A 55,783-nucleotide genomic window follows, 5' to 3' on the forward strand; every position below is an offset into this window, starting at 1 on the left:
TATGGCGTCCCCTAGGGGACTCGAACCCCTGTTACCGCCGTGAAAGGGCGGTGTCCTAGGCCACTAGACGAAGGGGACGTAAAGCCCCGAAACACCTAAGTGTTTCAGCCTCCGAAGATAACAGCCAGTTGCCTTCGGGTTTTACTCGCCCCGCTTTCGCGTGACGTTTGTAAACTGGAGCGGGAAACGAGACTCGAACTCGCGACCCCGACCTTGGCAAGGTCGTGCTCTACCAACTGAGCTATTCCCGCAAAACATGGCGTCCCCTAGGGGACTCGAACCCCTGTTACCGCCGTGAAAGGGCGGTGTCCTAGGCCACTAGACGAAGGGGACAGGCTACAACTTTCACTACCTGCCGCGCTTCGCTGTGTGCTTTGCGCTGCAAGTGGCGCGCATTCTATGGGGGCTTTGCATAGGCGTCAACCCCCGCTTGGAAATTTATTTAAATCAATAACTTCGCCCCCCAACAGGGTCGTCGTCACAAGGCGGGGCTTCCCTGGTATTGGGCGGGGTGGCAACCGCCCGATACGGCGCCTCTGGGCTATCGAAACGAAGTAACCCGCCACTGACGTGCAACCCGGATCGCCGAAAAGATCCTTCACTCGGCCCGCAGGGCAAGGGCGTGGCGCTGCCTGCGCTGCATGCGCCAGGCGATAACGACGAACAGCCCGGCCGACGCAGCCAACGTCCAGGGCAGGCCGTGTTGCCCTACCCCCATGGCGGCACCACTGGCCAAGGGCCCCAATACGCTACCTATCCCCCAGATCAGCCCGGCACTGGCGTTGGCGGTCACCAAATCCGCGCCCTCGAAACGCTCGCCGATCAATACGATCGCCAAGGTGTAGACCCCTCCTGCCACCGCCCCCAGCACGATCAGGGCGGGCCATAACCACGGCCCACTGCCCATCAGCCACGGCAAAGCAGCCCCGATCACCACCATCAGCAGGCCGCAGGCCAGGTACAGGCGGGGCCGGTCGCTGCGGTCGGCGAGCCAGCCCAGCGGCAGTTGGCAGGCGGCGTCGCCCGCCAGGATCACACTGCTGGTCAGCGCAGCCAACCCCAGGCTGAACCCCAGCGCCGCGGCGTAGACTGGAAACATCGCTAGCACGACGCTATCGAAGAAGCTGAACAGCAACACCCCCATGCACAAGGCCGGTGCCACCTTGACGAAACCCAGCACGGAGAAGCCGCGCCCCTGCTGTTCGCGCAGTGCTGGAGTGGCAGGCATCACCCAACCGATAAGTGCAAGACCCAACGCCAGGCTGGCCAGCACCAGCAGGCTCACCCAAGGCCCCTCGGCGCCCAGCCAGGCCACCGACGCCGGGCCGAGCATCTGGCAGGCGGTAAAGCAAGTGGCATACAGTGCGACCAACCGGCCCCGAGCGTCGACCGGGCTCATTTCATTGACCCAGGACTCGCCGAGGATGATCACCACACCCATGCCCACCCCCATCAGCGCCCGGGCGGCCCCAAGCGCCCAGGGTGAAGCGGCCAGGGGCTCGATGGCGGCGACGCTGGCCGCGCACAGGCCTAGCGCCAAGAGGTAGAGCCCACGCCGGGTAAACCGCCGGCACAACCCTTCGATCATGAACGCCGACACCATCATGCCAACCGCCGGCATGGCCGCCAGCAGGCCGATCAACAGGGTCGGGGCCTGCATCTGGTACATGCGCAAGGCGACCACCGGCAGCGTTGCGCCCATGCCAAGGCCCACCACCGAAACCGCGAAAATCAGCACCGCCAGCACTGCCCTGTTGCTGCCCATAGCTCAACCTTCAGCCTCTGAATACGTAGCCGGCGATGATTGCACATTTACAGCACAAAGCCTTGGCTGCTGCCTCTCTGAAGTGGAACTCCCTCGACACACATTGTCATAAATTTCTACGCCAAGCGTCTGTTCCGCACTGTTCAGCGGCCCCAGGCCTCGGCCCGGGACTGCGGACGCTTGGCCAGCCCATCGTTTTCCGCTACAGGACCCTCAGCATGCAAGACTCCATCGCTATGGCCGGCACGGCCGAGCGCGCGCAACCCAGCCCTCGACGTCTGATTTTCATGACCGTGCTGGTCGCCACCATGGGTGCCCTGGCTTTTGGCTACGACACTGGCATCATCGCAGGTGCCCTTCCCTTCATGACCCTGCCCATCGATCAGGGTGGGTTGGGCCTGAATGCCTTCACCGAGGGGTTGATCACCTCTTCGCTGATCGTAGGCGCTGCCATCGGTTCGCTGGCCAGCGGCTATATCTCCGACCGATTCGGCCGGCGCAGCACATTGCGCTCGCTGGCTGTGCTGTTCGTGCTCGGCGCATTGGGTACAGCCGTTGCGCCGAACGTAAGCGTGATGACAGCGATGCGTTTCGTGCTTGGCCTGGCGGTGGGAGGCGGCTCGGCAACGGTGCCGGTGTTCATCGCCGAAATCGCCGGCCCCAAGCGCCGCGGGCGGTTGGTAAGCCGTAACGAACTGATGATCGTCACCGGCCAGTTGCTGGCCTACATGCTCAGCGCTTTGCTGGCATGGGCACTGCAGCGCAATGATATCTGGCGCTACATGCTGGCCATTGCAATGGTGCCGGGCATCTTGCTGTTCGTGGGAACCTTTCTGGTCCCTACCTCGCCGCGCTGGCTCGCCGCCAAAGGCCGGATCGATGAAGCCGAAGCGGTGCTCAAGCGCCTGCGCGACACGCCCGAGGAGGCTCATCAGGAAGCACTGGAGCTGGGCGACCACGCGCGCGCTGCCAGGAAGCACCCCCCCCTGGGCGAACTGTTGCGCCAGCGCTGGGTGATCAAGCTGCTGTTGATCGGTGTGGGGCTTGGTTTCGTGATTCAGTTCACTGGGGTCAATGCATTCATGTACTACACCCCGATCATCCTCAAGAGCACCGGCCTGGGTACTCATGCGGCTCTGACGGCGACCATCGGCAACGGTGTGGTGTCGGTAATCGCTACGGTGCTGGGTATCTGGGCGATTGGCCGGGTCGGCCGGCGCACGTTGCTGATGGGCGGCCTTTGCGTGGTGATCGTGGCACAGTTGGCATTGGGAACGGTGCTGTCGATGCTGCCTAACAGCTTGCTGCAAAGCTACCTTGCACTGACCTGCATCCTGGTCTTCCTGCTGTTCATGCAGATGTGCATCTCACCGGTGTACTGGCTGCTGATGTCGGAGCTGTTCCCCAATCAGGTGCGGGGCGTGCTCACGGGCGCGGCGGTATCAATGCAATGGGTGTCCAATGCACTGGTCGCATTTGCCTTCCCGATGGCGCTGGAGTGGATCGGCAACGCCACTTTCTATGTGTTCGCTGTACTGAACCTGGGCTCGCTTTGCTTCGTCGCACTGTGCCTGCCGGAAACGAAGGGCAAGAGCCTTGAGGAAATTGAACGCCATTTGAAGAAGGCGCTCTAGCCCCAGGCTCAGGCAGGTGAGGCCCCTCACCTGCCCAAGGCCTGCGGCCACCGCAGAAGGCACCCGTCAGAGGGCGTCGATCAGCGCTTGGTTCTGCTCGGGAGTACCGATGCTGATACGCAGGAACTGGTTGATGCGCTGTTGCTTGAAGTGACGAACGATCACCCCCTTTTCCCTGACTTTAGCCGCGATCTCGGCCGCATCCCGCTCGGAGTGGCGAGCGAACACAAAGTTGGCCGCTGACGGCAGCACGTCGAACCCACGGGCGCGCAGCTGCTCGCTCAGTGCTTCGCGGCTGTCGATCACGGCCTGGCGGGTCTGGTCGAACCAGGCGCGGTCGTCGAAGGCCACTGCCGCACCAGCGATGGCAATACGGTCGACCGGGTAGGAGTTGAAGCTGTTCTTGACGCGGTCCAGCGCCTCGATGAGGTCGGGGTGGCCTACTGCGATGCCCACTCGCAGGCCCGCCAGCGAACGCGACTTGGACAGGGTCTGGGTCACCAGCAGGTTCGGGTACCGCCCTACCAGGGCGATGGCCGATTCGCCGCCGAAATCGATGTACGCCTCGTCCACCACCACGACCGAATCGGGGCTGTTCTGCACGATGCGCTCTACCGCCTCCAACGCCAACAGGCAGCCCGTCGGTGCATTGGGGTTGGGGAAAATGATCCCGCCATTGGGGCGAGCGTAGTCTTCGATGCGGATCTGGAAGTGCTCGTCGAGCGGCACCTGTTCGTGGGCGATGCCGTAGAGGCCGCAGTAGACAGGGTAGAAGCTATAGCTGATGTCTGGAAACAGCAGCGGCAGGCGCTGCTGGAACAGGCCATGGAAGATGTGCGCCAGCACTTCGTCCGAGCCGTTGCCGACGAACACCTGGCCCGGCGTGATGCCATAGAAATCAGCTACGGAACGCTTGAGGCGATCGCTGTTGGGGTCCGGGTAAAGGCGTAGGTTGTCGCCCACCTCGGCTGCCATCGCAGCCAACGCCTTGGGTGACGGCCCGTAGGGGTTTTCGTTGGTGTTGAGCTTGACCAGGTTGGTCAGCTTGGGTTGCTCGCCTGGCACGTAGGGGTCCAGGGTCTTGACGAACGGGCTCCAGAACTTGCTCATGGGTTACTCCCCCTGGTCCAGAATGCGGTACTCGGCGCTGCGGGCATGCGCACTGAGCGATTCGCCACGGGCCAGCACCGAGGCGGTCTTGCCGAGTTCGGATGCGCCGCTGGGCGAGCAGAAGATGATCGAAGAACGCTTCTGGAAGTCGTAGACCCCCAGCGGCGAGGAGAACCGCGCGGTGCCCGACGTGGGTAGCACATGGTTGGGGCCAGCGCAGTAGTCGCCGAGCGCTTCGCTGGTGTGGCGGCCCATGAAGATGGCGCCGGCATGGCGAATCGAAGGCAACCACGCCTCGGGGTCAGCCACAGAAAGCTCCAGGTGCTCGGGCGCGATACGGTTGCTGACTTCGATCGCCTGCGCCATGTCGGCCACTTTGATCAGGGCACCACGGCCCTCCAGCGAGGTACGGATGATCGGCGCACGCTCCATGGTCGGCAGTAGTTTGTCGATGCTGGCCGCTACCGCATCGAGGAATGCGCCGTCCGGGCTTACCAGGATCGCTTGGGCATCCTCATCGTGCTCGGCCTGGGAGAACAGGTCCATGGCGATCCAGTCTGGGTCGGTGCCGCCGTCACAGACCACCAGGATCTCCGACGGGCCGGCGATCATGTCGATGCCGACCTGGCCAAACACATGGCGCTTGGCGGTGGCGACGTAGATGTTGCCCGGGCCGACGACCTTGTCGACCTTCGGCACGCTCTCGGTTCCATAAGCCAGCGCTGCCACGGCTTGCGCACCGCCAATGGTGAACACGCGGTCTACCCCGGCAATGCAGGCGGCTGCCAGTACCAGTTCGTTGACCTCGCCACGGGGGGTGGGCACCACCATCACCACTTCGGCCACGCCGGCCACCTTGGCCGGGATGGCATTCATCAGCACCGAGGACGGATAGGAGGCCTTGCCTCCCGGCACGTAGAGACCGGCGCGGTCGAGCGGCGTGACTTTCTGGCCCAGCACGGTCCCGTCAGCTTCGGTGTAGCTCCAGGAATCCTGCTTCTGCTGCTCGTGGTAAGCGCGCACACGCTCGGCGGCTGTCTGCAGCGCCTGGCGCTGGGCGGGTGTGATGCGCTCAAGCGCCTGCTCCAACCGCGCCCGCGGCAGGATCAGATCGGCCATGGCAGTGGCCTGCACACCGTCGAAGCGCTGGGTGAATTCCACCAGCGCCTGATCACCGCGCTCGCGCACGGCTTTTATGATGTCCAGCACGCGCTGGTTGACCGCGTCGTCCGACACGCTTTCCCAGCTCAGCAAATGGTCCAGATGTCGGGCAAAATCCGGATCAAGGGCGTCGAGTCGGCGTATGGCGGTTGCAGCGGTCATGGCAAGCCTCTGTTTTGGCGGTTATACGGGGTTCTTAATCTATCAGCACCGCGCGCCGGTGGCGGGGAATTTCCGCCAATGGCGCCGATAGCGAGTTGCGTGCAGCGGGCGCCGCGCGCAGGGGAAGTGTCAGTCGCGGTGTCGCGACTCGACGGCATGGCGCAAGGTGTCGATCAGCGCCTGGATGCGGGCGTGCTGCATCTTCATCGATGCCTTGTTGACGATCAGCCGCGAGCTGATATGAGCGATCAGCTCCTGAGGCTCAAGTCCATTGGCACGCAGCGTGTTGCCGGTGTCGACCACGTCGATGATCTTGTCGGCCAGGCCCACCAGCGGCGCCAGCTCCATCGAGCCGTATAGCTTGATGATATCGACCTGCCGGCCTTGCTCTGCATAGTAGCGCTTGGCGACATTGACGAACTTGGTGGCGATGCGCAGCCGGCCTTTTGGCGCAGCGGCACCCACGGCACCGGCAGTCATCAACTTGCAGCAGGCGATGCGCAGGTCCAGCGGCTCGTAGATACCCTGGCCACCGAACTCCATCAGCACATCCTTGCCCGCCACCCCCAGGTCGGCAGCGCCCTGCTCGACGTAGGTAGGCACGTCGGTGGCCCGTACGATCAGCAGGCGAACGCCATCATCGCTGGTGGGGATGATCAGCTTGCGGCTCTTGTCAGGGTTTTCGGTGGGCACGATGCCCGCCTCGGCCAGCAGCGGCAGGGTGTCGTCGAGGATGCGGCCCTTGGACAACGCGATGGTCAGCATGGGAAGGGGGATCCCTAATCAATCGGCCGGGCCAATGGGCCCGGCCAGGCTTCTACTAGCCCGGAACGCGACGAATCTTCGCGCCCAGCATTTGCAGTTTTTCCTCGATGCACTCGTAGCCACGGTCGATGTGGTAGATGCGATCGATCAGGGTATCGCCCTCGGCGACCAGCGCCGCCAGCACCAGGCTCGCCGAAGCGCGCAGGTCGGTGGCCATTACCGGGGCACCCTTGAGTTGGGTAACGCCGGTGACAATGGCGGTATTGCCTTCGACCAGGATGCTCGCACCCATGCGCAACAGCTCGTAGACGTGCATGAAGCGGTTTTCGAACACGGTTTCGATGACCGCGCCGGTGCCTTCGGCCACGGTGTTCAGGGAGATGAACTGGGCCTGCATGTCGGTAGGGAACGCAGGGTATGGGGCAGTGCGCAGGTTCACCGCGCGGGCACGCTTGCCCTTCATGTCGAGCTCGATCCAGTTCTCACCCGTGGTGATGTGGGCGCCAGCTTCCTTGAGCTTCTCCAGCACCGCCTCGAGAATCGTCGGGTCGGTATCCTTGAGCTTGACGCGGCCACCGGTGATCGCGGCGGCCACCAGGTAGGTGCCGGTCTCGATGCGGTCAGGCATTACCTTGAAGTCTGCCGAATGCAGGCGCTCGACACCGTCGATGGTGATGGTATCAGTGCCAGCACCCTGGATATTCGCACCCATGGCGATCAGGAAATTGGCCAGGTCGACCACTTCCGGCTCGCGCGCAGCGTTCTGCAGCACAGTCCGGCCCTTGGCGAGGGCGGCAGCCATCATGATGTTCTCGGTACCCGTAACGCTCACCACGTCGAAGAAGAAGTGAGCGCCGCGCAGGCCGCCTTCGGGCGCCTTGGCCTTGATATAGCCGCCTTCGACGTCGATCTTGGCGCCCATGGCTTCAAGGCCACGGATGTGCAGGTCGACCGGGCGCGAGCCGATGGCGCAGCCGCCAGGCAACGCGACTTCGGCCTCGCCAAAGCGCGCGACCATCGGGCCGAGCACCAGGATCGAGGCCCGCATGGTCTTGACCAGCTCATAAGGCGCAACAAGGGTCTTGATCGCGCGCGGGTCGATTTCGACCGCGAGCTTTTCGTTGATGACAGGCTCGATACCCATGCGGCCGAACAGCTCGATCATCGTGGTGATGTCGTGCAGGTGCGGAAGATTGGAGACCGTGACCGGCCCATCGGCCAGCAAAGTGGCCGCCAGGATCGGCAACGCGGAGTTCTTGGCTCCGGAGATGCGGATTTCGCCGTCGAGGCGAGCGCCGCCGGTAATGATCAGTTTGTCCATAGCACTCTCGTGGCGTAGGGGCTCAGGCGCGCTCTGCCCAGGCGGCGCGGCTGAAGAATTTCATGGTTACGGCATGGATGCTGCCGTCGGCGATCCAGGGATTGAGGTGGCTGTACACCTGCTGCTGACGCTTGACTGGGCTCAACGCCGCCAACTCGTCGCTGATCAGGTTCAACTGGAAGTTGCAGCCTTCACCTTCGACTTCAACCTGCACTTGGTCGAGCTTCTCTTCGAGAAAGCTCTTCACTTCTGTGGCCTGCATGCTCAACCTCTATCGGCGCCCTGTGCGCACGGGTCGGCCATCATACAAAAAAAGCCGGCCGCCTGCGAACACTGTACGCAAGCGGCCGGCCGGGCGGCGGTTCATTCTGCTTCGAGCAGTTCCAGTACGCCGCTGACGTCGGCGATCTGGCAGATGTCGGGCGGCATCGCACGCACTTTCAAGGTTTTACCGCAGGCCTTGGCATCCCGGGCGAAGGCCAGCAGCAAGGCTACACCTACGCTGCTGGCCTTCGCCACGCCGGAGCAGTCGGCAACCACGACGAAGCCGCTGCCGGCCTTCACCAGTTTGCCACCCTCCTCGCGCAGCGCCTTGCCGGTGCGGTAATCGAGCTCGCCGAACAACGCGAGCCCGTCAGGGGCGGCTTCGACCCGCGCCAGGCTCACTGCGCGCCCTGCCCGCCGGTGGCGCCGTCGGTAGCCTGCTTGGCCTTCGCCACTTCGCCGGCCCAGCCGTCGATGGTCTTGTCCAGGTCGTTGCCATTGCGCTGCATGGCGTCAGCGAACTGATCACGGAACAGCTTGCCGATGTTGATGCCATTTACGATGACGTTGCGCACCTTCCACTCGCCGCCGATCTTCTCGAGCGTGTAGGACACCGGATAAACAGCCCCATTGTTGCCCTTGACCTGCATACCGACGCTGGCGCGGTCACCGCTTTCGTCACGGGGTGGGTCGACGGTGATGCCCTGGTTGGTGTACTCGAGCAGCGCATTGCCATAGAACTGCATCAGGCTGCGCTTGAAGTTCTCCTGAAAACGCGTCATCTGCTCAGGGGTCGCCTTGCGCGAGTATTTGACCGTCATGATGCTCCGGGAGATACCGTCGGCGTCTACTACAGGGCCTACGATCCGGTTCAAGGCGTCATAGAAAGCGTTGGGGTTGCTGCGGTACTGCTCGCGGTGAGCGTTCAGGTCGCTTAGCAGCTCGTTGGTAGTGCCCTGCACCACATCGTGGGCCGAGCCCCCCGCCGCCGCATTGGCAGGCACAGCGAGCGCCAGCATCGGCAAGGCCGCCAGCAGTGCCAGGCAAGCGTTTCGCAGGGTCGACATCATGTGACTCACTCCTTTATTTGGCATCTTTGCTCACAGTATTGAGCAGGAATTTGCCGATCAGGTCTTCCAGCACCAGGGCCGATTGCGTGTCGTGGATGGTCCCGCCATCCTTGAGCACGTTCGTGTCGCCACCCACGCTCAGGCCGATGTATTTCTCGCCAAGCAGCCCTGCAGTGAGGATCGACGCGGTGGAGTCGGTGGGCAGGTTGTTCACGTGCTTGTCGACTTCCAATGTCACGCGCCCGGTGAAGGTATCGCGGTCCAGATCGATCGCAGTGACCTTGCCGACGGTCACGCCAGCCATGGTCACCTTCGCTCTGACCGTCAAACCGGCGATATTGTCGAAATAGGCATAAAGTTTGTAGGTGTCGTGTGCCGTCGTGGGGGTAAGGCCGCTTACCCGCAGGGCCAGCAGCACGAGTGCCAGGATCCCGGCCAGTACAAAAAGGCCGACACCGACTTCCAGGGTGCGGTTCTGCATCAGAAATCTCCAAACATCAAAGCGGTCAGAATGAAATCAAGCCCCAGTACCGCCAGCGAGGCGTAAACCACGGTCCGGGTGGTGGCACGGCTGATCCCCTCTGAAGTGGGCTCGCAGTCATAGCCTTGAAACACGGCGATCCAGGTGACCACGAAAGCGAATACAACGCTTTTGATCAGCCCGTTGAGCACGTCATCGGTGAAACTGACACTGTTCTGCATGTTGGACCAGAACGAGCCCTGATATACGCCCAGCCAATCGACCGCCACCCACGACCCGCCCCATATGCCCACCACGGCGAAGATCATGGACAGCAAAGGCAGCGAGATGAAGCCGGCCCATAAACGGGGTGCAGCAATGTACTTGAGCGGGTCGACACCGATCATCTCCAGGCTCGACAACTGCTCTGTGGACTTCATGTTGCCGATTTCGGCAGTCAATGCAGACCCTGCGCGGCCGGCGAACAGCAGCGCAGTGACCACCGGCCCCAGCTCACGCAGCAACGTGAGTGCCACCATCTGGCCCACCGCCTGCTCCGAGCCATAGCGCGCCAGGATGCTGAACCCTTGCAAGGCCAGCACGCCGCCGATGAATACCCCAGAAACCACGATGATCGGCAGCGACAGCACGCCTATCGAATACAGTTGCTTGACCAGCAGCTGGAAGCGCCCGGACGTACCGCCCCGGCCAAGCAGCACATGCATCAGAAACAGGCTGGAGCGGCCCAGTACGCCGACCACATCGATGGCCGAGCGCCCCATCAGGCGAATTCGCCCAATCAAACCAGTGCGGCGCATCAGCGTTTCCCCAGAAAATCGGCAGCCAGCGGCGGCGCAGAGTAGTGAAACGGTACCGGCCCATCCGGCTGGCCCGTCATGAACTGGCGGATACGCGGGTTATCCGAAGCCTTGAGCTCCGCCGGCGTGCCCTGCCCCAGCACCTGGCCGTCGCCGACCACATACAGATAGTCGGCAATGCTGGAGGTTTCGGCCAGGTCGTGGGACACGACGATGCTCGTGATGCCCAAGGCATCGTTGAGCAAGCGGATAAGGCGCACCAGAACGCCCATGGCGATCGGGTCCTGGCCGACGAACGGCTCGTCGTACATGAGTATCTGCGGGTCCATGGCGATGGCCCGGGCTAGCGCTACGCGGCGCTTCATGCCACCTGAAAGCTCATCGGGCATCAGCGCGGTCGCGCCCCTGAGCCCAACTGCCTGCAGCTTCATGAGCACCAGGTCGCGGATCAGGTCTTCGGGCAGGTCGGTGTGCACGCGCAGCGGAAACGCTACGTTCTCGAACACGTCCAGGTCAGTGAACAGCGCGCCACTCTGAAACAGCACACCCATGTGCTTGCGCGCGTCGAACAGATCACTGCGTGACAGGGCCGGGAGGTTCTGGCCGTTGACCCAGACCTCACCTGCCGAAGGCCGCAACTGTGCGCCCATCAGCCTGAGCAGGGTCGTTTTGCCACAACCGGAAGGGCCCATGATGCCCGTGACCTTGCCGCGCGGAATGCGGATGTCGACGTTCTCGAAGATGCTGCGCGCGCCACGCTTGAAGGTCACACCCTTCAGCTCAACCGCGTAGGCGTTATCGGCTGTCATTCAAACTCCTTGCGAAGCGGCCTGGCTCCATGGGACGCCCTGGATTGCGGCCGAGGCACACCCCTGGGCTGGCCGACAAGCGGCGAACTATATCACTGGCAACCTGCATGGCCCACCTTGAGTCTTGAATCGTTTTCAAACAGTGCCTACCTGCATCCGGCCCCACTACGAGAGTTTTCCGAAACGGGGATGAACCGCGCGCAGCATTCCCCTATAATCCCCGCCCTTCCCATTCTGCAACCTGAACGACATGACCTTGCCCAGTGACCTGATCCAGTCCGCGCAGCGGACCATCCGCCTAGAAATAGAGGCAGTCGAAGGCTTGCTGGTTCACATTGGCGACGACTTTGTACGCGCCTGCGAAATGATCATGGGCAGCACCGGGCGTGTCGTGGTCATGGGAATGGGCAAATCCGGGCATGTCGGCAAGAAGATCGCCGCCACGCTGGCCAGCACCGGCACGCCGTCATTCTTCGTTCATCCCGCCGAGGCCAGCCACGGCGACATGGGCATGATCACCCGCGATGACATCGTGCTGGCGCTGTCCAACTCGGGCTCGTCGGCCGAGGTGATGGCGCTGGTGCCACTGTTCAAACGGCTGGGCATTCGGCTGATCAGCCTGACCGGCAACCCCGACTCGCCACTGGCGCAGGCTGCCGACATCAACCTGGGCTCGCGGCTCACCCAGGAAGCTTGCCCGCTGAACCTGGCACCCACGTCCTCCACGACCGTGGCCCTGGTGCTGGGCGACGCACTGGCCGTCGCCCTGCTCGAAGCCCGCGGCTTCACCGCCGAGGATTTCGCCTTTTCGCACCCAGGCGGGGCATTGGGCCGCAGGCTGTTGCTCAAGGTCGAGAACGTGATGCATCAGGGCAACGCCCTGCCCCGCGTCGCACGCGGGGCGAGCCTGCGCGAGGCGTTGGTAGAGATGTCGGGCAAGGGCTTGGGCATGACGGTGGTGGTCGAAGCCGATGGCCGCCTGGCCGGCGTTTTCACCGATGGCGACCTGCGCCGCGCGCTGGACCGCGCGATTGATGTGCGCGAGGCACGCATCGACGAGGTCATGACCCAGCACGGCAAGACTGCACGGCCAGATATGCTGGCTGCACAGGCGCTGAAGATCATGGAAGACCACAAGATCAGCGCGCTGGTGGTGGTCGACGACCACGACCGCCCCGTTGGGGCGCTGAACATGCACGATCTGCTTCGTGCGGGAGTGATGTAATGAACCAGGATCTGCTCGAACGTGCTCGCCGCATCAAGCTCGCGGTATTCGACGTCGATGGCGTCCTCACTGACGGCCGCCTTTACTTTCTCGAAGACGGCAGCGAATTCAAGACCTTCAACACTCTCGATGGCCACGGCATCAAGATGCTGGGCAGCGTAGTCAAGCTCGCCATCATCACTGGCCGCAAGTCTCCCGTGGTGGAACGCCGGGCGCACAACCTGGGTATCGAGCATCTTTACCAGGGCCGCGAAGACAAACTCACCGCCCTAGACGAACTGCTCGGGCAACTGGGCCTCGAATACCAGGACGTCGCCTACCTGGGCGACGACCTGCCCGACCTGCCGGTGATTCGCCGGGTCGGGTTGGGCATGGCAGTGGCCAACGCGGCGCCGTTCGTGCGCCAGCACGCCATGGCCGTGACACAAGCCCGCGGCGGCGAAGGGGCAGCACGCGAATTCTGCGAGCTGATACTGCAAGCGCAAGGCAAGCTCGACCCCTTGCTCGATAGCTATCTATAAGGCCCGACGATGCAGAACAAGCTCATTCGCAACCTCATGATCCTGATCGTGCTGGTGATCGCAGTCGGCGCAATCGGCTACTGGCGCATCACGCCTGAGCGGTTTCTCGACAACACCCCGGCGCAGGTCGACGAAAGCGTGGTCGACTATTACGCGATCAACACCCACACTAAGCAATACATGGACGACGGCAGCCTGCAGTACGACCTGACCGCCGACCGTGTGGAACACCACCAGGTCAGCGAAGTCTCCTACGTCACGCTGCCGGAAATGCAAATCTACCGTGGCACGCCCTACCCGTGGCACGTGCGCAGCGAGCGAGCCGAGGTCAACCCCGACGGTACCCAGATCGAGCTGATCGACAAGGTCAAACTCAACCGCACAGACCAGAAATCCCGTACTACCGTGATCAACACCAGCCGGGCGACGGTATACCCGCGCAGGCAATATGCCGAAACCGACCAAGCCGTTAGAATCGACGGCGCCAATGGCGTGACCACGGCAAAAGGAATGAAAGCGTATTTGAAAGACAGCAAGGTAGACTTGCTGTCCAACGTAAGAGGACAGTATGACGCTCGCTCTCGCTAAAACCCTCCCGGTACTGCTTGGCCTGGGCGCTGCGCTGGGGAGCGTCAATGCCCTCGCGCTGCCGACGGACCGCGACCAGCCGATCCACATCCAGGCCGACACCTCCCAGCTCGACGACAAGCAGGGCGTGGCGGTATACGTGGGCGATGTGATCATCACCCAGGGCTCGATGAAGATCACCGGCAATAAGGTCACAGTCACCCGCGACACCAACGGTGACGTCAAGACCTTCACGTCGGTAGGCAACCTGGCCTACTACGAACAAAAGCCTGCCGCTGACAAGCCGATCGTGCAGGCTTGGGCCGTTACGATCGACTACCTGGCCACCCAGGATCGGATCATCCTGACCGACCGTGCGAAGGTCGTGAACGACGGCAACGTCTCGACCGGCGAGAAGATCGTCTATGACACCGTTCGCCAGGTCGCCAACGCCGGCCGAGCCAACGGCTCCAAGGTCACCTCGCCGCAGCCACGCATCGACATGGTGATCCAGCCGAAGAAAAAAACCGAACCCGCGCAGCAACAGAAGGGGCAGTAATGGCAACCCTCAAGGCACAGCACCTTGCCAAGAGCTACAAGGGCCGCCAGGTCGTTCGCGACGTCAGCCTGTCGATCGACAGCGGTCAGATCGTAGGCCTGCTTGGCCCCAACGGCGCCGGCAAGACCACCTGCTTCTACATGATCGTCGGCCTGGTACAGGCCGAGCAGGGTCGTGTGCTGATCGACGACCTGGACGTGAGCCATCAGCCCATGCATGGCAGGGCGCGCGCCGGCATCGGCTACCTGCCACAGGAAGCGTCGATCTTTCGTAAGCTGTCGGTGGCCAACAACATCATGGCGATTCTGGAGACCCGCAAAGACCTCGACGCCGCTGGCCGCAATGCCGAGCTCGAGAACCTGTTGCAGGAATTCCACATCACTCACATCCGCGACAATCTGGGCATGAGCTTGTCGGGCGGTGAACGCCGCCGCGTCGAAATTGCGCGCGCGCTGGCTACAGCACCCAAGTTCATTCTGCTCGATGAGCCCTTCGCAGGCGTCGACCCGATCTCGGTGGGTGATATCAAGCAAATCATCCATCACCTCAAGGCCAAAGGGATCGGTGTATTGATCACCGACCATAACGTGCGCGAGACGCTGGACATCTGCGAAATCGCCTACATCGTGAATGATGGCCAATTGATCGCCGAGGGTGACGCCGAGACTATCCTGGCCAACCAACTGGTCAAGGAAGTGTACCTAGGCCACGAGTTCCGCCTCTGACGGCGAGCCAAACTAAACACTATGCAAAGCCAGTTTTTTCAGGCATATAATTTGCTTAAAGCTGGCGCCGGTGAGGTCGCCAGCAGGTAGTGGACGGCGCACCGCGCCGGCAGAACAAGGTGTCTAGCTTCCGCCATGAAACCAACGCTCGTCCTGAAAATGGGCCAGCAACTGACGATGACACCGCAGTTGCAACAGGCCATTCGCCTCCTCCAGCTCTCGACCCTGGATCTCCAGCAGGAAATCCAGGAAGCGCTGGATTCCAACCCCATGCTCGAACGCCAGGAAGAAGGCGACGACTTCGACACCAGTGACCCCATGGCCGACAACGCCGAGCTCAAGGGCAACGGCGAGGCTCAGGATACCTCCTTTCAAGACACCGGCTTCGAAGCCAGTGTGTCAGTGAACGAAGGGGCTGAAGGCGGCGAGGAAGGCGATTGGAGCGATCGCATTCCCAATGAACTGCCGGTCGACACGGCCTGGGAAGATGTCTATCAGACCAGCGCCAGCAACCTGCCCAGCAGCGATGATGACGACTGGGATTTCACTACGCGCACCTCGGCCGGTGAAAGCCTTCAAAGCCATTTGCTATGGCAGCTAAACCTGGTCCCGATGTCCGATAATGACCGGCTGATCGCCGTGACGCTGATCGACAGCATCAACGACCAGGGTTACCTGGAAGCCACTCTCGAAGAGATCTGCGACGGTTTCGACCCGGAGCTGGACATCGAGCTGGACGAAATCGAAGCGGTGCTGCACCGCATCCAACAATTCGAGCCTGCCGGGGTAGCCGCCCGCAGCTTGAGCGAATGCCTGGCCCTGCAACTGCGCCAGTTGCCGCCGAAAACGCCCTGGTTGAACGAAGCGCTGCGCTTGGTCAGCGACTACATCGACTTGCTCGGCAGCCGCGACTACAGCCAGTTGCTGCGGCGCATGAAGCTCAAGGAAGATGACCTGCGCCAGATCATCGAACTGGTACAGAGCCTCAATCCCCGCCCCGGTTCGCAGATCGAGGCCAGTGAACCCGAATACGTGGTGCCGGATGTCATCGTTCGCAAAGACAGCGACCGCTGGCTGGTCGAGCTGAATCAGGAAGCGATGCCGCGCCTGCGGGTGAACCCTCAGTACGCAGGCTTCGTTCGACGGGCTGACACCAGTGCCGACAACACCTTCATGCGCAATCAGCTTCAGGAAGCCCGCTGGTTCATCAAGAGCCTGCAGAGCCGCAACGAAACGCTGATGAAAGTGGCCACACAGATCGTCGAGCACCAGCGCGGCTTTCTCGACTATGGCGATGAGGCGATGAAGCCCTTGGTGCTGCATGACATCGCCGAAGCCGTCGGCATGCATGAATCGACTATCTCTCGAGTGACTACCCAGAAGTTCATGCACACCCCCCGAGGGATTTACGAGCTGAAGTACTTTTTCTCCAGCCACGTCAGCACTTCAGAGGGGGGCGAATGCTCCTCCACCGCTATTCGCGCGATCATCAAGAAACTGGTGGCCGCCGAAAACCAGAAAAAGCCATTGAGCGACAGCAAGATCGCTGGTTTACTGGAGGCACAAGGCATTCAGGTAGCTCGCCGCACTGTCGCCAAGTACCGTGAATCTCTCGGGATTGCGCCGTCCAGCGAACGCAAGCGGCTGATGTAACGCACCGATGCCCGGGCGCAGGCCAGCGCCCTACCCTGTTCCAGGAGGCAGGCTTACCTGCCTCTTTATGCACTGGCAATAAGGAGAAGCGGTATGCAAGTCAACATCAGTGGGCACCAGCTGGATGTGACCGAGGCCATGCGTAACTACATCAACGAGAAGCTCGCCAAACTCGAGCGGCACTTCGACAAGATCACCAATGTGCAGGTGATCATGGAAGTCGAGAAGCTGAAGCAGAAAATCGAAGCCACCTTGCGCATACCCGGCGGCGAAGTGGTCGCCAACGCAGAACACGACGACATGTACGCCGCGATCGACCTGCTCACCGACAAGCTCGACAGGCAATTACTCAAACACAAGGAAAAACAGCAGAGCCTGCTCCAGGGCGCGGCTGCTCGCTGACCCCCCTCCCCCATGATCCGAATCGAACAGATCCTGACCCCCGGCCGTTCCCAAGTGAACGTGCCGGGCGGCAGCAAGAAACGTGTACTCGAACAGATTGCCCAACTGGTAGCGCCCGATCTCTCCGGGCTCGACCAGCAGCAAATCTTCGAAGCCTTGATAGCCCGCGAACGCCTGGGCTCTACAGGTTTCGGAAACGGTATCGCCATTCCCCATTGCCGGCTGGCAGGCTGCGTAGAGCCTATCAGTGCACTGCTGCACCTCGACCACGCCGTTGACTTCGACGCGATCGATGGCGCACCGGTCGACCTGCTGTTCGTGTTGCTGGTCCCGCAGGAAGCCACCGACGAGCACCTGGAGCTTCTGCGCCAGATCGCCAGCATGCTGGACCGTAAGGACATTCGGGAGAGCCTGCGCGCCGCCACCGACAGCCAAGCACTGTACCAGGTCGTGGTGAACGCCCAGCAGGGCCACTAGCATGCGGCTAATCATCGTCAGTGGCCGGTCTGGCTCGGGCAAAAGCACCGCGCTGAATGTTCTGGAAGACAACGGCTTCTACTGCATTGACAACCTGCCTGCAGGCCTGCTCCCAGAGCTTGCCGAGCGTGCACTGATCCATACCGAACTGGCCCAGCCACTGGTAGCGGTCAGTATCGACGCCCGTAACCTGCCCAGCCACCTCAGCCGCTTCCCGGAGCTGCTCGAGGAGGTTCGCGCCCGCCATATCCAATGCGACGTGCTCTACCTGGATGCCGATGAAGACACGCTGCTCAAGCGTTTTTCGGAAACCCGCCGGCGCCACCCCCTGAGCAACTCAGAACGCTCGCTGGCGGAGGCGATCGAGGTCGAAAGCGACCTGCTGGGCCCGATCGCCGACCTGGCCGATCTCAAGATCGACACCACCGCGCTGAACCTGTATCAGCTGCGTGACACGATCAAGTTGCGCCTGCTGAATCGGCCCGACGCCGGCACCGCATTTCTCATCGAATCCTTTGGTTTCAAGCGCGGCGTGCCAGTGGATGCAGACGTGGTCTTCGACGTGCGTTGCCTGCCCAACCCCTACTGGAAACCGGAGCTACGCGACCATTCGGGGCTCGAAGCGCCTGTGATTGACTACCTGGCCGCCTCCCCCGATGTCGAGGAGATGTACCAGGATATTCATACTTACCTGCTCAAATGGCTGCCACGCTTCGCTGCAAGCAACCGCGCCTATGTCACTGTCGCCATCGGCTGCACCGGTGGCCACCATCGTTCGGTGTACCTGACCGAACGGCTCGGTGCCCAACTGCAGAACACCCTCAAGAACGTCCAGGTCCGCCACCGCGACCTCAGCTGAAAGGAACACCCGCGCAATGCCCGCACTCGATATCACCATCATCAACAAACTGGGCCTGCATGCGCGCGCGGCGGCAAAATTCGTCGGGGTAGCGGGCCGTTTTCCCTGCCAGGTTCGGGTCGGCCGTGCAGCCGACAAGCTGGTCGATGGCAAGAGCATCATGGCCGTGATGATGCTGGCGGCAGGCAAAGGCACCCAGGTTCACTTGAGCACCGAGGGCGAACAAGAACAGGAAGCGCTGGATGCGCTGGTCAAGCTCATCAACGACAAGTTTGATGAAGGCGAATGACCCGACGCTGAGTCACGGCACAAGCCTTTGAATGAAAAAAGCGCCTAAGGCGCTTTTTTGCTTTGGGTCTAAGCCTGGGGCCGGCTTACCCCAGGGCCGTATCCAGCACCATCATCAGGCAGAAGCCCAGGCATAGCCCCAGGCTCGCCAACTTGTGGTGGCCGTTACTGCGTGATTCAGGAATGATTTCGTGCGTGACGACCAGGAGCATTGCGCCTCCTGCGAAAGCCAAACCCAAGGGCAGCAGCAGCTCGGCCAGGCGAACCAGCCACGCGCACAACACCGCAAACACCGGCTCCACCAGGCCTGAGGCCGCGCCGATCAGAAATGCGCGCACTCGCGACATACCAGCGCCGGCCAGCACCAAGGCAATCACCAGCCCCTCGGGGACATCCTGCAGCGCAATGCCGATGGCCAGAGTGCTGGCGCCATCCATGCCACCCCCCGCCGACACGCCTACTGCCATGCCTTCAGGAATGTTGTGAACGATGATCGCAATCACGAACACCCATATCCGTTTAGGTACCATCGGGCGGCCAGGCGCGGCGACCAGCGCTTCAGGTGTCGCGCCAGAGACCTTGCGATCAAGCACGTAGAGCGCAAACGCGCCGAGCATGATGCCGAGGCTGGCCAATGCCCCGGAACCCCAGCGTGACAGCCCTATCGCCGCCGCCGCGTCCAGCCCTGGCAGGATCAGTGAGAAGGCGGTAGCGGCAAGCATCACGCCTGCGCCGAACCCCAGCAAGGTATCGGCCGCCGCCACCGGCATATTGCGGATGACCAGCACCGGCACCGCACCCAAGGCGGTGCCTAACGCACAAAGGGCCCCGCCTTCGAAAGCACGCATCACCCCGCTGTCCACATCCAGCCACGCCAGCGCCTTGGCCGCCAGCAATGTAAAGCCGGCCAGCAGCAACAGCGAGCCAAACGCCAGGCGAAACAGCCGAACACTGCCGACTGAAAAGCTCTCGCCCTGGCGGCTTGCTGAAGGCATGTCAGGCGATCGCGGCCTGGTAGCGCTTCTCGACTTCAGACCAGTTGATGACGTTATAGAAGGCATTGATGTATTCCGGGCGGCGATTCTGGTATTTGAGGTAATACGCGTGCTCCCACACGTCCAGCCCCAGGATCGGTGTGTTGCCGCTCATCAGGGGGCTGTCCTGGTTGGCGCTGCTCTCGACCACCAGTTTTTTCTGCGCAGTTACGCTCAGCCATGCCCAGCCGCTGCCAAAGCGGCTGATCGCGGCCTTGGTAAACGCATCTTTGAAGGCATCGAAACCACCCAGCTCGGCATCTATCGCCTTGGCCACGGTGCCTTCGGGCTCGCCGCCAGCATTGGGCGCCATCACTTCCCAAAACAGTGAGTGGTTGGCGTGGCCGCCCCCATGGTTGGTCACGGCACCTTGTTTATCGGCTGGCAGGCTTTTGAGCTCGCGCAGCAGCTTCTCTAATGGCCAGTCTGCATAGGGCGTACCTTCGACGGCAGCATTGAGGCCGTTGACGTAAGTTTGGTGGTGCTTGCTGTGGTGAATTTCCATCGTCTGCGCATCGACGTGGGGTTCCAGCGCGTCATAGGCGTAGGGCAGTTTCGGTAGGGTAAAAGCCATGGTCAGTGAACTCCGTATCGGTAGGTTGAAGGCTCGGCCTTCAGGGTGTGAGCTGGCTGCGGCGCTGCATCGGGCAAGGCCGCCAACAGGCGGCTGGGTGGGTAATGCCCATGGGCCTCGATAAAGCCGAGCAGCTCGGTGTAGGTCCGGTTGCTGTGCTGCAGCGCGGCACCTCGCAAGGCAGCCGGCAGTTGTGGGTCAGCGGCCGTTTGCAATAACCGGCGATGGATATCGCACAGATAGCGGGCGCTCTCTTGGGGCTGGCCGAGGCGCAGATGCAGATCAGCCAGGTTGTGATGCGAGATCACACAGGCGGCTACGGCCTGGTCCGCTTCCGGCCAGCGCAGAAACAACACCTGCGCGAGGGCGAGCGCGTGAAGGTACAGCTCGCGCGCCTCGATCAGGTCGCCCTGCTCGAAACGCTGATTGGCCTGCTCGGTGGTTTTTCTCCAGTGCTGCACGCAGGGCCTCCAGGGCGTTTACAGGCCGCCGGCCGTCAGTTTTACCGGGTCGAGCAGGGTTTCCAGGCGCTCACGAGAGAGGTCGGTGTGCTCCAGCGCGACATCAATGATCGGGCGGCCTTCGCGGTATGCCTGCTTGGCGATCTCGGCAGCCTTCTGGTAACCGATGATAGGGTTGAGGGCGGTCACCAGAATCGGGTTGCGCCCCAGTGCCTCCTTGAGCTTGGCTTCGTTGACACGGAAGCCAGCGATGGCTTTGTCTGCCAGAAGACGGCTTGCGTTGGCCAACAGTTCAATGCTTTCGAGCAGGTTGGAGGCAATGACCGGCAACATCACGTTGAGCTCGAAATTGCCCGACTGCCCTGCCACCGCGATCGTAGCGTCATTGCCGATTACCTGGGCAGCCACCATCGCGGTGGCCTCAGGGATCACCGGGTTTACCTTGCCCGGCATGATCGAGGAGCCCGGCTGCAAAGCTTCCAGCTCGATTTCGCCAAGCCCTGCCAGCGGGCCGGAATTCATCCACCGCAGGTCGTTGGCAATCTTCATCAGGCTCACGGCGGTGGTTTTGAGCTGCCCCGAGACCGCCACGGCAGTGTCTTGGGAGCCGATCAACGCGAACAGGTTGTCGCCGGGAGTGAAGGCCACCCCCGTAGCGCTGCTGAGCTGCTCGCTGAACAGCCGCGAGAAATCCGGGTGCGCATTGATCCCCGTCCCTACGGCGGTGCCGCCTTGGGCCAACGCCTGCAGGCTGGGCTGCAGCGCGCGTAGATGCCCCAGGTTGGCCTTCACCTGCGCGGCCCAGCCATGGAGCACCTGGCTCAGGCGCACCGGCATGGCGTCCATCAGGTGGGTACGCCCGGTCTTGACGAAGGTGTGCACCTGCGCCGCCTTCTGGCCCAGCACGCCAACCAGATGCTCAAGCGAGGGCAGCAGGTGCTCATGCAGCGCCAAGGCGGCACTGATGTGCAGGGTGCTGGGGATGATGTCGTTGCTGCTTTGGCCGCAATTGACGTGGTCGTTCGGGTTCACGGCCTCTGCGCAGGCACGGCTGGCAAGCGTGGCGATCACCTCGTTGGCGTTCATGTTGGAGCTGGTACCCGAACCGGTCTGGAAGATGTCCACCGGAAAGTGCTGCATGAAATCACCCGCCAGCAGCTGCTCGCAGGCGGCTTCGATGGCCTGACCCTGGGCGGGTGTGATCTGCTCCAAGGCGACGTTGGCACGTGCGGCCGCCGCCTTGGCCAGCACCAGTGCGCGCACGAACTGTGCTGGCATTCGCTGGCCGCTGATCGGAAAGTTGTCGACCGCGCGCTGGGTCTGGGCGCCATACAGCGCCTGGGCAGGCACCTGCAGCTCGCCCATGCTGTCACGTTCGATGCGGGTAGCGCTCATCGCATTATCCTTGTGGAGGTTCTTGGTAGGAGATCGAGGGGTACAACTGGCAGTGCGCCAAGGCCTGCGCATGGCATTGCCATTGCTCGAGTGCGCTGCTCGATTGCGCCAACCCATGCAACTCACGCAGGGGCCGCCAAGCCTGGTCAAGGCACTGATTGCGCCAATGCCAGGGCAGAGCGATGTCTTGAGCAGTGGCGAGCAGGAGGCGGAATGTGGCCAGGGCTACGGCATGCGGGCCCATCGGCGTGAACCGAGCCAGGCAGCGCCCCGCACCGAAGTAGTGATCGATCAGGCGGGGTTCGTCAGGGCGCAGGGCGCAGCGGATCTGCTGGCCAAGCCACCGCCAGTGATCCAGGTAAGGTAATTCTCGGACAGCAGAGGACATTCGCACGCACCGCTTTGGCCGCTAATGCGTTTTATTATTATTTGATAAACGAAATCATTGCAACCCAGCAGCAAGGCCTGCCCGCATTGCGCGGGCAGGCAGGTGAGGTTTAGCTACCGGCCACGGTCATGCGCTCGATCAACACCGAGCCACTGCGTATGTGGCTACGAGTTTCAATGTCGCTACCGATCGCCGCAATTTTGCCGAACATATCTTTCATATTCCCCGCGATGGTCACCTCTTGTACCGGGAACTGGATTTCCCCATTTTCGACCCAATAGCCGGCGGCGCCGCGAGAATAATCTCCAGTAACCATATTGAGCCCGTGGCCCATCAATTCGGTCACCAGCAGGCCACGCCCCATCTGGCGAATAAGCCCGGCCTGATCGTGATCGCCGTGGCTGACGTACAGGTTATGCACGCCCCCGGCATTGGCGGTGCTGGGCATGCCAAGCTTGCGCCCGGAATAGGTGGAAAGCATGTACGACACCAGCCGGCCGTTTTCCACAAAAGGCTTGGCGTAGGTGGCCAGGCCGTCGCCGTCGAAGGAAGAACTGGCCAAGCCGCCGCGTTCGTGCGGGCGTTCGTCGAGCGTTAGCCACTGCGGAAAGAGCATTTCGCCCAGCTGACCTTCCAGAAACGAGGCTTTGCGGTAGAGATTGCCCCCCGCGATCGCCGACAGGAAACTGCCGAACAAGCCGCCGGCAAGCTCTGCTGAAAACAGCACAGGCACCTCGCAGGTGGGCACCGGCCGTGCACCGAGGCGGCTGGCGGCGCGCTCGGCAGCGCGCCGGCCGATGCTCTGCGGGCTGGCAAGCAGCTCGCCACGGCGGTTGAAGTCGTACCAGTAGTCGCGCTGCATCTGCCCGTCCGCTTCAGCGATCATCACGCATGACAGTGTATTGCGCGTGGCTGCATAGCCTCCGATAAACCCATGGCTGTTGCCATATACGCGGCAGCCTTGATGCACGTTCACTGTGCTGCCATCGGCATTGGTGATCCGCGGGTCGGCATCGAACGCCGCCGCTTCGGCGGCCAAGGCGAGCTCGACAGCCTGGTCCGGTGTGATTGCCCAGGGGTGATAGATATCGAAATCCTCGACCTGTTTGCACATCAGGCTGGCCTCGGCCAGGCCGGAGCTGGGGTCTTCAGAGGTGTGCTCGGCAATCGCCAACGCTGCGGCAACGGTTTCCCGGATCGCGTCCGGGCCACTGGCCGAGGTGCTGGCCGAGCCCTTGCGCTGGCCGACGTACAGGGTAATGCCAAAACCCTGGTCGCGATTGAATTCGACCGTTTCCACTTCGCGCTGGCGCACCGAGGTCGATAGCCCCTGCTCCAGCGTCACGGCCACCTCGCAGGCGCTGGCGCCCTGGCGGCGCGCCTCGGCGATGATCTGCTCGACCTGTTCCTGCAATCGCGGCAGGTCCTGCGGGCCGACGCTCTGCTCTGCTTTCATGGCACTCTCCACACTTCATGTTCGGCTATCAGCCAGGGCCAACCGGCAACCGGGCCGGACAAAGCGCCACTGACTGTTTATCATGGCGGCGTTATTCATCGGACGGCCCCCATGGTTGATTCTTACGACGATTCCCTCGGCGAGGGTAAAAGCAAAACCCAGGTCAAACGCGAACTGCTTGCGCTGACCGAACTGGGCGCACGCCTGACCACACTCAAGCCCGACATGGTCGCGCGCTTGCCGCTGACCGAGCCACTGCGCCGCGCGCTGGAAGAAGCGCCTCGGCACACCGCCAACTCCGCGCGCAAACGCCACACGCAGTTCATCGGCAAACTGATGCGCGACCAGGACATCGACGCGATCCTGCAAATGCTGGATCAGGTCGATGCTTCGACGCGCGAGTACAACGAACGCTTCCATAATCTTGAACGCTGGCGCGACCGGCTGATTGGCGGGGGCGACGAAACGCTCACGGCGTTCTTTGCCGACTACGCCGAGGCCGACCGCCAGCACCTGCGTCAGTTGATCCGCCATGCGCAGCACGAGGCGGCTCACAACAAGCCGCCGGCGGCGGCGCGCAAGCTGTTCAAGTACATTCGCGAACTCGACGAGCAACAGCGCGGCCTGCGTTGAGCGAAGCCGGCGCTCAGGCGCCGGTTCCGCCCACGGTAATCGCATCGATTTTCAGTGTCGGTTGCCCTACGCCAACCGGCACCGATTGGCCATCCTTGCCACAGGTGCCCACACCGCTGTCCAGCGCCAGGTCGTTGCCCACCATCGATACCCGGCTCATGGCCTCAGGCCCGTTGCCGATCAGCGTCGCGCCCTTCACTGGTGCGGTGATCTTGCCGTCTTCGATCAGGTAGGCCTCGCTGGTGGAGAACACGAATTTGCCGCTGGTTATGTCTACTTGCCCACCGCCCAGGTTGGCGCAGTAGATGCCCTTCTTCACTGAAGCGATGATCTCCTGCGGGTCGCTCTGGCCGGCAAGCATGTAGGTGTTGGTCATGCGCGGCATCGGCAGGCAGGCGTAGGATTCGCGCCGGCCGTTGCCGGTGCGCGCCTTGCCCATCAGGCGGGCATTGAGCTTGTCTTGCATGTAGCCCTTGAGCACGCCGTTTTCGATCAGGGTGGTGCATTCGGTCGGCACGCCCTCATCGTCTACCGAAAGCGAGCCACGCCGCCCAGCCAGGGTGCCATCGTCGACGATGGTGCACAGGCTGGAAGCGACCTTCTCACCCACGCGCCCGCTGTAAGCCGAGCTGCCCTTGCGGTTGAAGTCGCCTTCAAGGCCATGGCCGACCGCCTCGTGCAGCAGCACGCCGGACCACCCCGACCCTAGCACCACCGGCAGGGTGCCTGCCGGTGCCGGCACGGCCTCCAGGTTCACCAAAGCCTGGCGCAGCGCCTCGCGGGCATAGCCCATGGCGCGGTCGTTTTCCAGGAAGTAGCGGTAGTCGGTGCGCCCGCCCCCACCTTGCCCGCCACGCTCACGGCGGCCACCCTGCTCGACGATGACGCTGACGTTGAAGCGCACCAGCGGGCGCACATCTGCGGCCAGGGTACCGTCGGCTGCGGCGATCAGCACCTGCTCCCAAACGCCTGCCATGCTCACCGATACTTGTTGGATCCGTGGGTCCAGTGCGCGGGTCTGCTCGTCGATACGCTTGAGCAGCTCGACCTTTTCAGCCCGGCTGAGTACTTCCAACGGGTTGCCAGCGGCGTACAGCGGCGCTGCCTGAACCGCGCTGAACACCTGGACCTTGCCGTCCTGCCCGGCACGGGAAATGGAACGGGCCGCCTGCGCCGCCTGCGACAGCGCGCTGCGCTCCAGGGTGTTGCTGTACGCGAAGCCAGTCTTCTCGCCCGACTGCGCGCGCACCCCGACCCCTTGGTCAAGGTTGAAGCTGCCTTCCTTGACGATCCCATCCTCCAATGACCAAGACTCCGACACCTGCGCCTGGAAATACAGGTCCGCAGCGTCGATACCCGGCCCGGCCAGCTCCCCAAGCACCGCTTGCAGGGTATCCAGGCCCAGACCACCAGGTGCCAGCAACCGGTCACTGACAGTGCTCAACATCTCGCTCATGCTTACTCCACATCGCCTGCAGGCCGCACTGCGCCCTGCGTAGAAAACCGCCGGTGCTCAAGCACCGGCATGCGCGCCCTGATCGACGCCTGCTCGGCCGCGTCGAAGTGGCCTGTTAACACACCCGGCGCCTTGGGCTGCTGGGCCACTATCCGCCCCCAAGGATCGACGATCGCCGCCTGCCCCCAGGTTTCGCGCCCCTGGCCATGGTCGCCACCTTGGGCCGCCGCCAGCAGGTAGCACTGGGTTTCGATGGCTCGGGCCCGAATCAACACCTCCCAATGCGCGTGCCCGGTCACCGCCGTGAAGGCCGAGGGGGCGCTGATCAGTTCAGCGCCCCGTTCGCGCAAGCGGGCATAAAGCTCGGGGAAACGCAGGTCGTAACACACCGAAAGCCCCAACCGCCCCACGGGTGTATCGACAACCACCACTTCCTGCCCATGAGCATAGTCGTCAGACTCACGATAACGTACGCGTGCGTCGTTCACATCGGCATCGAACAGGTGCAGCTTGTCGTAGCGGGCAACGATTTCGCCCTGCCCATCGAACACCAGCGAGCAGGCACGCGGCTTAGCCTGGGGTGCCCCTGCCGGCGGCAGCGGCAAGGTGCCAGCTACCAACCAGAGATTGAGGTCACGAGCGGCCTGTTTCAAGGCCGGTAGAATAGGCCCCCGGCCTTCGGCTTCGGCAAGCCCCAGCTCGGCAGCATTCCGGCGGCCGAAGGCAGCGAAGTTTTCCGGCAGGACCGCAAGCTTGGCGCCCTGCTCGGCCGCCTGCTCCAGCAACCTGCGAGCCTCGCGCAGGTTCGTATCGACCTGGGGGCCACTGACCATCTGGATCACTGCGAACGTCATACCCCACCCTCGCAACGGAAAATACCGTCGATGCTAACACTCTCCAGCACTCAGGACCTGCTGAACGGTTTTTGCAGTGAAAGTTTCGGGTCTTTCAGGGGGCCCTGGACCTTGTAATTGACACTCGCGAACTTGGCGACCCGGTCCCCAAGTAGCTTGTCGACCAGAAACAGTGCGCCCCCTACCGCAGGCGCGCCCACCAGCAAGGCAGCGATCGGCAGGTTAGTGGACAGCGGCAGCGCCACCTGCAGATGTGCATCGATGCGGTCGGCTGCCATGTCGAGGGTACCGTCGAGTTCCAAATTGCTGGACGGCCCGTTCAGCGTGATGGGCTTGCGGGTTACGTACACCCCATCGCTGGCCACCAGCCGGCCCTTGACCTGGTCATAGCTCAGGCCTTTGCCGAGCAGGTCAGAGAAGTCCAGGCGCAGGCGGCGGCCGATGGCGTTGAAGTTGAGCAACCCGAACACCCGCAGTGCCTGTGCGCCGCCCTCTACCTCAACGAACTGGCCGTGCTTGAGCTGGGCATCGAGGCTACCCGAATAGCGCTTGGGCGACACCCAGGCCGGCGAGCCAGGCCAGCGGCCGTCGACGTCGACATTGAAGCTGTCGCTGGTGACGCTGGGGGCAAACTTCCAGGCTTTGAGCACATCGCCCAGGTTCTTGCCGCTCAGGCTGCCGGCGAAGGCACTGCTGGTGTTGCCGGGCGCCCCCTGCCAGCTTCCCTTGCCCTGGAGTTGCAGGCCTTTCAGGCCCAGGTCAATGTCGCTCAGCAGTACCCCGGTCGCATTCGGGCGCATCTTCAGCGCCCAAGCCCCGACCAATTCATCACCCTGGTAAAGCTGATCGATGCGCAAGTTCACCGGCGGCAGCCCGCGTGGGTCGACCGAGGCCAACGGGTCGGGCGTGTCCGGTTCTGGCGCGTCGTTAGTTGTCGGCGGGGCCGGCGCTGGCAGGCGCACCGCCTGAAGACGCACATCCATAGGCTGCTGCCGGTCATCAGGAAGCGTAGCCTGGCCCGTGACTTGTTGGCTGTCCACCGCCACCGCCCAGGCACTGCCCGCTCTGCGCAAGCTGACCTGAGCGTTGTCCAGGGTGGTGCCGATGCCACTGAGGCGGCCAATGCGAAGGTTCACACTGTTGAGCCACTGCCCAGCGCTGCCGCTGCTCTGCCCCCCTGCGTAGCGCTCGCCATGAGACTTCCAGGCCGAAACGTCGAAATGATCGAGCGAGCCGCGTATGCGCAGGCCTTTTTCAGTGGGCAATTGCGCAGGCTCGCTTCCCAGCTGCAGCTCGCCCCGGCCCTCATTCAACTGGCCATTAGGTGCGAGATACACCGCATTGGCCAGCTCGGCGTAGCGCGCCTTCGCCAGGCGGTCGGGCCCACTCAGGCTCAGCTCGAAACGTGCCTGGCGCGGCTCGGCCGCGTCCTTGCCGAACGGCGCCGGCAGGCTCACGGCCAAGCCTTTGAGATCGGAGTCGATGGCCAGGCGGCTCTCCTTGCCCAACCATACCTGCAAGCTGTAGGGGATCTCGCCGCTTACCGGCAGTGGCGCGTCGTACTTGAGCCATTGCGTGAGGGTGTCGACCGGCATCTGGCTTCTGACTGCCAGCCGGGTCAGCGGGTTGCCCGGCTGGCCCTCGGCGAATATCTGTGCGTTCAGAGGCCGCCCAAAGGCTTGCGCCCCGACGTTCTGCGCGCTCAGCCCCTTTTCGAGGTCGAAGCGGAAGTCGCCCTTGACCTCACTGAGTTCCAGGGCAGGGTTGGCGATCTTGAGGCGTGCGCCCTGGGTGTTGAAATCGACCACGACCTTGGGTGCTTCGCCTTTGACCAAAGGCACATCAAGCTTGAGCGAACCCGCCAAGGGGCCGTCGCCTTCCCAGCCCGCGAACTGCTCGCCAGTGCCGATGGGCGCTGTCTGCAGGATGGTCAGGCCATTAGCCAAGGTTCCATCGAAGTCACCATCGACCAGCAGGTGGCTGGCCTGCCCGGCCGGAGCGTGCGGCACGCGCACATCCACACTACGAACCTGGGTATCGAGGATCTGCCCCTGGTCGGCGAGGATACGCACCGCGCCGTCCTGGATGTACACCCGCCCATCGACCTGGCGGGCGTGCGGCCAGCCCGGCTCAAAATCCAGCTCGGCATCGCGCACCTTGAAGAACAGGCTGATGCTGCGGGCATGGTCGGGCGCGGCTTTGGCCAGCGAGCCCTGGTACTGGAAATAACCTTCGTCGACCTTGCCGCCAAGCACTGCCCTGCGCAACCAGTCGGCCACCGAGGGGGCGAGCACCTCAGGCAGGTACTTGGGTGTGAACCTGCCGTCGCCATTGGCCAGGCCCACGCGAAGGTCCATGTAGGGTTCGGCATCGTGGGCGAACGGCAAGCGAATCAGGAAGTCAGCGGAAATGTCGCCCTCATCCCCTTTGACCCGAATCGCAGGGGCGATCAGGGTGAAGACCTGCGCGTTCAGGTCCAGGCGCCAATCGAGGCGGGCATGCGCCTGCTGGTAGGTCCAGGGTTTGGCGAAGATGGGGTACAGGTGCAGCATGAACCCGTCATTGGAGGCCACGCTCAGCTGGCCCCCGCCCAAGTCGCCCTGCAGCCTGCCACTGACCGAGCCGGCGCCAGGCGCGCCATGCCAGGGGCTGAAACCAAGGTGATCGAGGTTGGTATCGAAAACCAACCTACGATCACCCGCGGCCTCAGGCCGCCACTGCAACGAAACATTGCGCAACGAGCCTGTGAAATTGAGGTTATCAACCGCCGCCATCGCCGCTGCCGGCAGCGGTGCCCAGGCGTCGACCAGCCCCTTGAGCGGCGCCAGGTCCAGGCGATCGGCCTGCAGCGCCCACAACTGGCCGCCAGCCTCCGAGCCTTGGCGCAGGTTCAAACGAGATTCCCACCGCTTGCCCTTGATGCTCATCGCCAGGGAATCGGCCTGTACCAGGTACCCGCCATCGGCCTGTGTTATCCAGGCATTGAGTGCCAGGTCGCGCACCCGGGCGGGCGGCCGCTGGTCCCAAGCGCCCGTGACCTCTGGCGCGTTCAAGCGCAAGGCCGCGCTGCGCAACGAGCCTTGGCGCCAGTCGGCCCAAGCCTCACCACCGGCCTTGAGCACGCTGGCCTTCCAGCCTTGCAGAAGGCTGGGCGGCACCCATCGGGCCCAATCGCTCTGCGGCAGGCTCAGGTAGCCGGAAAGGTCGCTCTGGCGCCAGTTGCTGGTGTCCACGCGCGCACGCAGCGCCGCCGCGACCGGCTGGCCATCGGGCAAGTTGAAGCGCACATCCAGTGCCTGGGATTGCCGGCCGCCGCGCAAGCTCAAGCCCAGATAGGTCAGGGCCAGGGGATCGCGGCCCATGGGCTTGAGCGTCAGTTGGCTGTCGAGCACCGACAGCTCGCCCAGTTGCTCAAGTTGCTCCAGCGCCCCGGGGATATCGAGCGGCGTATCGGCACGCCGGGGCAGGCCCGCCAGCGCCCACCGCCCATCAGTGCCCTGCTCAAGGCTCAGGTGCAGGCCTTCTACCTCCAGGTGTTCGACACGCGGCGCCATTGCCAGCAGGCTGCGCCACAGCGAAGGCACCAGCTGCACGCGGTCCAGGCGCTGCTGGTCTGCGCCCTCGCCTATTGTCACATCGTGAGCAGAAATGATCGGTGCCAGCCCATGCCAGCTACCTTCGAGCCTGCCGATGGCCACAGGAATGTGCAGGGCTTGGCTGGCCTTGACGCTGGCAACGCCTGCATATTCACCGACCAGCGGTACCAGGTAGCGCCCCAAGCTCACCACCAGGGCGAGCAGGATCAGCACCACGCAGGCCAGGCCCAGAGCCCAGCGAAACAGCGCATCCAGCCAGCGAGTCAGACGCGCCATGGAAAACAGCCTTCAAGAACGGTGCACGACAGATTCAGAGCAGCACCACGTCGTATTGTTCCTGCGAATACATGGTTTCAACCTGAAAACGTATCGTGCGGCCAATAAATGCTTCGAGCTCAGCCACGTTGCCGGACTCTTCGTCCAGCAGCCGATCGACCACCTTCTGATTGGCCAACACTCTATAGCCTTCGGCTTGATAGGCTCGGGCCTCGCGCAGGATTTCCCTGAAAATCTCGTAGCAAACCGTTTCAGGTGTCTTTTGCTTACCCCTGCCCTGGCAACTGGCGCACGGCTCGCACAGCACCTGCTCCAAGCTTTCGCGAGTGCGCTTGCGGGTCATTTGCACCAGCCCCAGCTCGGTGATGCCGATGATGTTGGTCTTGGCGTGGTCGCGCTCGAGCTGTTTTTCCAACGTACGCAGTACCTGGCGGCGGTGCTCTTCGTCTTCCATGTCGATGAAGTCGATGATGATGATGCCGCCGATATTGCGCAGGCGCAGCTGCCGCGCGATAGCGGTTGCAGCTTCCAGATTGGTTTTGAAGATGGTTTCTTCAAGGTTCCGATGGCCGACGAAGGCACCGGTGTTCACATCGACGGTGGTCATGGCTTCGGCGAGGTCTACCACCAGGTAGCCCCCGGACTTGAGCGGCACCTTACGCTCAAGCGCACGCTGAATCTCATCCTCGACGCCATAGAGGTCGAATATCGGCCTTTCGCCAGGATAGTGCTCCAAGCGATCGGCGATTTCCGGCATCAGCTCGGCGACGAACTGCGTGGTTTTCTGGAAGGTTTCCCGCGAATCGATGCGGATCTTTTCGATTTTGGGGCTGACCAGATCGCGTAGAGTACGCAGTGCCAGGCCCAGGTCCTCGTAGATGACCGTCGGGGCCCCAACCGTCTTGATCTGCTGGCCGATCTGTTCCCAGAGCCTTCGCAGGTAACGGATGTCCATCAGCAGCTCTTCGGCGCGGGCGCCCTCGGCGGCGGTGCGCAGGATGAACCCACCGGCATCGGTGACGCCTTCGGCGGCGACGCAGTCGGTTACCGCTTTCTTGAGCCGCTCGCGCTCGGCCTCGTCTTCGATCTTCAGGGATATGCCCACATGGCTGCTGCGCGGCATGTAGACCAGGTAACGGGAGGGGATCGACAGCTGGGTGGTCAGCCGTGCGCCTTTGGTACCGATAGGGTCTTTGGTGACTTGCACCACAAGTGCCTGGCCCTCATGCACCAAGGCAGTGATGCTCTCTGCCGCCTGGCCCTCACGCTGGGTGATTTCCGACGCATGGATGAACGCCGCACGCTCCAGGCCGATGTCGATGAATGCCGCCTGCATCCCAGGCAGCACCCGCACCACCTTGCCTTTATAGATGTTGCCGACGATCCCACGGCGTTGCGTGCGCTCGACGTGCGCTTCCTGCAATACGCCATTCTCCACCACCGCCACGCGCGACTCCATTGGGGTGATGTTGATCAGGATCTCTTCACTCATGGCAAGCTCTCGTCCAGTGGGCCAACAGGGGTGCGCTCTGGCAAGGAAACGCCTTGCCGAAGTTCATTGCCAACAGGCAATGCCAAACAGGGCCATCAGCTTCGCAGTTTCGCACAAGGGTAAGCCCACGACTGCTGAATAACTGCCTTCCAATGCCTCGACGAATACCGCGCCCAACCCCTGGATAGCGTAACCGCCCGCCTTGTCGGCCGGTTCGCCACTGGCCCAGTAGGCCCGGGCCTCGGCCTGCTCGATCACGCGAAAGCGCACCCGGCTGGCCACGCAGAGCGTTTCGCTGCGCTGGCCGTCGAACAGTGCAACGGCGGTCAGCACCTGGTGATCCCGCCCGCCAAGTGCCAGCAAGGTATCGATCGCGTCCTGCTCATTGGCGGGCTTGCCCAGGATGCGCCCATCGAGCACCACGGCGGTATCGGCGCCCAGCACCACGCCGGGGCCAGGCGTATGCAGCGCACCGGCCTGCGCCTTGGCCAGCGCAAGGCGTTCTACATAGGCCTGCGCGGCTTCTCCGGGCAAGGGGGTTTCGTCGATGCTGGCGCTGATGACCGAGAAGGGCACGCCGATCTGAGTGAGCAGCTCACGGCGCCGCGGCGAGCCAGAGGCGAGGTATAGCGTTGGCATCGCGGCGTCTCCTTGAAGGTGCGGGCTCAGTTGATGCGATAGCGGCGGCGCAGGCCGCGCAAACCGTAGCTGATCCACGGCCAGAGCAAAGCGCTGACCACCGCCGGCCAGAGCAGCGCAAGGGTGGGCTGGCGATTGCCGGTCAGCGCACTGAGCCATAGCTGCGCCAGCTGGGTGACGCCCAGCACCACGAAGACCGTGAGGCATTGCTGCCACATGTGGAACATGCGCAACCGCGGCGCCAGCGACAGGATCAGAAAGGCCGTAAGGGTCAGGATCAGGGCGTTCTGCCCCAGCAATGTGCCGTAGAGCACATCCTGGGCAAGGCCCAGGAAGAATGCCGACACCAGCCCGACCTTCTCGGGCAGGGTCAGGCACCAGTAGGCAAGCAGCACCGCGACCCACAGCGGCCGCAGAATCTCCATGAACTGCGGCAAGGGCGAGACGCTGAGCAACAGGCCGACCATGAAACTGAACCAGACGATCCAGCCGTGATTACGGCGGCGGGTAGCGACCATCAGCGGTGTTCTCCTGTAGCGGGCGCCCCGGTTGCGGGCGCGGCGGCTGGCCGCGACTGGCGCGGCGTCGAAGCTGGATGGCTGCTTCCCGAGCGAGCGCCCTGGGCCGGCTTGGCCGCTGCGCCAGGCGATGCAGTAGGGCCGGGCGCAGCCGCGGCCGGTGGCGCGGAGCCAGTCGGGGCTGCCGCTCCCGCTGCAGGTGCCGTTGCAGGGGCGGCTGCTTCCTGGGCTTCGCCTGCCGCTGCGGCACGCTCCTCCGGGGTACGGCTGTCGCTGAACACCAACAGCACGTAACGGCTGCGGTTCAGCGCCGCGGTCGGCACCGCACGCACCACCGCGAACGGCTGGCCGGGGTCGTGAATCACTTCCTTGACCGTGGCCACGGGATAGCCGGCCGGAAAGCGCTGGCCGAGGCCGGAGCTGACCAGCAGGTCGCCTTCCTTGATGTCGGCGGTGTCGGCGACATGGCGCAGCTCCAGCCGCTCCGGGTTGCCGGTCCCGCTGGCGATGGCACGCAGCCCATTGCGGTTGACCTGCACCGGAATGCTGTGGGTGCTGTCAGTGAGCAGCAGCACGCGCGCGGTGTAGGGCATCAGCTCGACCACCTGGCCCATCAGCCCCCGTGCATCGAGCACTGGCTGGCCGAGAAACACCCCATCTCGCTCGCCCTTGTTGATCAGGATGCGCTGGGTGAAGGGGTTTGGGTCCATGCCGATCAGCTCGGCGACCTCGACCTTTTCATTGACCAGCGCCGAGGAGTTGAGCAGCTCACGCAGGCGAACGTTCTGCTCGGTAAGGGCGGCCAGCTTCTGCAGGCGCCCCTGCAACAGCAGGGCTTCGGTCTTGAGCTTTTCGTTCTCCGCGATCAGCTCGGTGCGGCTGCCGAACTGGCTGGCCACTGCCTGCCAGGTGCGGCCAGGCAAATCGGTGAGCCAATAGGATTGCATCAGCACCAGCGACATCTGGTTGCGTACGGGCTTGAGCAGGGTGAAACGCGCGTCGACCACCATCAAGGCAACGGACAACACGGCCAGCACCAGCAGGCGGATGCCCAGCGAAGGGCCTTTGCTGAACAGCGGTTTAATGATCCGCTCCTTTCGGGCAGATGGACGGGCAGTGGTTCATGGGAAAACCGAATGGCACGGGGAGTCGGCATACAGGTAGCACCCCTGGGTGCCGCCTGTAAACCGCCATGGTTGGCTCACTCGCTGGAGAGCAGATCCATGGTGTGCTTGTCCATCATTTCCAGCGCACGGCCACCGCCACGGGCGACGCAGGTGAGCGGGTCTTCGGCGACGATCACCGGGAGGCCGGTCTCTTGCGCCAGCAGCTTGTCGAGGTCGCGCAGCAGCGCGCCGCCCCCGGTGAGCACCAGGCCGCGCTCGGCGATGTCGGACGCCAGCTCGGGCGGCGATTGCTCCAGCGCGCTCTTGACGGCCTGAACGATGGTCGCCAGGGATTCCTGCAGCGCTTCGAGCACTTCGTTGGAGTTGAGCGTGAACGCGCGCGGCACACCTTCGGCCAGGTTGCGGCCGCGTACGTCGACTTCTCGCACTTCGCCGCCCGGGTAGGCGGTGCCGATTTCCTGCTTGATGCGCTCGGCGGTGGATTCGCCGATCAGGCTGCCGTAGTTGCGGCGCACGTAAGTGACGATGGCCTCATCGAAACGATCACCCCCCACCCGGACGGACTCGGCGTAGACCACCCCGTTCAGGGAAATCAGGGCGATTTCGGTGGTGCCGCCGCCGATGTCTACGACCATCGAACCGCGGGCTTCCTCGACGGGCAGCCCGGCGCCGATGGCAGCCGCCATGGGCTCCTCGATCAGAAACACTTCGCGCGCACCGGCACCCAGCGCCGATTCACGGATGGCACGGCGCTCGACCTGGGTGGACTTGCATGGCACGCAGATCAGCACCCGAGGGCTGGGCTGCAGAAAGCTGTTCTCGTGCACCTTGTTGATGAAGTACTGGAGCATTTTTTCGCAAACGCTGAAGTCGGCGATCACGCCGTCCTTCATCGGACGAATGGCGGCAATGTTGCCCGGAGTACGGCCGAGCATGCGCTTGGCGTCGGTACCGACGGCCACTACGCTCTTCTGGTTGCCATGGGTACGAATGGCGACCACGGAGGGTTCATTCAGGACAATACCGCGCTCACGCACGTAGATAAGGGTGTTGGCTGTACCCAGGTCGATAGAGAGATCGCTGGAAAACATGCCACGCAGTTTCTTGAACATGGAAAGATGACCCTGGCAACGCGTGGGTAAAAAAGTGGCGCAAACTCTAACAACGGCGGGGATTTTGGGCAAGGCGCCAATATGTTAAATTGGCTGTTTTCCCGGCCACGCCACCACATGAACGAGGCCATGTGACCGCGTGATCGGGAGCGTGTTCCCCGGCGCGGAACGAATCCGCCGCCCTTGATCGAGGATCCCCAATGGCGCTCGAGCGCAGCGACGTGGAAAAAATCGCCCATCTGGCCCGCCTGGGCCTGAACGAGGCCGACCTCCCCAGCACCATCGATGCATTGAACAGCATCCTGGGCCTGGTCGACCAGATGCAGGCCGTCGACACGCAAGGCATCGCCCCCCTGGCGCACCCGCTGGAAGCCTTCCAGCGCCTGCGCGCCGACCAGGTAACCGAACATAACCAGCGCGAGGCCTACCAGGCCGTCGCCCCGGCCACCGAGAGTGGCCTTTACCTGGTCCCCAAAGTCATCGACTAAGGAAAAGAGCCTGTCATGCACGAACTGACCCTCGCCCAGGTCGCCAAAGGCCTGGCCGACAAAGCCTTTTCCGCCGAGGAACTGGCGCAAACGCTGCTCGCCCGTATCGCCCAGCGCGATGGCGAGCTCAACAGCTTCATCACCGTCACCCCTGAACTGGCGCTCGAGCAGGCCCGCGCAGCGGACGCCCGCCGGGCTGCTGGCGAAACCGGCGCGTTGCTGGGTGCACCGATCGCCCACAAAGATCTGTTCTGCACCCAAGGCGTGCTCACCACCTGCGCCTCGCGCATGCTGGCCAACTTTCAGGCACCCTATAACGCCACCGTGGTAGAGAAGCTCGCCGCGGCCGGCACCGTGACCCTGGGCAAGGCCAACATGGACGAGTTCGCCATGGGCTCGGCCAACGAGAACAGCCACTTCGGCCCGGTGCGCAACCCTTGGCACACCGACCACGTGCCAGGCGGCTCGTCCGGCGGCTCGGCAGCGGCAGTGGCCGCGCGCCTGGTGCCGGCGGCCACTGGCACCGACACCGGCGGCTCCATCCGCCAGCCAGCGGCCTTCACCAACCTCACCGGCCTCAAGCCTACCTACGGCCGCGTGTCACGCTGGGGCATGATCGCCTATGCCTCCAGCCTCGACCAGGGCGGCCCGCTGGCACGCAGCGCCGAAGACTGCGCAATGCTGCTGCAGGCGATGGCCGGCTTCGACCCCAAAGACTCCACCAGCATCGATGAACCGGTGCCCGACTACAGCGCAAGCCTCAACGCTCCGCTGGAAGGCCTGCGCATCGGCCTGCCGAAGGAGTACTTCGGCGCAGGGCTCGACCCGCGCCTGGGCGATGCGGTGCAAGCGGCCGCCGACGAGCTGCGCAAGCTTGGGGCGCAGGTCCGCGAGATCAGCCTGCCCAACCTGGGCCACGCGATCCCGGCCTACTACGTCATCGCCCCGGCCGAGGCGTCCTCGAACCTGTCGCGCTTCGACGGCGTGCGCTTCGGCTACCGCTGCGAAAGCCCGGTCGACCTCACCGATCTTTACAAACGCTCCCGCGGCGAGGGCTTCGGCCCCGAGGTGCAGCGGCGCATCATGGTGGGCACTTATGCCCTCTCGGCGGGTTACTACGACGCCTACTACATCAAGGCGCAGCAGATCCGCCGGCTGATCAAGAACGACTTCATGGCGGCCTTCAAGGAGGTCGACGTGATCCTTGGCCCGACCACGCCGAACCCAGCCTGGAAGCTGGGCGCCAAGAATGCCGACCCGACGGCAGCGTACCTGGAAGACTTCTACACCATCACCGCCAACATGGCCGGCCTGCCGGGGCTTTCGATGCCTGCAGGTTTCGTCGACGGCATGCCGGTGGGCGTGCAACTGCTGGCCCCCTACTTCCAGGAAGGGCGGCTGCTCAATATCGCGCACCGCTACCAGCAGGTCACCGACTGGCACAGCCGGTCGCCGGAAGGGTTCTGAGGAGAGACATACATGCAATGGGAAGTCGTGATCGGGCTGGAGATTCATACCCAGCTGGCCACCGCGTCGAAGATCTTCTCCGGAAGCGCCACCACCTTCGGCTCCGAGCCCAACACCCAGGCCAGCCTGGTCGACCTGGGCATGCCCGGCGTGCTGCCGGTGCTCAATGCCGAGGCCGTGCGCATGGCCGTGATGTTCGGCCTGGCGGTGAATGCTGAAATCGGGCAGCGTAACGTGTTCGCACGCAAGAACTACTTCTACCCCGACCTGCCCAAAGGCTACCAGATCAGCCAGATGGACCACCCGATCGTGGGCAAGGGCTATCTGGACATCACCCTGGAAGACGGCACCATCAAGCGGGTGGGCATCACCCGCGCGCACCTGGAAGAAGACGCCGGCAAGAGCCTGCACGAAGACTTCAACGGCGCCTCGGGCATTGACCTCAACCGTGCCGGCACCCCGCTGCTGGAGATCGTCTCCGAGCCAGACATGCGCAGCGCCAAGGAAGCCGTGGCCTACGTCAAGGCCATTCACGCCCTGGTGCGCTACCTGGGTATCTGCGACGGCAACATGGCCGAAGGCTCACTGCGCTGCGACTGCAACGTTTCGGTACGGCCCAAGGGCCAGGCCGAGTTCGGCACGCGCTGCGAGATCAAGAACGTCAACTCGTTCCGCTTCATCGAAAAAGCCATCAACCACGAGATCCAGCGCCAGATCGAACTGATCGAGGACGGCGGCAAGGTGGTGCAGGAAACGCGCCTGTACGACCCCAACAAGGACGTCACTCGCTCCATGCGCAGCAAGGAAGAAGCCAACGACTACCGCTACTTCCCCGACCCCGACCTGCTGCCGGTAGTGGTTGAGAGCGCCTTCATCGAAACCGTGCGCGCCGGCTTGCCGGAGCTGCCCCCGCAGAAGGTCGAGCGTTTCCAGAGCCAGTATGGCCTTTCGCAATACGACGCCTCGGTGCTTGCTTCCAGCCGTGAACAGGCCGACTACTTCGAAACGGTGGCCAGCGCCGGTGGCGATGCCAAGCTGGCGGCCAACTGGGTGATGGTCGAACTGGGCAGCCTGCTCAACAAGCTGGGCCTGGAGATCGAGCAGTCGCCGGTCAGCGCCGAGCATCTGGGCGGGATGATTCAGCGCATCCGTGACAACACCATCTCCGGCAAGATCGCCAAGATGGTGTTCGAAGCGATGGCCGCCGGCGAAGGCTCTGCCGATCAGATCATCGAAGCCAAGGGCCTCAAGCAGGTCACCGACAGTGGCGCCATCGAGGCGATGCTTGATGAAGTGCTGGCTGCCAATGCTGCCCAGGTCGAGCAGTACCGCGCCGCCGACGAGGCCAAGCGCGGCAAGATGTTCGGCTTCTTCGTGGGCCAGGCCATGAAAGCCTCCAAAGGCAAGGCCAACCCCGGGCAGGTGAACGAACTGCTCAAGCGCAAGCTCGAAGGCTGACCCTGACCTGCGCCCGCCACTTCCGGCGGGCGCTCCACACTCCAAGGACACTGCCATGTGGCGCTCATTCGCCTTGGCCCTGGGCCTGATGTTGCTGGGCGGCTGCGCCCTGATGAACGAGGCCGAGCCTCCGATCGATCCTCACGGCTATGACGAGCAAGGCACAGCTTCCTATTATGGCGCCCGACACCAAGGCAAGCGCACCGCCAGCGGCGAGCGTTTCGACCAGAATGCCCTGACCGCTGCACACCGCCGGCTGCCCTTCGGCAGCAAAGTGCTGGTCACCAACCTTGCCAACCAGAAAACAGTGGTGGTACGCATCAACGACCGCGGCCCGCACACCCGTGGCCGTTTGATCGACGTTTCCCGAGCGGCCGCCGAGCAGCTGGGTATGATCGGCAGCGGCACGGCACGCGTGCGCGTGCAAGACCTCGACGACTGAAGGAGCGCTGCCATTTTCGACCTGGCCACCCTCCCCGCCTTGAGCCTGATCCAGTGGGCCATCGGCCTGGCACTGATGCTGCTGGGCGCAGAATGCATGGTGCGTGCGGCGGTGGGCCTGGCGCATCGGCTGAACATGCGGCCAGTGCGCCTTGGGCTGACCGTAGTAGCGCTCAGCAGCAGCGCCCCACAGATGGCCATCGCACTGCGTGCCAGCACTCAGGGCGCCGGCGATTTGGCCTTGGGCAGCCTGTTCGGGGGGTTGATTTTCAGCGTGCTGGGGACGCTGGGCCTGTGCGCGCTGATCTCGCCATTGCGCGTGTCTCGGCCCGTGGTGCTGCACGACCTGCCTGCCATGCTGCTGGCCGCCTTGCTGGTATACGCCCTTTGCCTCAACGAAAGCCTGGGCCCGCTCGAAGGTGGGCTGCTGATCGCTGGGCTGGCGCTGTGGCTTTGGCGCCTGTTGGGCCAGGCAAGGCGCCATGGCCGCAGTTGGTCGCGCCAAGGCCGGCCCCGCTCCCTGGCATTGCCCGCAGGGTTGGCGGTGGCGGGCTTGGCCGCGACGGCTCTGGGCAGCCGCTGGCTGATCGGCGCAACCCTGGACGTGGCCACAGACCTGGGCCTGTCGGAACGCATCATGGGGCTTACCGCCGTGGCCATCTGCGCCTCGCTGCCGGAACTGGCCATGTCGTTGATCGCCCTACTGCGCGGGGAGCGCGACCTGGCGGTGGGCAACGTGATCGGCAGCAATCTGTTCAACCTGCTAGGCGTGCTGGGGTTCGTCATATTGGCCAGCCCCGAGCCGCTGTCGGTGTCGCCCAACGCGCTGGCGTTCGAGCTGCCGGTGATGGTAGGGGTGGCCTTGCTGGCAATGCCGCTGTTTTACGCCGGCTACCGTGTGTCGCGGCTCGAAGGGCTGGTTCTGCTGATGCTCTATGCCGTGTTTGGCCTTCATCTGCTCAGCTTTACCTTCGGCATGCCGCTGGCAACGCGGTTGGAGCACTGGCTGCTGCCCGCGCTATCTCTACTGGCGGCCGTGGTGGCCTTCAGGGCTTGGCGCAGCTGGCGCCGCCGCCACTAGGGGCCTGGGTCAGATCAGCCCGAGACCCTGCAGGATGAAAATACCAAGGTTGGTGGTCACCGCCGCCGCTACCGTAGTAATCACCACAATCGCCGCGGCTAACGGGTAGTTACCACCGGCCGCTCGCACCATCACATAGCTGACCGACGCCGTGGGTGCGCCGAAGTACAAGAACAAAATCCCCAGATCAGCCCCGCGAAAACCGCACAGCCAGGCGCCGAAGGTGCCTACCAACGGCAACCAGACCATCTTGCCCACGCTGGCTTCCACCGCCGTCGCGCTACTCTCGCGCAACGCCGCAAGCGACAGGCTGCCGCCAATGCAGATCAACCCCAACGGAAGGCTCATCTGCGCCAGGCTCTGCCCCGACTGCTCCAGCCACGCCGGCAGGCGCAAGCCGCTCATCGCGAAGGCAATAGCCGCCAGCACGCTGATGATCAGGGGGTTGCGAAGGATATTGAGCGACACGCTGCGCGGGTCAGACTTCATCCCTGGCGTATATACCGAGAGCACTATCACCGAGAGCGCGTTGTAGCAAACGATCACCAACCCGGCCAGGATCGACCCCAGAGAAATACCGTAAGCACCGTACATGCTCGCCGCGAGCGCCAGGCCAATCACCCCGTTGTTGCCCCGGAACGCCCCTTGCACGAATACGCCTCGGTCGGCATGAGGTACACGCCATACCGCATAGCGCCAGATCAGTACGAAGCTGAGCACGGTCGCCAGTGTGAAATACAGCACGATGCCAGGCTTGAACGAGGTTTCGAAATCAGCGTGAACGATGCCGAGAAACAGCAGGCAGGGCATGGTGAGGTTGAACACGAGCGCCGAGGTGACGCGAATGAAACCATCGTCGATCCAGCCGACCCGCTTGAGCACCCACCCCAGCACCAGCATGGAAAATACCGGCAAGGTAATGTTCAGGGTCTGCAGGAAAAGCGCGAGCATTCGGGAAAGGTCCGTCGACTGATATCAACCCCATCATAAACGAGGCGGCGCGCTCGTGGCGCGCCGGGCCCATGCCTGATGGGCGCAAGGGGGAATCAGGCACCCGCGCCGCCGTTAGCGGCGCAGGTGACAAGGCCTTATTGCGGGCCGAGCTTGTGCATCAACGCGGCGAGCATTTCGATTTCCTCGCCGGTCAGATCGGTCAGCGGGGTACGCACCGGGCCGGCATCGTAGCCCGCAATCTTGGCGCCGGCCTTGACGATACTGACCGCGTAGCCTGGCTTGCGATTACGGATGTCCAGGTACGGCAGGAAGAACTCATCGATGAGCTTGCCGACGGTGGCGTGGTCGTCCTTGGCAACGGCATGGTAGAAGTCCATCGCGGTCTTGGGGATGAAGTTGAACACTGCCGAAGAGTACACAGGCACGCCCAGTGCTTTGTAGGCAGCGGCATAGACCTCTGCAGTGGGCAGCCCCCCCAGGTAGCTGAAGCGTTCGCCCAGGCGGCGACGAATGCTCACCATGGTTTCGATATCGCCCAGGCCATCCTTGTAGCCGATCAGGTTCGGGCAGCGCTCGGCCAGTTGCTCCAGCAGCGGAGCATTAAGCCGGCAAACGTTGCGGTTATACACGATCACGCCGATGTTGACCGACTTGCACACCGCCTCCACGTGAGCGGCCACGCCATCCTGCGCGGCTTCGGTCAGGTAGTGCGGCAACAGCAGCAGGCCCTTGGCCCCCAAACGCTCGGCCTCTTGGGCGTAAGCGATGGCCTGGCGGGTCGACCCACCGACGCCGGCCAGGATCGGAACGCTGGTGGCGCAGGTGTCTACAGCGGTCTTGATGATCGCAGAGTATTCATCGGCCGCGAGGGAAAAGAACTCACCGGTGCCGCCGGCGGCGAACAGGGCGCTGGCGCCGTAGGGAGCGAGCCATTCCAGGCGGTTGATATAGCCTTTGGGGTCGAATTCACCCTGGGCATCGAAATCGGTTACCGGGAAGGACAGCAGACCGGCGGAGAGGATGGACTTGAGTTCTTGTGGAGTCATTGTAGGAACACCCTGCGTGCACTGAATGTGGAATACGGCATCGGGGCATTGCCACACGATGTTGTTAGTCATCGTACAACCACATTTGGGGCTTTGCAACCGTATTCCACAATGCGCACCGCCGGGCAGGCGGCCATGCGCCCAAGGGCCGCTAAGGCGCCTGCCATAGGGAGGGGAGTCAGCTCAGCCCGGTGCTCGGCGCTGCTTCTTCGTGCGCCTGGCGCAACCGCTCGCGGCTGTTGGTCAGGTGAAGGCGCATCGCTGCCCGCGCGGCGTCTGCATCCTGGCGAGCGATGGCATCGAAGATCTCCTCGTGCTCACGGCTCAGGCGCTTCATGTAGTGCTGCTGGTCATCGTGTGCCAAGCGAGCCGAGTTCAGGCGCGTACGCGGGATGATGCTGGTGCCCAGGTGGGTCATGATGTCGGTGAAGTACCGATTGCCCGTGGCCAGGGCAATGCGCAGGTGGAACTGGAAGTCGGAGGCCACTGCGTCCAGCGAATGGGCTGCACCTTCATTGAGGGCGTCGAGCGCTTCGCGAATCTGGGCCAGTTGCTCGGGCGTGCGGCGCGTGGCAGCCAGGCCTGCCGACTCCACCTCGAGGCTGATCCGCAATTCCAGCACCGCTAGCACGTCACGCAGCGTGACGATGGTCGCCGGGTCGATGCGGAAACCGCTCGGGCTGGGCGTGTCGAGCACGAAGGTGCCGATGCCGTGGCGGGTTTCGACCTGCCCTGCCGCTTGCAAGCGGGAGATGGCCTCACGTACCACGGTGCGGCTCACGCCCTGCTCTTCCATGATGGCGGACTCGGTAGGCAGCTTGTCGCCCCGCTTGAGCTCACCGCTGCGGATCCGCTCGGAGAGCACGGCGACCAGCTCCTGGGCCAGGCTGCGGGGCTTTTTGCGGGCGCGTGGAAGAGCGCTCTGATTATCCATGACGTGCATCGAACTCGGGCCAATGATCAGGCCGCATCATAGCGCATCCCATGGGCCCGGGCATGCCTCATTGCGCCAGCAACCGGCCCTCGCCGATCCTCATCAGGCGCGGGTGGAACCGCTTGAGGGTGCTGCGATGGCCGACACTGACGATCCCGACCCCGGGCAAACGCTCGATCAGTAGCTCGTAGAGCAGCGCCTCATCTTCTTCGTCCATGGCCGAAGTGGCCTCGTCCATGAACAGCCAGCGCGGCCGGTAGAGCAAAGCACGGGCGAAGGCCAGGCGCTGCTGCTCGCCCGGCGAGAGCAGGCGCTGCCAATGCTCGCTGTCATCCAGCCGCCCGGTAAGGTGGTCGAGCCGGCAACTGCGCAACGCTTCGGCCAGGGCCTGGTCGGTATAGGCTGTGGCGGGCGCGGGATAGCTGAGCGACTCGCGCAGCGGGCCGATCGGCAGGTAGGGCTTTTGCGGCAGGAACAGGTAGCGCTCCCCCGGCAGCACGATCCGGCCGGCGCCGTCGGGCCAGAGCCGGCCCATCGCGCGCAGCAGCGAGCTTTTGCCGCTGCCCGACGGGCCACTGAGCATCAACCGTTCACCGGGGGCCAACTGTAGCGACGCCCCGCTGACCAGCTGGCGCCCATCGGCTAGGTTCAGCGCCACGTCATTCAGGGCCAGCGCACTGCCCTGCTGCACCACTTCCACCGCCTGGGGGCGGGTTTCGTTGGCAGCCATGTCGTCGTGAAAGCCGAGCAAGCGGTCACAGGTGGCACGCCAGCTGGCCAGCGAGGTATACGCCGAGATGAACCAGCTCATGCTCTCCTGCACGTTGCCGAAAGCCGAGCTGATCTGCATCAGCTCCCCTAGCTCGATCTTGCCGGCGAAATAACGCGGTGCTGCCAGTGCAAGCGGCAGGATCACTGCCAACTGGTCGTAGCCGGAAGTGAAGTAGGTCAGGCGCTTCTGCACACGCATCGTCTGCCAGAAATTTTCCCATACCGCACCGAAGCGGGCACTCAAGCGGCGGTGCTCATCCGGCTCGCCGTTGGACAGAGCAATACTTTCGGCGTTTTCGCGAATGCGCACCATCGAGAATCGCAGATTGGCCTCGTAGCGTTGCTGCAGATTGGACAATGGGATCAAGCGGCGGCCGATAATGTGGGTCAGCCAGCTGCCCACCCCGGCATAGGCCAACGCCACCCAGAACATGTACCCAGGCACATCGAAGCCAGCAACCTGCGCACTGCCCGATACCCCCCACAGAATCACCGAGAACGACACCAGGCTCACGATGGTCCTGACGAAGCCCAGGCCCAGGCTCAGGGTATCGCTGGTGAAACTATTGATGTCTTCGCTGATGCGCTGGTCGGGGTTGTCCAGGTAGGTTGCAGTTTCGAGCTGATAGTAGTTCTTGTGCCCTAACCACCGGGCGAAGTGCTGCTCGGTCAGCCAACGCCGCCAGTGGATGGTCAGCATCTGCGTCAGGTAGAGCCGGTACACCGCCGCCAAAATCGCCACCATGGCGATGACGGTGAAATGCGCGATCAGCGTGCCGAAGGCGCTGAAATCCTTTTTCTCCAGAGCGTTGTAGAAGTCGCGGTACCAGCCGTTGAACCACACCGAGACCGCTACGCTGAACAGCGACAGGCCCAGCACGGCGATGAGCAGCGTCCACGCCTTGCGCTTTTCTTCGCTGCGCCAGTAGGGCACGGCGAGGCGCCATACGCGTTTTAGGAAGTTTCCGGCAGGCACACGAAGGCCCACTGCATTATCTGTGTTCGATGTCATGTTCAGGCTCGCTGGCCGGCCGGCACCGACCGCTTTGGGGCGTTGCCGGCGGCAGATAGGGATTAGCGGCGTACCGGCCGCTTCTGCAATTTGCGCTGCAAGGTGCGCCGGTGCATGCCCAGGGCGCGTGCAGTGGCAGAAATATTGCCTTCATGCTCGCCCAGCACACGCTGGATGTGCTCCCACTGCAGGCGGTCGACCGACATGGGGTTGTCTGGCACCAGGGTGTCGAGGTCGGCGTGGTCGGACATCAATGCCGCCAGCACGTCATCGGCGTCGGCCGGCTTGCACAGGTAGTTGCGCGCGCCGCGCTTGATCGCCTCGACCGCAGTGGCGATGCTCGAATACCCGGTGAGCAGCACGACGCGCATTTCCGGGTCCAGCGCCAGCAACTTGGGCAGCAGCACCAGGCCTGAGTCGCCTTCCATTTTCAGGTCCAGTGCGGCGTAGTCGGGCAAATCCTGCTGGGCCAGGGCCAAGCCTTCCTCGGCCGAGCTGGCCGTGCTCACGCGCAGGCCGCGGCGAGCCATGGCACGGGCCATCACGCGGGTGAAGGTGGTGTCATCGTCCACCAGCAGCAGGTGCGGCAGGTCTTCGCCTTCGGTGTGCGGGATGTCGTCTGTCATTCAAGCCTCCTGAGGCTGCACGGGCAGGCGCAGTTCGGTAAGGGTGCCGCCCTGCTCGTGACGGTAGAGTTTGACCGAGCCACCAGCGCGCGTGACGCTGGCCTTGCTCAAAAACAGGCCAAGGCCGAAGCCCTTGCCCTTGGTCGTGAAGAAAGGTTTGCCGATTTGCTCGGCAATAGCTAGGGGGACACCCGCACCGTGGTCGCGAATTCGGATGAAGATGTTTTCATCGTCCCAGTCTACGCTGGCGAGCAGATCGTCCGGGCAGGCGTCGGCTGCATTGTTGAGCAGGTTGAGCAGTGCCTGGGTCAAGTCCGGCGGCGGCGCGATCTGGGGGATATCACCGGCGCCTGTCACCTCGGCCCTGTAGGTTACCTCGGGGCGCATCAGGTGCCAGCGATTGCAGGTCTCATCCAGCCAGGCCGTCACCGGCCGGGCAGTCACGTCCAGCCGGCGGTTGGCCTCAGCGGCCCGCACCAACTGCTGCAAGGTCTGCTTGCACTGCTGCACCTGCTCCTGGAGCAGGGCCAGGTCTTCTTGCAGGGCCGGGTCGCGGTGCTCCTGGCGCATCTCCTTGAGCAACACGCTCATGGTCGCCAACGGCGTGCCGAGCTCATGTGCCGCACCGGCCGCCTCGGTTGCCACCGCCAGCAATTGCTGGTCCCTAAGGCCCTCTTCACGGCGCTGCGCGCGCCATTGTTCCTGGCGCCGCAGCTCCTCGGCCATACGCGCGGCAAAGAATGTAATCACCCCCGCCGCCAGCGCGATGCTCATCCACATGCCATAGACCTGCATGTTCTCCCGCGCCACCGGGTAGGTTTCCAGGGGGTAGAACCGCAGCAGCAGAAAGGTGTAGCTGACCAACGCCAGGCCCGAGAGGGCCAGCGAATACACCCACGGCAGGGTGACCGCCGCAATGGTGAGGGGCACCAGGTAATAGGAAACGAACGGGTTGGTCGAGCCGCCGGAGTAGTAGAGCAGCACGCTGTGGATGAGCAGGTCGCAGCCCAGTTGCACGGCGTATTCGAACTCGGTCACCGGCAGCGGCAGGCGCAGGCGCGCAGCAGTGAGCGCACAGAGCACAGCGGAAAACGCCAGGGTGATCACCAGTGCCAACCAGGGCAGCGGCAACAAGTGTGTCAACCAGGCAAAGCCGACCGAGCCTGCCTGCGCAGCCAGCACCAGGATACGAATCAACGTTAGCCGCCAGAGGTTCTGGCGGCTGGCGGACAACGGTGGCAATGCCGCGAACATGCGCGCTCCAGGCTGTCAAAGGGAAGCGGCAAGTATACCCAATGCCAGCCAGAGGCTGACAAAACTGCGGCAAAGCACCACAGTGGTGCCCACCGGTATTTCCAGAACAAGGAGTTTCAAATGCTCACGCATCGTTATCGCCCTGCCCTGCTGTTGGCCGCCGGCCTGTTGCTCTCGCCCCTGGCAGGTGCAGAAGCGCTGAACTACAACCAGGTCTCGCTGCGCGCCGAAGCCACCCGCGAGGTGCCGCGAGACCTGATGAACGTGACGCTCTATACCGAGGATCAAGGCCGTGACCCTGCGCAACTGGCCAAGGGCGTGAGCGAAACCCTTAACAAGGCACTGGCGCAGGCACGCGCCGTAGAGGGTGTGACCGTACGCGTGGGCACCCGCCAGAGCTACCCGGTGTACGACGATAAGGGCCAGAAGATCACCGCCTGGCGTGAGCGTGCCGAGTTGCGCCTTGAAAGCCAGGATTTTCCTGCTCTTTCCAAGCTCACAGGTGAGCTGCAGCAGAGCCTGAAGTTGAGCGGTATGAGTTTCGATATCGCGCATGCCACGCGCAAGGAAAACGAAGATGCATTGCTCAAAGAGGCCGTCGCAGACTTCAAGGCCCGGGCGCAGCACGTGGCTGAGGCGATGGGAGGCACCGGTTATCGCGTGGTGAGCCTGAACCTGGACAGCGACGGGCAGGTCCGTTTCCCGGTGGCGCCGGCCCCCATGATGATGAAGGCAGCCCGCGCCGATAGCGCACCGGTCACTCCCGACGTGGAAGCCGGCACCACCGAAGTGCAGATAAACGCCAGTGGCGTCATTGAAGTGCAGATGCCCTGAGAACCTGCCAGCGGTGCCGAAACTAACATCGGCACCCTCTTGGCCGCCGAGCGCCTACACTGTGCCAGAAGGTTCGAAAACGAACATAGGCGCCTACTATCGACCGGGGTAAGTTACATCGATGCGACATTCTAGTACTTGCGTACAACAATTTGCGAAAAGTCTTACACTCTGACGTTGCACCGGGTATGGCGCCTGCATAAGTATCGGAGGGGCGCTCACAAGGCCGCCCTCTTTCGAAGAAGACAACAATGAGGCCACCATGCTCAAAGCTGCTGTGATTCCTTTCGTCGTTAGTGCTGGTTTGCTCGCTTTATCTCCTCTGGCACAGGCCGCTTCCAACCTGGTTTATTGCTCGGAGGGCAGCCCGGCTGGCTTCGACCCGGGCCAGTACACCACCGGCACCGACTTCGACGCCTCGGCTGAGACCGTCTTCAATCGGCTGACACAGTTCGAGCGCGGCGGCACCACGGTCATCCCAGGCCTGGCGACCAGCTGGGACGTTTCCGACGATGGGCTGACCTACACGTTTCACCTGCGCGAAGGCGTGAAGTTCCACACCACCGATTACTTCAAGCCCACGCGCGAATTCAACGCCGATGACGTGCTGTTCACGTTCAATCGCATGCTCGACCCGAACATGCCGTTTCGCAAGGCTTACCCCACCGAGTTCCCCTATTTCACCGACATGGGGATGAACGACAACATCAAGAAGGTCGAGAAAGTCGACGATCACACCGTGCGCTTCCAGCTTGGCACCGTGGATGCAGCGTTCATCCAGAACCTGGCGATGAGCTTTGCCTCGATCCAGTCCGCCGAGTACGCCGCCAAGCTGCTCAAGGAAGGCAAACCCGAGCTGATCAACCAGCAGCCGATCGGCACAGGGCCGTTCGTGTTCAGCCGCTATCAGAAAGACGCCCAGATTCGCTACAAGGGCAACAAGGATTACTGGAACCCTTCGGATGTGAAGATCGACAACCTGATCTTCGCCATCACCACCGACGCCTCGGTGCGCGCACAGAAGCTCAAGCGCAACGAATGCCAGGTGACCGCCTACCCGCGGCCGGCCGACATCAAGCCGCTTGAGGCCGACAAGGCCCTGCAGATGCCCAACCAGCCTGGCTTCAACCTGGGCTACATCTCCTACAACGTTACCCATAAGCCGCTTGATGACCTGCGCGTGCGCCAGGCCCTGGACATGGCGGTCGACAAGAAGCGCATCATCGAGGCCGTTTACCAAGGTGCAGGCCAGCTTGCCGTCAACGCCATGCCGCCAACCCAGTGGTCCTACGACAAATCCATCAAAGACGCGCCCTTTGACCCCGAAAAGGCCAAAGCCCTGCTCAAGCAAGCAGGTGTGAAGGAAGGGACCGAGATCCAGCTGTGGGCGATGCCTGTGCAGCGCCCCTATAACCCGAACGCACGCCTGATGGCCGAGATGCTGCAATCGGACTGGAAAAAGATTGGCATCAATGCGCGGATCGTCAGCTATGAATGGGGCGAATACATCAAGCGCGCCAAGGCCGGCGAAACCGATGCCATGTTGATCGGTTGGAGCGGTGACAACGGCGACCCCGATAACTGGCTGGGCACGCTGTTCGGCTGCGATGCGGTCAACGGCAACAACTTTGCCAAGTTCTGCAACCAGGACTACGACAAGTTGATCAAGGCCGCCAAGGCCACGCCCAAGCAGGCCGATCGCATCCCGCTGTACGAAAAGGCCCAGCAGTTGCTCAAGCAGCAAGTCCCCTACACCCCTATCGCCCACTCGACGGTCTATCAGCCCATGAGTGACAAGGTGGAAGGCTTCAAGATCAGCCCCTTGGGCCTGAACTCCTTCTACGGCGTCGGTATCAAGGACTGAACCCTCCCGAACGCTGACCGACTGAGCGGGTACCCCTGAACAGGGGTGCCTCGGCTCAGCCGTGCCCACGCATTGAATTCCCGACAGGGCCTCAGAGCTTTGCGGGCAAGCTTTTGCCAAAAAAATGCCTTCGTCGCACAACGAAGGCTGCAACACCCGGTGCGCACACGCCGGTACACAACGAGAAAGAAAAACAGGAGCAACACCCATGCAGATGTCCACCCGTACGCTTCTGGCGCTGGCCATTGCCGGCACCAGCGGCCCTGCCCTGGCCGATTCCGCCAGCCAGGCGTTCGTTCCCACACAGCTCAAGAGCAGCAGTGCCCAGGCCGAAGCCACCGGCTTCGTTGCTGGCCAATCGCTAAGCGGCTCGACCAAGAACTTCTTCGCCCAGGAGCGCACCAAGCGCGACACGCGCTTCTCGATCCAGAAGAAGGACGGTACGACCGAATCCACCAGCCTGCGTGAAACCTGGACCCAGGGCACCATCGTCAATTACACCTCGGGGTTCACCCAGGGCACCCTGGGGCTCGCGGCGCAGGTAGCGGCCTACAATGAGGTGGCCCTGCAGCAGAACCACGACCGCATCGCCGGCGGCGGCAACCGCACCCTGACCCACGCCGACGGCGACGCCGTGGGCCAGTGGAGCAAACTGGGCCTGGCCAACCTGCAGGCGCGAGTGTCTAACACCACCATCACTGCCGGGCGGCAGAACATGAACACGCCGATGATCGCCACCATCGGCAACCGCGCCCTGCCCTCAAGCTTCGAAGGCCTGAGCGTGCACAGCGCCGAGTTCAACAACCTGAGCTTCGATGCCGGCACCTTCGACCGCGTGTCACCGCGTACCGAGCAGAGCCTGACGCGTTTTGTGTCCGAATACGGCAACCGTGCCGTGTCGACCGATCACGTCAGCACCGCCGGCGTGACCTACAAGCCTATGGAAAGCCTGGAAACCAGTTTCTACGCCACTCAGGCGAAAGATTTCTGGAACCAGTACTACTTCGGCCTGACCCACGACCTGGGCGACCCCAACTCGCTGGCGCTCAACACCGCGTTCAATTACTACAAGACCCGCGACGAGGGCTCGGCCAAACTGGGTGCAATCGACAACGACACCTACAGCCTGGCATTGACCCTCACCCACGGCGCCCACAGCGTGATGGTCGGCTGGCAACAGGTCGACGGTAACGAATACTTCGACTACCTGCACGAAACCAACGGCATCTTCCTGGCCAACTCACTGCTGTCGGACTTCAACGGCCCGAACGAGAAATCCCTGCAGTTCGGCTACCTGCTGAACATGGCCGAGTACGGCGTTCCGGGGCTCAAATTCAACGTATACACCGCACGTGGCTGGGGCATCGACGGCACCCACTACACCGGCACAGGCTATGGCAACCTTAGCAACCTCGATGGCGAGACCCACTACGAGTATGGTTTCGGCACTGCATACACCCTCCAAAGCGGTGCCCTCAAGGGCTCCAGCGTGCGCGCCACCTACACCGCGCACCGCGCCTCGGCCAACCAGGCCGATGGCAGCCTGAACGAGCTGCGGGTGGTGACCACCGTGCCGTTCAACATCCTGTAAACCCGTAGGCCACCACCGTTGTCCAAACGGTGGTGGCCACACCTGTTGTTGCCAGAAGAGGGCCTACGATGAATACGCAAGCACTGCGCGCCGCGCTCGCCGCGACGCTGTTGGGCCTATGCGCCACGGCCACCGCCAAACCGCTGGTGGTGTGCACCGAAGCCAGCCCGGAAGGTTTCGACATCGTTCAGTACACTGCGGCCACCACCGCTGATGCTTCCGCCGAGACCGTGTTCAACCGCCTGGTGACGTTCAAGCCGGGTACCACCGATATCGCGCCGTCATTGGCCGAGCGTTGGGACATCAGCGAAGACGGCAAGCGCTACACCTTCCACCTGCGACCTGGGGTGAAGTTTCATACCACTGAGTATTTCAAACCCACCCGCACCCTGAACGCCGACGACGTAGTGTTCAGTTTCCAACGTCAGCTGGACCCTAAGCACCCTTGGCACGCCCAATCGACGATGGGTTATCCCTATTTCGAGGCGATGGGCTTCAAAGACCTGCTCGAGCGTGTCGAGAAGGTCGACGACATGACCGTCACGTTTTACCTGACTCGCCCCGAAGCGCCTTTCATTCGGGACCTGGCCATGGGCTTCACGTCCATCTATTCGGCAGAATACGCCGACCAACTGCTGAAGGCTGGCACCCCTGGAAAGCTCAATGCCCAGCCGATCGGCACCGGCCCGTTCATTTTCAGCCGCTACGCCAAGGATGCCCAGGTTCGGTTTCGTGCCAACCCCGACTACTTCGCTGGCAAGCCACCTGCCGACCCGCTGGTCTTTGCGATCACCGTAGACGCCAACACCCGACTGCAAAAACTGCGTGCCAATGAGTGCCAGGTGATGGTTTATCCCAAGCCTGACGACATCAAGGCCATCGAGGCGGACCCTGCGCTGAAGGTGCAGCAAATGGAGGCCTTGCTGGTCAGCTACGTCGCGATGAACACCGAGCACAAGTGGCTCAAGGACGTGCGCGTTCGCCAGGCTATCCAGATGGCGCTGGACAAACCCCTTCTGGTGCGCACACTGTTCGGCGACGGCAACGCAGTGGTGGGCACCGGCCCGTACCCTTCCACGCTGCTGGGCTTCAACCAGCAGGTCAAGGACCTTCCCCATGACCCGGCCAAAGCCCGCGCCTTGCTGCAAGAAGCTGGCGTGCCGGAAGGCACCACGTTCACCGTATTCACCCGCAACGGCGGCGGCCCTACCAACCCCAACCCGGGGTTGTCGGCGCAGTTGTTGCAGGCGGACCTGGCCAAGGTAGGCCTTAAAGCCGACATTCGCACCATGGAATGGGGTGAGATGGTCAGGGCCATCAAGCTGGGGCAGCACGACCTGACCTTCTATGGTTGGGCCGGCGACAACGGCGACCCCGACAACTTCATCACCCCCAACCTGAGCTGCGATGCCGCGCGCAGCGGCGAAAACGCCGCGCGCTGGTGCGACAAGGGCTTCGACGCCCTGATCGCCCAGGCCCGTGCCGAAACCGACCCGAGCAAACGGGCGGCGCTCTATGAGCAGGCACAGGTGATTTTCAACCAGCAACAACCATGGCTGAGCCTGGCCTATCCCAAGCTCTTCGTGGCTATGCGCAAGAACGTCGAGGGCTACACGATCAGCCCCTTGACCAATAACAACTTCGCCACCACCCAGGTGAAGTAAATGATCGCCCGGCCCGCGTTACGTGCACGTGGGACCGGGCGCCGATGAGGTAGCCTGAACCATGTTGAGCTTCATTGCCCGCCGAGTGGGGTTGTTGATCCCCACCTTTTTCGGCATCACTCTGTTGACGTTTGCACTGATTCGCATGATCCCGGGAGATCCGGTGGAAGTGATGATGGGCGAGCGGCGCGTCGACCCTGAGATGCACGCCCAGGCCATGGAGCGGCTGGGGCTGAACAAGCCGTTGTATCTGCAGTATTTCGATTACATCGGCCAGCTCGCCCACGGCAACCTGGGAGAGTCGCTGCGCACCCGCACCAGCGTGTGGCACGAATTCCTCAACCTGTTCCCCGCTACGCTCGAGCTTTCGCTGGCAGCTCTGCTGTTTGCCGGCGTGTTCGGCCTGCTTGCCGGGGTGATCGCCGCGCTCAAGCGTGGCTCGCTGTTCGACCACGGGGTGATGGGCATTTCCCTGGCCGGCTATTCGATGCCGATCTTCTGGTGGGGCCTGATCCTGATCATGTTCTTTTCGGTGAGCCTGGGCTGGACACCGGTGTCCGGCCGCATCGACCTGCTCTACGATATCCAGCCCCATACCGGCTTCATGCTCATCGACACGCTCTACAGCGAAGATGAGGGCGCCTGGCTGGATGCGCTCAAGCACCTGATCCTGCCTTCGATCGTGCTGGGGACCATCCCGCTGGCGGTCATCGCGCGCATGACTCGCTCCTCGATGCTGGAAGTGCTGCGTGAGGATTACATCCGTACCGCACGGGCCAAGGGCCTGTCGCCGGCCCGCGTGGTGTTCATCCATGGCCTGCGCAATGCGCTGATCCCGGTACTGACGGTGTTTGGCCTGCAGGTCGGCACCCTGCTCGCCGGCGCCGTGCTGACCGAAACGATCTTTTCCTGGCCGGGCATCGGCAAATGGCTGATCGAGGCCATCGGCGCCCGCGACTACCCCGTGGTGCAAAACGGCATCCTGCTGATCGCCTGCCTGGTGATCCTGGTCAACTTCGTGGTGGACATCCTCTACGGCCTGGCCAACCCACGCATCCGTCATCAGCGCTGAGGGCCCTGACATGAAAACTCAAACACCGGCCACCGCGCTGGACCAAAGCCTGCTCTACCCCTCGCCACTGAAGGAATTCTGGCAGGCGTTCTCACGCAACAAAGGCGCCGTCGCTGGCCTTGCGTTCATCCTGCTGATCGTGTTCTGCGCGTTGTTTGCGCCTTGGGTCGCCCCCCATGACCCCAGCGAGCAATTTCGCGATGCCCTGCTCACCCCGCCATCGTGGTTGGAGGGTGGCCAGCTGACCTATCTGCTCGGGACCGACGAGCTGGGCCGCGACCTACTCTCGCGGTTGATCCATGGCGCGCGCCTGTCGCTGCTGATCGGCCTTTCGTCGGTGGTGATGTCGTTGATTCCCGGCATCCTTCTGGGCTTGCTGGCAGGGTTCTTCCCACGCTTGATGGGCCCGGCGATCACTCGCTTGATGGACGTGATGCTGGCCTTGCCTTCGCTGCTACTGGCCGTGGCGATCGTCGCCATCCTCGGCCCTGGCCTGATCAACACCGTCATCGCCATCGCCGTGGTCTCGCTGCCCTCCTACGTGCGGCTGACCCGCGCGGCGGTGATGGGCGAGCTGCATCGCGACTACGTGACCGCCGCACGGCTGGCCGGCGCCAGCCTGCCGCGGCTGATGTTCATCACCGTGCTGCCCAACTGCATGGCGCCGCTGATCGTGCAGGCTTCGCTGAGCTTCTCTTCCGCGATTCTGGACGCCGCGGCGCTGGGCTTTCTCGGCTTGGGCGTGCAACCGCCGACTCCGGAGTGGGGCACCATGCTGGCCTCGGCCCGCGACTACATTGAGCGCGCCTGGTGGGTAGTGAGCCTGCCGGGCCTGACCATCCTGCTCAGCGTGCTGGCAATCAACCTGATGGGTGATGGCCTGCGCGATGCGCTGGACCCGAAACTCAAGAACGCGCTCTGAGGAGAACCACCATGGCATTACTGGAAATCAAGAACCTCAGCGTGCGTTTCGGTGACAAGAACGCGGTGCCCGTGGTCGACGGCCTGAGCCTGTCGGTCGAGCGGGGCGAAGTGCTGGCTATCGTGGGGGAATCCGGCTCCGGGAAATCGGTGACCATGATGGCGCTGATGGGCCTGATCGACGCCCCCGGCATCATCACCGCCGACTCTGTGCAGTTCGACGGCAACGACATGCAGCGCCTGAGCAAGCGCCAGCGCCGCCGTGTAGTCGGCAAAGACCTGGCCATGGTGTTCCAGGACCCGATGACGGCTCTGAACCCCAGCTACACCGTGGGCTACCAGATCGAGGAAGTGCTGCGCACTCACCTCGGCCTCAAGGGCAAGGCTGCGCGCCAGCGCGCCCTGGAGCTGCTCAAGAAAGTGGAAATCCCGGCACCGGAAAGCCGCCTGGATGCCTACCCCCATCAGCTCTCCGGAGGCATGAGCCAACGGGTGGCCATCGCCATGGCCATCGCGGCCGAGCCCAAGCTGTTGATCGCCGACGAACCGACCACGGCGCTGGACGTGACGATTCAGGCGCAGATCATGGACCTGCTGTTGAACCTGCAAAAAGAGCAGGGCATGACTTTGATCCTGATCACCCACGACCTGGCGGTGGTGGCTGAAACCGCGCAGCGGG

General features: G+C 63.1%; 55 protein-coding genes and 3 tRNA genes (1 of these 58 cut by a window edge). 24 read left to right on the forward strand and 34 right to left on the reverse strand.

The window, feature by feature from the left end; all coding sequences use genetic code 11:
- Window positions 1-2 precede the first annotated feature (2 nt).
- The 4 genes from F474_RS15455 to F474_RS15470 all read right to left on the reverse strand — a co-directional run bounded on the left by F474_RS15455 (window position 3) and on the right by F474_RS15470 (window position 1,765).
- Window positions 3-78, reverse strand: a tRNA-Glu gene (locus F474_RS15455).
- A gap of 97 nt (window positions 79-175) precedes the next feature.
- Window positions 176-251: transfer RNA gene (locus F474_RS15460), tRNA-Gly, on the reverse strand.
- 6 nt (window positions 252-257) lie between these two features.
- Window positions 258-333, reverse strand: a tRNA-Glu gene (locus F474_RS15465).
- A 265-nt stretch (window positions 334-598) separates the two neighbouring features.
- Window positions 599-1,765 (reverse strand): MFS transporter, encoded by a 1,167-nt coding sequence (locus F474_RS15470; protein ID WP_097086143.1) that lies wholly within the window; start codon window positions 1,763-1,765, stop codon window positions 599-601.
- Window positions 1,766-1,983: 218 nt separating this feature from the next.
- On the opposite strand from F474_RS15470, the gene F474_RS15475 reads away from it, so the two are divergent.
- The gene (locus tag F474_RS15475) at window positions 1,984-3,399 is read left to right on the forward strand and encodes a sugar porter family MFS transporter (protein WP_097086141.1); all 1,416 of its coding nucleotides are present in this window, start codon (window positions 1,984-1,986) and stop codon (window positions 3,397-3,399) included.
- Window positions 3,400-3,465: 66 nt separating this feature from the next.
- On the opposite strand, the gene hisC is transcribed toward F474_RS15475, so the two are convergent.
- The 10 genes from hisC to F474_RS15525 all read right to left on the reverse strand — a co-directional run bounded on the left by hisC (window position 3,466) and on the right by F474_RS15525 (window position 11,339).
- On the reverse strand, window positions 3,466-4,509 hold the full coding sequence (gene hisC, locus F474_RS15480; protein WP_097086139.1) for a histidinol-phosphate transaminase: 1,044 nt from the start codon (window positions 4,507-4,509) through the stop codon (window positions 3,466-3,468).
- A 3-nt stretch (window positions 4,510-4,512) separates the two neighbouring features.
- Entirely contained in the window at window positions 4,513-5,832 is a 1,320-nt protein-coding gene (hisD, locus tag F474_RS15485) for a histidinol dehydrogenase (RefSeq protein ID WP_097086137.1), read from the reverse strand.
- 129 nt (window positions 5,833-5,961) lie between these two features.
- Entirely contained in the window at window positions 5,962-6,597 is a 636-nt protein-coding gene (gene hisG, locus F474_RS15490) for an ATP phosphoribosyltransferase (protein ID WP_097086135.1), read from the reverse strand.
- A gap of 55 nt (window positions 6,598-6,652) precedes the next feature.
- The gene (gene murA, locus F474_RS15495) at window positions 6,653-7,918 is read right to left on the reverse strand and encodes a UDP-N-acetylglucosamine 1-carboxyvinyltransferase (RefSeq protein WP_097086132.1); all 1,266 of its coding nucleotides are present in this window, start codon (window positions 7,916-7,918) and stop codon (window positions 6,653-6,655) included.
- 22 nt (window positions 7,919-7,940) lie between these two features.
- Window positions 7,941-8,180, reverse strand: coding sequence for a BolA family protein (locus tag F474_RS15500; protein ID WP_097086129.1), 240 nt, complete (start codon window positions 8,178-8,180; stop codon window positions 7,941-7,943).
- A gap of 101 nt (window positions 8,181-8,281) precedes the next feature.
- On the reverse strand, window positions 8,282-8,584 hold the full coding sequence (locus F474_RS15505; protein ID WP_097086127.1) for a lipid asymmetry maintenance protein MlaB: 303 nt from the start codon (window positions 8,582-8,584) through the stop codon (window positions 8,282-8,284).
- Window positions 8,581-9,252 carry a phospholipid-binding protein MlaC gene (locus tag F474_RS15510; protein WP_097086124.1) on the reverse strand — a complete coding sequence of 224 codons (672 nt, stop codon included), beginning with the start codon at window positions 9,250-9,252 and terminating at the stop codon, window positions 8,581-8,583. Before F474_RS15510 ends, F474_RS15505 begins: the two co-directional genes overlap by 4 nt.
- Window positions 9,253-9,265: 13 nt before the next feature.
- The gene (gene mlaD, locus F474_RS15515; RefSeq protein ID WP_097086122.1) at window positions 9,266-9,733 is read right to left on the reverse strand and encodes an outer membrane lipid asymmetry maintenance protein MlaD; all 468 of its coding nucleotides are present in this window, start codon (window positions 9,731-9,733) and stop codon (window positions 9,266-9,268) included.
- Entirely contained in the window at window positions 9,733-10,530 is a 798-nt protein-coding gene (gene mlaE / locus F474_RS15520) for a lipid asymmetry maintenance ABC transporter permease subunit MlaE (RefSeq protein WP_097086120.1), read from the reverse strand. Before mlaE ends, mlaD begins: the two co-directional genes overlap by 1 nt.
- Window positions 10,530-11,339, reverse strand: a complete 810-nt coding sequence (locus F474_RS15525; RefSeq protein WP_097086118.1) for an ABC transporter ATP-binding protein — start codon at window positions 11,337-11,339, stop codon at window positions 10,530-10,532. Before F474_RS15525 ends, mlaE begins: the two co-directional genes overlap by 1 nt.
- A 250-nt stretch (window positions 11,340-11,589) precedes the next feature.
- Between F474_RS15525 and F474_RS15530 the strand changes: the two genes are divergently transcribed.
- The 10 genes from F474_RS15530 (at window position 11,590) to F474_RS15575 (ending at window position 18,616) form a co-directional block, all read left to right on the forward strand.
- On the forward strand, window positions 11,590-12,564 hold the full coding sequence (locus tag F474_RS15530) for a KpsF/GutQ family sugar-phosphate isomerase (protein WP_097086116.1): 975 nt from the start codon (window positions 11,590-11,592) through the stop codon (window positions 12,562-12,564).
- A complete protein-coding gene (locus F474_RS15535) occupies window positions 12,564-13,085 on the forward strand; it encodes an HAD family hydrolase (protein ID WP_097086114.1) in 522 nt (173 codons plus the stop codon). The genes F474_RS15530 and F474_RS15535 overlap by 1 nt, the downstream gene beginning before the upstream one ends.
- 9 nt (window positions 13,086-13,094) lie before the next feature.
- Complete coding sequence (gene lptC, locus F474_RS15540) at window positions 13,095-13,673, forward strand: LPS export ABC transporter periplasmic protein LptC (RefSeq protein ID WP_097086112.1); 579 nt, start codon at window positions 13,095-13,097, stop codon at window positions 13,671-13,673.
- Complete coding sequence (gene lptA / locus F474_RS15545) at window positions 13,654-14,211, forward strand: lipopolysaccharide transport periplasmic protein LptA (RefSeq protein ID WP_097086109.1); 558 nt, start codon at window positions 13,654-13,656, stop codon at window positions 14,209-14,211. Before lptC ends, lptA begins: the two co-directional genes overlap by 20 nt.
- Window positions 14,211-14,936 carry an LPS export ABC transporter ATP-binding protein gene (lptB, locus tag F474_RS15550; protein WP_097086107.1) on the forward strand — a complete coding sequence of 242 codons (726 nt, stop codon included), beginning with the start codon at window positions 14,211-14,213 and terminating at the stop codon, window positions 14,934-14,936. The genes lptA and lptB overlap by 1 nt, the downstream gene beginning before the upstream one ends.
- 135 nt (window positions 14,937-15,071) lie before the next feature.
- On the forward strand, window positions 15,072-16,589 hold the full coding sequence (locus tag F474_RS15555) for an RNA polymerase factor sigma-54 (protein ID WP_097086105.1): 1,518 nt from the start codon (window positions 15,072-15,074) through the stop codon (window positions 16,587-16,589).
- A gap of 93 nt (window positions 16,590-16,682) precedes the next feature.
- Window positions 16,683-16,991: a ribosome hibernation-promoting factor, HPF/YfiA family gene (hpf, locus tag F474_RS15560; protein ID WP_097086103.1), complete on the forward strand. Its 309-nt coding sequence runs from the start codon at window positions 16,683-16,685 to the stop codon at window positions 16,989-16,991.
- A 12-nt stretch (window positions 16,992-17,003) separates the two neighbouring features.
- A complete protein-coding gene (ptsN, locus tag F474_RS15565) occupies window positions 17,004-17,468 on the forward strand; it encodes a PTS IIA-like nitrogen regulatory protein PtsN (RefSeq protein WP_097086101.1) in 465 nt (154 codons plus the stop codon).
- A 1-nt stretch (window position 17,469) separates the two neighbouring features.
- Window positions 17,470-18,327: an RNase adapter RapZ gene (gene rapZ / locus F474_RS15570; RefSeq protein WP_097086098.1), complete on the forward strand. Its 858-nt coding sequence runs from the start codon at window positions 17,470-17,472 to the stop codon at window positions 18,325-18,327.
- Window positions 18,328-18,343: 16 nt separating this feature from the next.
- On the forward strand, window positions 18,344-18,616 hold the full coding sequence (locus F474_RS15575) for an HPr family phosphocarrier protein (RefSeq protein WP_097086096.1): 273 nt from the start codon (window positions 18,344-18,346) through the stop codon (window positions 18,614-18,616).
- 85 nt (window positions 18,617-18,701) lie between these two features.
- On the opposite strand, the gene F474_RS15580 is transcribed toward F474_RS15575, so the two are convergent.
- The 6 genes from F474_RS15580 to pmbA all read right to left on the reverse strand — a co-directional run bounded on the left by F474_RS15580 (window position 18,702) and on the right by pmbA (window position 23,923).
- A complete protein-coding gene (locus tag F474_RS15580) occupies window positions 18,702-19,610 on the reverse strand; it encodes a ZIP family metal transporter (protein WP_097086094.1) in 909 nt (302 codons plus the stop codon).
- A 1-nt stretch (window position 19,611) separates the two neighbouring features.
- Window positions 19,612-20,223 (reverse strand): superoxide dismutase, encoded by a 612-nt coding sequence (locus tag F474_RS15585; RefSeq protein WP_097086092.1) that lies wholly within the window; start codon window positions 20,221-20,223, stop codon window positions 19,612-19,614.
- A gap of 2 nt (window positions 20,224-20,225) precedes the next feature.
- On the reverse strand, window positions 20,226-20,684 hold the full coding sequence (locus tag F474_RS15590) for a DUF2753 domain-containing protein (protein WP_256577776.1): 459 nt from the start codon (window positions 20,682-20,684) through the stop codon (window positions 20,226-20,228).
- 18 nt (window positions 20,685-20,702) lie between these two features.
- Window positions 20,703-22,079 (reverse strand): aspartate ammonia-lyase, encoded by a 1,377-nt coding sequence (locus tag F474_RS15595; protein WP_097086090.1) that lies wholly within the window; start codon window positions 22,077-22,079, stop codon window positions 20,703-20,705.
- Window positions 22,080-22,083: 4 nt separating this feature from the next.
- Window positions 22,084-22,467 carry a FagA protein gene (locus F474_RS22990; protein ID WP_097086088.1) on the reverse strand — a complete coding sequence of 128 codons (384 nt, stop codon included), beginning with the start codon at window positions 22,465-22,467 and terminating at the stop codon, window positions 22,084-22,086.
- 109 nt (window positions 22,468-22,576) lie between these two features.
- Entirely contained in the window at window positions 22,577-23,923 is a 1,347-nt protein-coding gene (gene pmbA / locus F474_RS15605; protein ID WP_097086086.1) for a metalloprotease PmbA, read from the reverse strand.
- Between the two features lie 111 nt (window positions 23,924-24,034).
- On the opposite strand from pmbA, the gene yjgA reads away from it, so the two are divergent.
- Window positions 24,035-24,556, forward strand: a complete 522-nt coding sequence (yjgA, locus tag F474_RS15610) for a ribosome biogenesis factor YjgA (RefSeq protein ID WP_097086083.1) — start codon at window positions 24,035-24,037, stop codon at window positions 24,554-24,556.
- Window positions 24,557-24,569: 13 nt separating this feature from the next.
- On the opposite strand, the gene tldD is transcribed toward yjgA, so the two are convergent.
- The 8 genes from tldD to mreB form a co-directional block, all read right to left on the reverse strand.
- The gene (gene tldD, locus F474_RS15615; RefSeq protein WP_097086082.1) at window positions 24,570-26,012 is read right to left on the reverse strand and encodes a metalloprotease TldD; all 1,443 of its coding nucleotides are present in this window, start codon (window positions 26,010-26,012) and stop codon (window positions 24,570-24,572) included.
- A 2-nt stretch (window positions 26,013-26,014) separates the two neighbouring features.
- Window positions 26,015-26,866, reverse strand: a complete 852-nt coding sequence (locus F474_RS15620; protein ID WP_097086080.1) for a carbon-nitrogen hydrolase family protein — start codon at window positions 26,864-26,866, stop codon at window positions 26,015-26,017.
- A 50-nt stretch (window positions 26,867-26,916) separates the two neighbouring features.
- Window positions 26,917-30,738: a YhdP family protein gene (locus tag F474_RS15625; RefSeq protein ID WP_097086078.1), complete on the reverse strand. Its 3,822-nt coding sequence runs from the start codon at window positions 30,736-30,738 to the stop codon at window positions 26,917-26,919.
- A gap of 34 nt (window positions 30,739-30,772) precedes the next feature.
- Complete coding sequence (gene rng, locus F474_RS15630) at window positions 30,773-32,230, reverse strand: ribonuclease G (protein ID WP_097086076.1); 1,458 nt, start codon at window positions 32,228-32,230, stop codon at window positions 30,773-30,775.
- A gap of 63 nt (window positions 32,231-32,293) precedes the next feature.
- The gene (locus F474_RS15635; protein WP_097086074.1) at window positions 32,294-32,869 is read right to left on the reverse strand and encodes a nucleoside triphosphate pyrophosphatase; all 576 of its coding nucleotides are present in this window, start codon (window positions 32,867-32,869) and stop codon (window positions 32,294-32,296) included.
- Window positions 32,870-32,895: 26 nt separating this feature from the next.
- Entirely contained in the window at window positions 32,896-33,387 is a 492-nt protein-coding gene (gene mreD, locus F474_RS15640) for a rod shape-determining protein MreD (RefSeq protein WP_097086073.1), read from the reverse strand.
- On the reverse strand, window positions 33,387-34,463 hold the full coding sequence (mreC, locus tag F474_RS15645; protein ID WP_097086071.1) for a rod shape-determining protein MreC: 1,077 nt from the start codon (window positions 34,461-34,463) through the stop codon (window positions 33,387-33,389). The genes mreD and mreC overlap by 1 nt, the downstream gene beginning before the upstream one ends.
- Window positions 34,464-34,588: 125 nt before the next feature.
- Complete coding sequence (gene mreB / locus F474_RS15650; protein ID WP_097086069.1) at window positions 34,589-35,626, reverse strand: rod shape-determining protein MreB; 1,038 nt, start codon at window positions 35,624-35,626, stop codon at window positions 34,589-34,591.
- A 200-nt stretch (window positions 35,627-35,826) separates the two neighbouring features.
- Here mreB and gatC point away from each other — a divergent pair, with 200 nt between their 5' ends.
- Genes gatC through F474_RS15675 form a run of 5 tightly spaced genes read left to right on the forward strand, consistent with a single transcriptional unit; the run spans window position 35,827 to window position 40,561 of the window.
- Window positions 35,827-36,114 (forward strand): Asp-tRNA(Asn)/Glu-tRNA(Gln) amidotransferase subunit GatC, encoded by a 288-nt coding sequence (gene gatC, locus F474_RS15655; RefSeq protein WP_097086067.1) that lies wholly within the window; start codon window positions 35,827-35,829, stop codon window positions 36,112-36,114.
- A 15-nt stretch (window positions 36,115-36,129) separates the two neighbouring features.
- On the forward strand, window positions 36,130-37,581 hold the full coding sequence (gatA, locus tag F474_RS15660; protein WP_097086065.1) for an Asp-tRNA(Asn)/Glu-tRNA(Gln) amidotransferase subunit GatA: 1,452 nt from the start codon (window positions 36,130-36,132) through the stop codon (window positions 37,579-37,581).
- 12 nt (window positions 37,582-37,593) lie between these two features.
- Window positions 37,594-39,039 (forward strand): Asp-tRNA(Asn)/Glu-tRNA(Gln) amidotransferase subunit GatB, encoded by a 1,446-nt coding sequence (gatB, locus tag F474_RS15665; protein ID WP_097086063.1) that lies wholly within the window; start codon window positions 37,594-37,596, stop codon window positions 39,037-39,039.
- Between the two features lie 55 nt (window positions 39,040-39,094).
- Window positions 39,095-39,481, forward strand: a complete 387-nt coding sequence (locus tag F474_RS15670; protein ID WP_097086061.1) for a septal ring lytic transglycosylase RlpA family protein — start codon at window positions 39,095-39,097, stop codon at window positions 39,479-39,481.
- A 45-nt stretch (window positions 39,482-39,526) separates the two neighbouring features.
- Complete coding sequence (locus F474_RS15675) at window positions 39,527-40,561, forward strand: calcium/sodium antiporter (RefSeq protein WP_097086193.1); 1,035 nt, start codon at window positions 39,527-39,529, stop codon at window positions 40,559-40,561.
- A 9-nt stretch (window positions 40,562-40,570) separates the two neighbouring features.
- On the opposite strand, the gene F474_RS15680 is transcribed toward F474_RS15675, so the two are convergent.
- The 6 genes from F474_RS15680 to F474_RS15705 all read right to left on the reverse strand — a co-directional run bounded on the left by F474_RS15680 (window position 40,571) and on the right by F474_RS15705 (window position 47,158).
- On the reverse strand, window positions 40,571-41,512 hold the full coding sequence (locus F474_RS15680; protein WP_097086059.1) for an AEC family transporter: 942 nt from the start codon (window positions 41,510-41,512) through the stop codon (window positions 40,571-40,573).
- Window positions 41,513-41,649: 137 nt separating this feature from the next.
- A complete protein-coding gene (kdgD, locus tag F474_RS15685; protein ID WP_097086190.1) occupies window positions 41,650-42,561 on the reverse strand; it encodes a 5-dehydro-4-deoxyglucarate dehydratase in 912 nt (303 codons plus the stop codon).
- A gap of 178 nt (window positions 42,562-42,739) precedes the next feature.
- Window positions 42,740-43,495, reverse strand: coding sequence for a FadR/GntR family transcriptional regulator (locus F474_RS15690; RefSeq protein WP_097086057.1), 756 nt, complete (start codon window positions 43,493-43,495; stop codon window positions 42,740-42,742).
- A 67-nt stretch (window positions 43,496-43,562) separates the two neighbouring features.
- Window positions 43,563-45,278: an ABC transporter ATP-binding protein/permease gene (locus tag F474_RS15695; protein WP_097086055.1), complete on the reverse strand. Its 1,716-nt coding sequence runs from the start codon at window positions 45,276-45,278 to the stop codon at window positions 43,563-43,565.
- 62 nt (window positions 45,279-45,340) lie between these two features.
- A complete protein-coding gene (locus F474_RS15700; RefSeq protein ID WP_097086053.1) occupies window positions 45,341-45,904 on the reverse strand; it encodes a response regulator transcription factor in 564 nt (187 codons plus the stop codon).
- Window positions 45,905-47,158, reverse strand: a complete 1,254-nt coding sequence (locus F474_RS15705; protein WP_097086051.1) for an ATP-binding protein — start codon at window positions 47,156-47,158, stop codon at window positions 45,905-45,907.
- A 120-nt stretch (window positions 47,159-47,278) separates the two neighbouring features.
- On the opposite strand from F474_RS15705, the gene F474_RS15710 reads away from it, so the two are divergent.
- The 7 genes from F474_RS15710 to F474_RS15740 form a co-directional block, all read left to right on the forward strand.
- Window positions 47,279-47,992, forward strand: a complete 714-nt coding sequence (locus tag F474_RS15710; RefSeq protein ID WP_097086049.1) for an SIMPL domain-containing protein — start codon at window positions 47,279-47,281, stop codon at window positions 47,990-47,992.
- A gap of 262 nt (window positions 47,993-48,254) precedes the next feature.
- Window positions 48,255-49,856, forward strand: a complete 1,602-nt coding sequence (locus F474_RS15715) for an ABC transporter substrate-binding protein (RefSeq protein WP_097086047.1) — start codon at window positions 48,255-48,257, stop codon at window positions 49,854-49,856.
- Between the two features lie 208 nt (window positions 49,857-50,064).
- Window positions 50,065-51,447, forward strand: coding sequence for an OprD family porin (locus F474_RS15720; RefSeq protein ID WP_097086045.1), 1,383 nt, complete (start codon window positions 50,065-50,067; stop codon window positions 51,445-51,447).
- Between the two features lie 68 nt (window positions 51,448-51,515).
- Window positions 51,516-53,111, forward strand: coding sequence for an ABC transporter substrate-binding protein (locus tag F474_RS15725; RefSeq protein ID WP_097086043.1), 1,596 nt, complete (start codon window positions 51,516-51,518; stop codon window positions 53,109-53,111).
- A 61-nt stretch (window positions 53,112-53,172) separates the two neighbouring features.
- Complete coding sequence (locus F474_RS15730; RefSeq protein WP_097086041.1) at window positions 53,173-54,183, forward strand: ABC transporter permease subunit; 1,011 nt, start codon at window positions 53,173-53,175, stop codon at window positions 54,181-54,183.
- A gap of 10 nt (window positions 54,184-54,193) precedes the next feature.
- Complete coding sequence (locus F474_RS15735) at window positions 54,194-55,105, forward strand: ABC transporter permease subunit (RefSeq protein WP_097086039.1); 912 nt, start codon at window positions 54,194-54,196, stop codon at window positions 55,103-55,105.
- Window positions 55,106-55,116: 11 nt separating this feature from the next.
- Window positions 55,117-55,783, forward strand: partial view of an ABC transporter ATP-binding protein gene (locus tag F474_RS15740; protein ID WP_097086037.1) — the 5' portion only. It continues 302 nt past the right edge of the window; 667 of the gene's 969 nt are visible here — the first part of the coding sequence; the start codon lies at window positions 55,117-55,119; its stop codon lies off the right edge, out of view.

Origin of the sequence: Pseudomonas sp. URIL14HWK12:I12 (genome assembly GCF_003097135.1) — a bacterium.
GTDB lineage: Bacteria > Pseudomonadota > Gammaproteobacteria > Pseudomonadales > Pseudomonadaceae > Aquipseudomonas.

Excerpts from the sequence above, each read along its gene's own strand:
- F474_RS15470 (WP_097086143.1), bottom strand. The coding sequence starts at position 1,765 with ATGGGCAGCAACAGGGCAGTGCTGGCGGTGCTGATTTTCGCGGTTTCG.
- F474_RS15475 (WP_097086141.1), top strand. The coding sequence starts at position 1,984 with ATGCAAGACTCCATCGCTATGGCCGGCACGGCCGAGCGCGCGCAACCC.
- hisC (WP_097086139.1), bottom strand. The coding sequence starts at position 4,509 with ATGAGCAAGTTCTGGAGCCCGTTCGTCAAGACCCTGGACCCCTACGTG.
- hisD (WP_097086137.1), bottom strand. The coding sequence starts at position 5,832 with ATGACCGCTGCAACCGCCATACGCCGACTCGACGCCCTTGATCCGGAT.
- hisG (WP_097086135.1), bottom strand. The coding sequence starts at position 6,597 with ATGCTGACCATCGCGTTGTCCAAGGGCCGCATCCTCGACGACACCCTG.
- murA (WP_097086132.1), bottom strand. The coding sequence starts at position 7,918 with ATGGACAAACTGATCATTACCGGCGGCGCTCGCCTCGACGGCGAAATC.
- F474_RS15500 (WP_097086129.1), bottom strand. The coding sequence starts at position 8,180 with ATGCAGGCCACAGAAGTGAAGAGCTTTCTCGAAGAGAAGCTCGACCAA.
- F474_RS15510 (WP_097086124.1), bottom strand. The coding sequence starts at position 9,252 with ATGATGTCGACCCTGCGAAACGCTTGCCTGGCACTGCTGGCGGCCTTG.
- mlaD (WP_097086122.1), bottom strand. The coding sequence starts at position 9,733 with ATGCAGAACCGCACCCTGGAAGTCGGTGTCGGCCTTTTTGTACTGGCC.
- mlaE (WP_097086120.1), bottom strand. The coding sequence starts at position 10,530 with ATGCGCCGCACTGGTTTGATTGGGCGAATTCGCCTGATGGGGCGCTCG.
- F474_RS15525 (WP_097086118.1), bottom strand. The coding sequence starts at position 11,339 with ATGACAGCCGATAACGCCTACGCGGTTGAGCTGAAGGGTGTGACCTTC.
- F474_RS15530 (WP_097086116.1), top strand. The coding sequence starts at position 11,590 with ATGACCTTGCCCAGTGACCTGATCCAGTCCGCGCAGCGGACCATCCGC.
- F474_RS15535 (WP_097086114.1), top strand. The coding sequence starts at position 12,564 with ATGAACCAGGATCTGCTCGAACGTGCTCGCCGCATCAAGCTCGCGGTA.
- lptC (WP_097086112.1), top strand. The coding sequence starts at position 13,095 with ATGCAGAACAAGCTCATTCGCAACCTCATGATCCTGATCGTGCTGGTG.
- lptA (WP_097086109.1), top strand. The coding sequence starts at position 13,654 with ATGACGCTCGCTCTCGCTAAAACCCTCCCGGTACTGCTTGGCCTGGGC.
- lptB (WP_097086107.1), top strand. The coding sequence starts at position 14,211 with ATGGCAACCCTCAAGGCACAGCACCTTGCCAAGAGCTACAAGGGCCGC.
- F474_RS15555 (WP_097086105.1), top strand. The coding sequence starts at position 15,072 with ATGAAACCAACGCTCGTCCTGAAAATGGGCCAGCAACTGACGATGACA.
- hpf (WP_097086103.1), top strand. The coding sequence starts at position 16,683 with ATGCAAGTCAACATCAGTGGGCACCAGCTGGATGTGACCGAGGCCATG.
- ptsN (WP_097086101.1), top strand. The coding sequence starts at position 17,004 with ATGATCCGAATCGAACAGATCCTGACCCCCGGCCGTTCCCAAGTGAAC.
- rapZ (WP_097086098.1), top strand. The coding sequence starts at position 17,470 with ATGCGGCTAATCATCGTCAGTGGCCGGTCTGGCTCGGGCAAAAGCACC.
- F474_RS15575 (WP_097086096.1), top strand. The coding sequence starts at position 18,344 with ATGCCCGCACTCGATATCACCATCATCAACAAACTGGGCCTGCATGCG.
- F474_RS15580 (WP_097086094.1), bottom strand. The coding sequence starts at position 19,610 with ATGCCTTCAGCAAGCCGCCAGGGCGAGAGCTTTTCAGTCGGCAGTGTT.
- F474_RS15585 (WP_097086092.1), bottom strand. The coding sequence starts at position 20,223 with ATGGCTTTTACCCTACCGAAACTGCCCTACGCCTATGACGCGCTGGAA.
- F474_RS15595 (WP_097086090.1), bottom strand. The coding sequence starts at position 22,079 with ATGAGCGCTACCCGCATCGAACGTGACAGCATGGGCGAGCTGCAGGTG.
- F474_RS22990 (WP_097086088.1), bottom strand. The coding sequence starts at position 22,467 with ATGTCCTCTGCTGTCCGAGAATTACCTTACCTGGATCACTGGCGGTGG.
- pmbA (WP_097086086.1), bottom strand. The coding sequence starts at position 23,923 with ATGAAAGCAGAGCAGAGCGTCGGCCCGCAGGACCTGCCGCGATTGCAG.
- yjgA (WP_097086083.1), top strand. The coding sequence starts at position 24,035 with ATGGTTGATTCTTACGACGATTCCCTCGGCGAGGGTAAAAGCAAAACC.
- tldD (WP_097086082.1), bottom strand. The coding sequence starts at position 26,012 with ATGAGCGAGATGTTGAGCACTGTCAGTGACCGGTTGCTGGCACCTGGT.
- F474_RS15620 (WP_097086080.1), bottom strand. The coding sequence starts at position 26,866 with ATGACGTTCGCAGTGATCCAGATGGTCAGTGGCCCCCAGGTCGATACG.
- F474_RS15625 (WP_097086078.1), bottom strand. The coding sequence starts at position 30,738 with ATGGCGCGTCTGACTCGCTGGCTGGATGCGCTGTTTCGCTGGGCTCTG.
- rng (WP_097086076.1), bottom strand. The coding sequence starts at position 32,230 with ATGAGTGAAGAGATCCTGATCAACATCACCCCAATGGAGTCGCGCGTG.
- F474_RS15635 (WP_097086074.1), bottom strand. The coding sequence starts at position 32,869 with ATGCCAACGCTATACCTCGCCTCTGGCTCGCCGCGGCGCCGTGAGCTG.
- mreD (WP_097086073.1), bottom strand. The coding sequence starts at position 33,387 with ATGGTCGCTACCCGCCGCCGTAATCACGGCTGGATCGTCTGGTTCAGT.
- mreB (WP_097086069.1), bottom strand. The coding sequence starts at position 35,626 with ATGTTCAAGAAACTGCGTGGCATGTTTTCCAGCGATCTCTCTATCGAC.
- gatC (WP_097086067.1), top strand. The coding sequence starts at position 35,827 with ATGGCGCTCGAGCGCAGCGACGTGGAAAAAATCGCCCATCTGGCCCGC.
- gatA (WP_097086065.1), top strand. The coding sequence starts at position 36,130 with ATGCACGAACTGACCCTCGCCCAGGTCGCCAAAGGCCTGGCCGACAAA.
- gatB (WP_097086063.1), top strand. The coding sequence starts at position 37,594 with ATGCAATGGGAAGTCGTGATCGGGCTGGAGATTCATACCCAGCTGGCC.
- F474_RS15670 (WP_097086061.1), top strand. The coding sequence starts at position 39,095 with ATGTGGCGCTCATTCGCCTTGGCCCTGGGCCTGATGTTGCTGGGCGGC.
- F474_RS15680 (WP_097086059.1), bottom strand. The coding sequence starts at position 41,512 with ATGCTCGCGCTTTTCCTGCAGACCCTGAACATTACCTTGCCGGTATTT.
- kdgD (WP_097086190.1), bottom strand. The coding sequence starts at position 42,561 with ATGACTCCACAAGAACTCAAGTCCATCCTCTCCGCCGGTCTGCTGTCC.
- F474_RS15690 (WP_097086057.1), bottom strand. The coding sequence starts at position 43,495 with ATGGATAATCAGAGCGCTCTTCCACGCGCCCGCAAAAAGCCCCGCAGC.
- F474_RS15695 (WP_097086055.1), bottom strand. The coding sequence starts at position 45,278 with ATGACATCGAACACAGATAATGCAGTGGGCCTTCGTGTGCCTGCCGGA.
- F474_RS15700 (WP_097086053.1), bottom strand. The coding sequence starts at position 45,904 with ATGACAGACGACATCCCGCACACCGAAGGCGAAGACCTGCCGCACCTG.
- F474_RS15705 (WP_097086051.1), bottom strand. The coding sequence starts at position 47,158 with ATGTTCGCGGCATTGCCACCGTTGTCCGCCAGCCGCCAGAACCTCTGG.
- F474_RS15710 (WP_097086049.1), top strand. The coding sequence starts at position 47,279 with ATGCTCACGCATCGTTATCGCCCTGCCCTGCTGTTGGCCGCCGGCCTG.
- F474_RS15715 (WP_097086047.1), top strand. The coding sequence starts at position 48,255 with ATGCTCAAAGCTGCTGTGATTCCTTTCGTCGTTAGTGCTGGTTTGCTC.
- F474_RS15720 (WP_097086045.1), top strand. The coding sequence starts at position 50,065 with ATGCAGATGTCCACCCGTACGCTTCTGGCGCTGGCCATTGCCGGCACC.
- F474_RS15725 (WP_097086043.1), top strand. The coding sequence starts at position 51,516 with ATGAATACGCAAGCACTGCGCGCCGCGCTCGCCGCGACGCTGTTGGGC.
- F474_RS15730 (WP_097086041.1), top strand. The coding sequence starts at position 53,173 with ATGTTGAGCTTCATTGCCCGCCGAGTGGGGTTGTTGATCCCCACCTTT.
- F474_RS15735 (WP_097086039.1), top strand. The coding sequence starts at position 54,194 with ATGAAAACTCAAACACCGGCCACCGCGCTGGACCAAAGCCTGCTCTAC.